Below are 57671 nucleotides of genomic sequence, written 5' to 3' on the forward strand. Positions count from 1 at the left end.
CCGCCGTCGTGTCAGTCCTGGACCGTGATGGCCAGGGCCGGGCAGACCGCCGCGGCCTGCTGGACGTCGTCGGCCCGCTCCGACGGCGGCGCGGGGTCGAGCAGTACCGCGATGCCGTCGTCGTCCTGGTCGAACACGTCGGCGGCGGCGACCACGCACTGCCCTGACGCCACGCACCTGTCCTGGTCGAGGGTCACCTTCATGAGCACTCCTTCGTCGTCGGTGTCGCTTGGTGTGGATACGGGATGAGGGGGTCACCAGGCCACGGGCAGTTCGTGGACGCCGTAGACGGCTCCGTCGTGCTTGAACGACAGCTGCTCCAGGCCGGTGTCCAGACGCAGGGTGGGGATGCGCCGGTAGAGAGTGCTGTAGACGACCTGCAGCTCCATGCGGGCCAGCGGCTGGCCGAGGCACTGGTGCACGCCGAACCCGAAGGCGACGTGGCGCCGGGCGTCGCGCCGGAGGTCGAGCCGGTCGGGGTCGGAGAAGACCTCGGGGTCACGGTTGCCGATGTCGTTGGGCACGATGATCCCCTCCCCCGCCCGGATGACCTCGCCTGCGATCTCGATGTCCTCCCGAGCCACACGCCGCCGGCCGCCATGGGTGATGTTGAGGTAGCGCAGCAGCTCCTCGACGGCGCCGGCGACCGTCTTCGGGTCGTCCGTGTCGCGGAGCAGGGCGAGCTGATCCGGGTGTTCGAGGAGGGCGAGGGTGCCCAGGGCGATCATGTTGGCGGTGGTCTCGTGTCCGGCGAGCAGCAGGAGTACGCCCATCTCCGCGGCCTCGAGGCGGGTCAGCTCCCCCGCCTCGACGCGCGTGCCGAGTCCCGACAGGAGGTCGTCGGCGGGGCGGGCGATCTTGTCGCCCATCAGCTCGTCCAGGTACCCGGTCAGTCTGCCGTGGGCAGCGGCCCGCTCCTCGGGCGCCGCGCTGCGGCTGATGAGGGCCCTGCTGTTCTCCTGGAAGAAGTCGTGGTCGGCGTACGGCACGCCGAGCAGTGCGCAGATCACGAGGGAGGGGACCGGGAGGGCGAACGCCTGGACGAGGTCGGTCCGGGCGGGGCCGGACAGCATCTCGTCGATGAGTCCGTCCACGATCTTCTGGACGGCGGGCCGCAGGGCCTCGACCCGCCTGATCGTGAACGGAGCCGTCACCATCCGCCGCTGACGGGCGTGTTCGGGGTCGTCCATCAGGATGAAGCTGAAGCCCGACCCCCTCAGCGGCGCGGGGCTGGGATAGCCGGGCCGGGTGACGTCGGCGCTGATCCTCGGGTCGGCGAGGAGGGTGCGCTGGTCGGTGTAGCGGGTCACCAGCCAGGGCGTGGTCCCGTCCCACAGGCGGACCTTCCTGAGCGGCCCCTGTTCCTGCTCGGCCTTCAGGGCGGGTGGCGGGTCGAACGGGCACCCCGTCGTCCGGGGCATCGGGAACTCCGCGGCCCCGGGCTCGTGGGCCTCGGGCGGACGTACCGAGCTGGTCATCGCTTCCTCACTTCGTCGTGCGGTGGCTGACGTTGCGTCGACCGCGCTCACGGCGCGGACGGCTCGGGGGACAGGACAGGGCGGCCGATCTCGGGACGGCGCAGCCGTGCCTGTCTGGGCATGTTCCAGCCGAGGACGCCGGCGACCCGGCCGTCGCGCTGGTAGCGGACCACGAAGCGCCCGGTCGCGGGGTCCCCCTCCACGACGGTGGCCTCGGCATCCGGACCGAGCCGGCCGTGGGCCTGGATCCGGGCGTCGAACTGGTCGGTCCAGAAATAGGGCACCGGGACGTACGGCCGGTCGGCGCCCAGGATGTTGTCCGCGACGGCGAGGGCCTGCTCGGTGGCGTTCGTACGGTTCTCCAGGCGGATCGGGGCACCGAAGAGTTCGTGGTGCCAGGCCGCCACGTCGCCGACGGCGTAGATTCCCTCCGCCGCCCGGCAACGGGAGTCGCAGAGGAGGCCGTCGTCGATGCTCAGCCCGCTGCCCGCCAGCCATCCGGTGGCGGGATCCGCGCCGATGGCGACCACGACCACCTCGGCCGGGAGCACCTCCCCGGTGTCCAGGCGCACTCCGCTCACCCGGCCCCGGGCAGCCGTCAGTCCGCCGACCGCCTCGCCGAGGCGCAGCCGCACGCCGTGCCCGGTGTGCAGGGCGGCGAGCCGGCCGGACACCAGGGGTCCGAACTGGGCCAGCATGGGCGCCGGCCGAGGACCGGCGAGGGTGACGTCCAGGCCCATGGAGCGTGCGGTGGCGGCGATCTCGGAGCCGAGCACCCCCTCCCCGACCACGACGAGCCGCCGCGAGGCAAGGAGGTCCGACCGCAGTGCGAGCGCGTCGTCGAGTGTCCTCAGCACATGCACGCCCTCGGCGCCCCGGGCGCCCGGCAGGGATCTCGGCCGGAGCCCGGTGGCCACGACGACGGTGTCGGGCTTCAGTTCGCGGCCCGACGCGGTGCGGACCGTGCGCGTCCCTGGATCGAGGCCGGCCGCCGGATCGCCGAGCAGGAGTTCCGCGTCCAGGGCCGCCAGGACCTCGGCGGTGCGCAGCCGGGTCGTGTCGGGGGATCTGGTGCCGGCCAGCACCTGTTTGGACAGGGGAGGGCGGTCGTAGGGCGGGTGGAGCTCGCCTCCGAGCAGCGTCAGCCGGCCGCGGTAGCCCTTGCGGCGCAGTGCCTCCGCGGTGGCCAGCCCGGCGGCGGACGCGCCGACCACGAGAACGTGGGAGGGGGTCATGGGGCCTCTGTTCTCGGCACCGGCAGCCCGCAGGGACCCGCTGGTGCGCGGATGGGGGGGAGGAGTGAGGGGAGGGGGAGACGCAGGGCCGTCAGCGGCAGCGCGTGACCGGGGCCGTCCAGAGTCCGACGACGGCGTCGATGAGGCCGGTGGCGGCCTCGTGCCAGTTCGTGCGGGGCGTGGCGGTGTTCGCGGCGAGCGCGCGTTCACGTTCCGCGCAGGTGTGGAGGATCAGGTTGCGGGACATCGCCGCACGCTCGACGTGGACGTCGGCCGGCAGGTCGGGCAGGCACCTGTTGAGCCCTTCGAGGGTGCGCAGCGTCGGCGGGCAGGCGAGCGACTCCTCGGCCATGATGTCCTGCAGTGCGGGGTCGGTCATGACCTGGGCGCAGAACCGCGCGAACCAGGTGGGACTGCCCAGGGCGGCCAGGTGCTCGGTGGTGGGGCGCACCAGGCAGGCAACCCACTCCCCTATGTCCGTGGGATCCTCGATTCCGGCCAGCAGGCGCGCACGGGCCTCCTCGATCTGCCGGCTGTGCTTCCGGGTGATCGCACGCACGAGGTCGGCCTTGGTCCCGAAGTGGTAGCCGACGGCGGCGTTGTTGCCCTGCTGCGCGGCTTCGCTGACCCCGCGGTTGGACACCCCGTAGACGCCGCGCTCGGCGAAGAGCCGCTCCGCCGCGTGCAGGATGAGCTCCCTGGTCCCCTCGGCCTGCTCGGCCTGCGCCGTCCGTTCCATGCGCCGTCTCCTCGGTCGAGGCGTTCGGGGCATCCAGGCAATCCGGCCCGGCCACGTCGGTCAAGCAGCTGACTTAAAGATGGCCGAGATGGTCACACACCTGCCGCGGGAGGGTCTCCGGACCTCCGCTTCGCCCGTCCCACCTGCCACGACCGGTCCGCGGGTGCCGGTCGCCCGGGTGACGTCCGCCGCCGCGCACCACGCCCCGCGCCCGGCACGGCCCGGTGAGTGGAGCCCCTCATGCCCGTGGGGAATTGGCGCAAATCCGAAGGGCGCGCCAGGACCGCGTGGCGTCCTGACCGCTTTCGCTCAGGCCTCCTGCGGCAACGTCCTGAACGCGTTCGCGCAGGCGCCTCCTCGCGGTGGCCCGACGGCTTTCGCGCACACCCCGTACCTGTCAGGACCTCACTCCATCAGTCCGGCGGCGACGGTCGCCCCCAGCTCCCAGCACGCCTCGGTGTCGGCCCTGCCCGGCTCGCCGGTGAGGGTCACGGCGTCGGCCGTACGGCGCCATCCGAGACCCGTGGTGATCGCCTCGATGCCCCGGACGGCGCCGGTGACGTCGTTGCCGCCGTGGACGTAGTAGCCGAAGGGCCGGCCCTTCGTCGCGTCCAGACACGGGTAGTAGACCTGGTCGAAGAAGTGCTTCAGGGCGCCCGACATGTATCCGAGGTTCGCCGGGGTACCGAGCAGGTAGCCGTCGGCGGCGAGCACGTCGGACGCCGTGGCGGCGAGCGCGGCCCGCCGCACGAGGCGTACGCCTTCGATGTCGTCCGTCGTCGCGCCGGAGACCACCGCCTCGAACAGCGCCTGGCAGTTGGGCGAGGGCGTGTGATGCACGATCAGCAGAGTGGCCACACCTCCAGACCCTGCCGCTCCGGCCCGCCGGACGCAAACCCCGGGGCGCGTGTCGCCACGCGCCCCGGGGGACATGCGTCTCAGCCGGCCGCGCGGAAGCCGCGCAGGCGGAGGCTGTTGCCGACGACGAAGACCGACGAGAAGGCCATGGCCGCTCCGGCGATCATGGGGTTGAGCAGGCCGGCCGCGGCGAGCGGGAGGGCCGCCACGTTGTACGCGAAGGCCCAGAACAGATTCGTGCGGATCGTGCACAGCGTCCTGCGCGAGAGCCGGATCGCGTCGGCCGCCACCCGCAGGTCCCCGCGTACGAGGGTCAGGTCGCCGGCCTCGATGGCGGCGTCCGTGCCCGTCCCCATGGACAGGCCCAGGTCCGCCTGGGCGAGCGCGGCCGCGTCGTTGACCCCGTCGCCGACCATGGCGACGCTGCGCCCCTCGGCCTGGAGCTTCCTGACGACGTCGGCCTTGTCCTGCGGCATGACCTCGGCGATGACCTCGCCTATGCCGACCTCGGCCGCGACGGATTCGGCGACCGCCCTGTTGTCGCCGGTCAGCAGGACGGGCGTCAGTCCCAGCGCGCGCAGCCGCCGCACCGCCTCGGCGCTGGTCTCCTTGACCGCGTCCGCGACCTCGATGACCGCACGCGCCTCGCCGTCCCAGGCCACGGCGATCACGGTCCTCCCGGCCTTCTCGGCCAGGTCCTTGGCGTTCCTGAGCTCTTCGGGAAGCACGACGGTCCATTCGGTCAGCAGCTGCTCGCGGCCCACCAGGACGGCGTGGCCCTCCACCACACCCTGGACACCGAGGCCGGGGATCCCCGCGAAGTCGTCGGGCACGGGCAGTTCGCCCACCCGTCCGGCCGCGCCCTCGGCGACCGCACGGGCGATCGGGTGCTCGGAGGAGTGCTCCAACGCACCGGCGAGGCGGAGCACTTCGGACTCGTCCGTGGACCCGGTGGTGTGGACCTTCAGCAGCGTCATGCGGCCCGTGGTGACGGTGCCCGTCTTGTCGAGGAGGATCGTGTCGGCCCTGCGGGTGGTCTCCAGGACCTCCGGCCCCTTGATCAGGATGCCCAGCTGCGCCCCGCGTCCGGTACCGACGAGCAGGGCGGTGGGCGTGGCCAGCCCGAGGGCGCACGGGCAGGCGATGATCAGCACGGCGACGGCGGCGGTGAAGGCCGTGGTGAGTCCGGCTCCCGAACCGAGCCAGAAGCCGAGCGTGGCGAGGGCCAGCCCGATGACGACCGGCACGAACACGGCGGAGATCCGGTCGGCCAGGCGCTGGGCGGCGGCCTTGCCGCTCTGGGCCTCCTCGACGAGGGCGGCCATCCGGGCCAGCTGGGTGTCGGATCCGACCCTGGTCGCCTCGACGACCAGGCGGCCGCCGGCGTTCAGCGTGGCACCGGTGACGGGGTCGCCCACGGAGACCTCGACCGGCACCGACTCACCGGTGAGCATCGAGGCGTCCACGGCCGAGGAACCCTCGACGACCGTCCCGTCCGTGGCGATCTTCTCGCCCGGGCGGACGAGGAATCGGTCTCCGGCCCGCAGGGCAGAGGTGGGCACGGTGGTCTCGCGGCCCTCGCGCACCACGGTGACCTCCTTGGCGCCCATCTCCATGAGCGCCTTGAGCGCGGCTCCCGCCTTGCGCTTCGAGCGGGCCTCGAAGTAGCGGCCGGCCAGGATGAAGGCCGTGACCCCGGCCGCGGCCTCCAGGTAGATGTTCCCCGCACCGTCGCTGCGGCCGATCGTGAACTCGAACGGATGTGTCATGCCGGGCTCTCCGGCGGTCCCGAGGAACAGCGCCCAGAGGGACCACAGGAACGCGGCCGACGTACCGACGGAGATCAGGGTGTCCATCGTGGCCGTACCGTGCCTGGCATTGGTCCAGGCGGCGCGGTGGAAGGGCCAGGCCGCGTAGGTGACGACGGGGGCGGCGAGCGTCAGGGAGAGCCACTGCCAGTAGTCGAACTGGAGGGCCGGGACCATCGCCATCGCGATGACCGGAGCGGCGAGGAGGGACGCGGTGGCGAGCCTCCGGCGCAGCGAGAGCAGCTCGCCGCCGGGTTCGTCCTCGCCCGGGTCGGCGGACGTCGTCGCGGCGCCCTCGGCCCGGGGCGGGTCCGGCCGCCGGGCGGTGTAGCCCGTGGCCTCGACCGTGGCGATCAGGTCGTCCACCGAGACGCCCTCGGCGTAGGTGACCCCGGCCTTCTCCGTGGCGTAGTTGACGGTGGCCTCGACCCCCTCCATGCGGTTGAGCTTCTTCTCGATGCGCGCCGCGCACGAGGCGCAGGTCATGCCGCCGACGGCGAGCTCGACCCGGGCGGCGCCGGAAGTCCTGGGAGTCATGTCCTGCTCCTCGTCCGAACGGGACCGGTATACCCCTGCCGGGTATCCATTTCCTCTCCAGATATACCCCCCATCGGTATCCTTGGCAAGTCACCCCGGGACCCTTGGGCATACCCCTGTAGGGTATGGACTCGATCATTCCCCGTACGTCCTGACCGAGGCACTGATCGACGCACTCGCCTCCGCGGCGCCGAGCCGCATCGTGAACGTCACGTCGAGCGCGATCGCCGCGGCGCAGACCGTCTTCGACGACGCCGAACCGCCGGGCCCCCACTACGGCCTGGCCGTCACCGGGCGGGCCGAGCCGGCCCATCTCGCGTACTCGATGGAGCTCGCCGGGCGGCTGGAGCCCCGGGGCATCGCGGTCCTCGCCGCCGATCCCGGCGCCGCCGCCACCGACAACGCCTCGCACATGACCATCGACATCCTGCCGCCGGCCCTGCGGCCGCACTGGGAGCAGATCCAGCAGGCTGTCTCGGCACACGTCACCTCCGCCGCGACGGGTCCCCTGGCCGCGGCCACCGATCCGGCCCTGGAGGGGCGCACCGGACTGGTCGTCGGACCCGCCGGGACCGTGGACGAGACGCTCCTGGCGTTCGTCACCCCCGAGCTCACCGCGGCCGTACGCACCTGGACGGCCAGGCTCATGGCGACGGCCGGCAGTGCGTCCTGACGGGCGGTCGGAGGGGCGGACATGACGCCTCTCGCGTGGGAAGCCGGCGCGCCTACCGGCTGCCGGTACCGACTCGCCGTGTTGTCGGCTCGCGACTTCCGGCCCGGTCGGCGGATGAACTCGCGGTGGTCCTCAGCCTTGAGCCGAGTGTGCTCCGCCGACATGAAGTGAGCCCGATCGGGCACGTCCTGGCACCAGCACCGCGCCCTGGCCGGTCCGCTCGCTCTCCCGGACCGGCTTCCCCGCCCCGGCGCGCGACTACCGCACCAGGCAGGGCCGCTTGGCGTCGAACGTCCAGCCGGGGATGAGGTACTGCATGGCGTCGGCGTCGTCGCGCGCCCCCAGCGCCTCCTTCCTGTACAGCTCGTGGGCCGCGAGCAGGCGGTCCATGTCGAGCTCGACACCCAGGCCGGGGGCGTCGGGGACGGCGATCTCGCCGCCGGTGATCCGGGGCGGGTTCACCGTGAGCCGCTCCAGACCCTCCTGCCAGATCCAGTGCGTGTCCAGGGCGTTGTACGCACCCGGGGCGGCGGCTCCGCAGTGGGTGATCATGGCGAGGGAGATGTCGAAGTGGTTGTTGGAGTGGCAGCCCCAGGTCAGCCCCATCGCGTTGCAGAGCTGCGCCACGCGCACCGAGCCCTGCATGGTCCAGAAGTGCGGGTCGGCCAGCGGGATGGACACGGACTGCAGGGCCAGGGCGTGGGTGAGCTGCCGCCAGTCGGTGGCGATCATGTTGGTCGCGGTCGGAAGCCCCGTGGCGCGGCGGAATTCGGCGAGGATCTCGCGCCCCGAGTAGCCGTCCTCCGCCCCGCAGGGGTCCTCGGCGTAGGCCAGGGTGTCCACCAGCGGGGAGCACAGCTCGATCGCTTCCCGCAGCGACCAGGCACCGTTGGGGTCCAGGGTGATGCGCGCGGCGGGGAAGCGGGCCTTCAGCGCGCGTACGGCCGCGGCCTCCTCCGCGCCCTCGATGACGCCGCCCTTGAGCTTGAAGTCCTGGAATCCGTAGAGGTCGTGGACGGCCTCGGCCTGGCGGACGATCGCCTCGGGAGTGAGGGCCTCCTCGTGCCGGATGCGGTACCAGTCGACGTCGGAGGAGGGCTCGCGGACGTAGTCGAGGCCGGTGCGGTCGGGGTCGCCGACGTAGAAGAGGTAGCCCAGCACCCGTACGGAGTCGCGCTGCCGCCCGTCTCCCAGCAGCGCGGCGACCGGGACGTCGAGGTGCCGGCCGAGCAGGTCGAGCAGCGCCGACTCCACGGCCGTGACGGCGTGCACGGTGGTCCGCAGGTCGAAGGTCTGGGCGCCCCGTCCGCCCGAGTCCCGGCCGGCGAAGCGGCTCCCGATCTCCCGCAGGAGGCGCTTGTAGTCACCCACCTTCGCGCCGACGACCAGCGGCCCGGCGTCCCGCAGGGTCCGGGTGATCTTCTCGCCCCCGGGCACCTCCCCCAGTCCCGTACGGCCCTCGGAGTCCTTGAGGACGACGATGTTGCGGGTGAAGAAGGGGCCGTGGGCGCCGGAGAGGTTCAGCTCCATGCAGTCACGGCCGGCGACGGGATAGACGGCGAAGTGGGTGACGGTCGGCTGGTTCATGCGGGTCGGACTCCTTGGGTACGAGTGGGGCGGGCCGGGGATGGGAGTTCAGAGACCGAGGGTGTCGAGCGCCCGCTCCGCCGCCAGGACTCCGCCGAGTCCGAGGACGGCGAGGACGGTCGTGTAGCCGGTACGGACCTTGATCGCCTGGACGACCGAGAGGTTGAAGTACTCCTTGAAGAGCCAGAATCCCGGGTCGTTGACGTGGGAGAAGGCGATCGACCCGCACGAGACGGCGAGCACCATCATCTCGGGGTGGGTGCCGCTGCCCGCCAGGAGCGGCAGCACCACGCCGGAGGCGGTGACCACGGCGACGGTCGCCGAGCCGAGCGCGATGCGCAGGATGGCCGCGATGAGCCAGGCGAGGATGATCGGCGAGATCGACCAGTGCTCGGTGATGTCCTTGATGTAGTCGGATGTCCCGCCTTCGACGAGGACGTTCTTGAAGGCGCCGCCCGCGCCGATGACCAGCAGGATCATCGCCATCGCCCGGGCCGCGGAGGCGCAGGAGGCGCTGACGTCGGCCAGGCTGCGGCCGATCCGTGGTCCGAGGGCCCAGGCCGCCAGGATCAGGGCGAGCAGGAGGGCTATGGGCGCGGAGCCGATGAAGGCGACCCCGTGGAGGAAGGGGCTCTCGCCGGTCGTGAGCATGTCGGTCACGGCCGCACCGGCGATCAGCACCACCGGGAAGAGGGCGACGAACAGCGACCAGCCCATGCCGGGCATCTCCTCGTCGGTGAACTCGCGCTCACTGACGAGGCCCTTGGGTATGGAGGGGTTCATCGCCCTGACGAACGGCAGGCGCGGCCACACGAGCGCGACCAGCGCACCGGCGGGCACCGCGATGAACAGGCCGTAGACGAGGGTGTGTCCGACGGAGGCGTGGAAGGTCGCGGCGACGGCGGTGGGTCCGGGGTGCGGCGGCAGGAAGCTGTGCATGGTCGAGAGCGAGATCGACATCGGCAGGCCCACCCAGAGCAGGTTCACGCCGGTGGCCCTGACGAGGGTGAAGGCGATGGGCACGATGATGATGAAGGCGACCTCGTAGAACATGGTCACGCCGATGAGCATGGACGTGACCACCATGGCCAACTGCACCCCGCGCGGCCCGAAGGCGTCGAGCAGCTTGCCCGCGATCCGCTGGGCCGCTCCGGAGTCGCCCATCACCCGGCCGACCATGGCGCCGAGTCCGATGGTGAGCATGGTGTCGCCGATCTGGCCCCCGATGCCGGCGGAGAGGACGTCCGGGATCTCGACGGCGGGGATCCCCTGGACCAACGCGACGCCGACCGCCACGAGGAGGAGCGCGGCGAAGCCGTTGAGCTTCATACGGGTCATCAGGAGCAGCAGCACGAGAACGCTGATCCCGACCACGAGGAGCGGCATGTCGGTTCCCCTTCGAACTGTCGGACTGTGGGAGCACCGGCCGGGGGCGACAGGCCGGCGCGGTGGGGTGGGGTGGGGGCTCAGGCGGTGCGGTGCCGCGGGGCGCCGACCAGGTCCGGCCCGGCGTCGAGGATCTTCGCCAGGCCGGCGAGGTCGGCCGGGCCCGGGTCGGTGAGCGGGGCGCGCACGGGGCCGACGGCGAGGGGGAAGGAGTGCGCCCCGCCCGCCATGCCGTCCCGCAGCCGCTGGGCGAGGCCTTCGGTCTCCGCGCTGAACCGCTCCACAATCCTCATCCTCATATGCAGATGGCGTGCATGTATGAGAACGGAGGTTAGGCGGGTGAACGCGACGGGGTCAATGGGTGCGGCGGCCCGGACCTAGGATGTGCGGATGCCGGAGAACAGCGGAGTGCGTGGGGTGAAGTCGGCGTCCCGCACCGTCGCGCTGCTCGAACTCCTCGCGGCACGGGGGGACCGGCCGGCCCGCCTCGACGAACTCGCCGAGGAACTGGGCGTACCGCGCAGCAGCATGTACCAGCTGCTGCGGACCCTGATCGACTGCGGCTGGGTGCGCACCGACACGACGGGGTCCCTCTACGGCATCGGCATCCGCGCCCTGCACACGGGGACGAGCTATCTGGACAGCGACCCGCACGTCCGCGCGGCCCGCCCCTATCTGGACGAGGCCTCGGACGCGCTCGGCGAGACGATCCACCTGGCCCGGCTCGACGGGCCCAGCGTGGTCTATCTCGCGACACGCGAGTCCCACGAGTACCGGCGCACCCTCAGCCGGGTCGGCCGCAGGATCCCGGCCCACGCCGGAGCCCTCGGCAAGGCGCTGCTCGCCGAGCGCCCGGATGACGAACTCCCCCTGCCCGAGGGGCCTCTGACGCCCCGGACGGAGCACACGCACACCGACCGCGCCGCCCTGCTCGCGGACCTCGACGGGGTGCGCGAGCGGGGGTACTCCATCGAGCGCGAGGAGACGGTGACGGGCATCGCGGGGTTCGGGTTCGCTCTGCGGTACGACGCACCGGCCGTCGATGCCATCAGCTGCTCGGTCCCGCTGACACGGCTCGACGAGGAGCACGAGACCCGGGTCGTGGCGGTCATGCGGGAGATCAGGACGAAGATCGAGAGCGTCCTGTCCCCCGCGTCGGGCGCTCCCGACTGGCGCTGATCCGCGCACGTCCGGAACACCCGGCAGGCGTCCTCCCCGGTGTCAGCCGCAGGGCGCGTCGAGTGCGTTCAGGAGCCGGTCGACGTCGTCGTCGCACGTGTAGGGCGCGAGACCGACCCGTACGCCGCCCTCGTCGCCCAGCCCGAGCCGCCGGGACGCCTCCAGCGCGTAGAACGATCCCGCCGGTGCGTCCACACCGCGCTCGGCCAGCTGCCGGGACACATCCCCCGGGGCCCTGCCCGCCACCGTGAACAGGGTGGTCGGGGTGCGCCGTGACGCGCGCGAGTGCACCGTGACGCCGTCCAGCCTCGCCAGCCCCTCCTCGATGCGGCCGCGCAGCCGGTCCTCGTGCGAGGCGAGCGCCGTGAACGCGCGCTCCAGACCTTCGCGCCGGCTTCCGGCGCCGGGGGCGAGGCCGGCGAGGAAGTCCACGGCCGCCGTCGCACCCGCCAGCAGTTCGTAGGGGAGCGTGCCGAGCTCGAAGCGCTCGGGCACGGCGTCGGAGGAGGGCAGCAGCTTGTCCGGCCTCAGCCTCTCCAGCAGTTCGCGCCGCCCGGTCAGGACGCCGAGATGCGGTCCGAGGAACTTGTACGGCGAGCAGACCAGGGTGTCGGCGCCGAGTGCGGCCAGATCGACCGTGACGTGCGAGGCGTAGTGCACCGCGTCGACGTGGAACAGGGCGCCCGCCCCGTGCACCAGCGCAGCGAGGGCCGGAACGTCGGGGCAGGTGCCGATGAGGTTGGAGGCGGCGGTGACGGCGACGAGCCGGGTGCGGGACGACAGCACGGCCTCGACGTGTCCGGCGTCCAGCTCACCCGTCGCGGGGTCGAAGTCGGCCCGGCGGACCGTCGCCCCCACCGCCTCGGCGGCTTGGACCCAGGGCCGGATGTTCGAGTCATGGTCCAGCCGGGACACCACGACCTCGTCCCCCGGACCCCACTCCTTGGCCAGGGTGCGCGCCAGGTCGTAGACGAGCTGTGTGGCGCTGCGCCCGAACACCACCGTGTCGGCCTCCGAGCCGAGCAGATCGGCCAGGGCCCCGCGCGCGCCGGCCACGATCGCCTCGGCGTTGCGCCCTCCTTCCGTGAGCACGCCGCGGTTGGCCAGCGGGCGGGTGAGGGCCCCGGTGATCGCGTCGACGACCTGCTGGGGCGTCTGGGTGCCACCGGGTGCGTCGAAGCGGGCGGTTCCCGCCTTCAACGCAGGGAAGCAGGCGCGGATCGCCTCCACGTCGAGGGTGTGGCCGGTCTCGCTGTTCAAGGGGGACTCCGGGAGGGGAAGGGGCGGACTGGTGGAACGGCGCGGGGCGGCGGAACGGCTCGGCTGCCTACGGCACGTCAGAAGGGACAGCGCTCGATGGCGGCCAGAGCGGTGACCCACTGCATCTCGAAGAAGGTGTCCGGACTCGCCCTGCCGCCGCCGCCCGCGGCACGCCAGGAGCCGTCGAAGATCTTCGCCGACCAGCTCGGCCCGGATGCCGCGGAGGCGGAGTCTGTGCTGGTCATGAGAGTCCTTGGGGGCAGTCGGGTGCGGTTCGGCCGGTGGGGAGCTCGGGCGGCCCGGTCCTGCGATTGCACCACAGGGCTCGCGGACCCTCGCCCTCGCGGGAGGCCGCGGCGGGGGCGTCCACCGCCCCGCGCTCCTCGGCTCCCCGGCGCACGTGGAGGACGGCGCGTACGGAGGACTCCGGCCCCCGGACACAGCGGAGCGGGAGACCGTCGCCTCCGACGGCCCCCCGTTCCGGGCGAGCGGGCGGCAGGCCGTCGCCCCGGCACCACTGGCCCCTGCGCCCGGCCGCCCCGGAAGGTTCCGGGGCGGCCGGGCCCCCGGAACCTTCCGGGGCCTCGCCGCTATCCGGCGTACGTCTCGAACTCGGCGACCCTCGGGGTCCCCGTCGAGCCGGTGATCTCGAACGTGAGCTTCTTCAGCGAGGTCGTGGGGATGGTGATCGCACCCGCCCCGCTGCCGGAGGTCAGGACGGCACCGGTGTCACCGTTCAGGAGCCTCCAGGAGCCGATCGCGGAACCCGACGCCTCCTTGATGGCGACCTTGGACACGGAGGTGGCGGTGGACCACTTGACCGAGACGGAACCGGTCGAGCCGACCGGTGACCAGTAGGTGCTCAGGTTGCCGTCCCGGACGTTGCCGTAGCTCGTCCCGGACGCCTTGCTGGAGCCGTCGGCCCCGGCCGTGAGGCTGAGGTTGGTCCCGCTCGGCTGGGTGGGGTCGGGCGTGGGGTCCGTCGGGTCCGGGGTCGGCGTCGGCGTCGTCGGCGAGCAGCTGCCGTCCGACACCTTCAGGCCCTTGCCGGCGCCCGCCGTCTGGCCCACGACGCTCGGTACGCAGCTCGCGTCGTCCAGGCTGAACGCGTAGGGAATGCTGACCGTGGTGTTGGACGTCGGGTCCGGACCCGCCGGGTTGTTGTCGTCGGCGTGCTCGGACCAGGTCACGTTGTCGAAGATGTTGTTGCTGACCTGCCAGTACCCGGCCGCGTCGGTGTAGAAGGTGCCCAGGACGTCCTTGGAGTCCTTGAAGTAGTTGTTGTCGACCTTCGCCTTCGCCCCGGCCCGGGAGTTGATGCCGGACTTGGTGAGGTTCACGTAGTAGTTGTTGTACATGTGGGCGATGCCGCCGCGCAGCAGGGGAGCGCGCGAGTCGATGTTCTCGTACAGGTTGTGGTGGTACGTGATGAACCCGTTGGAGAGCTCGGTCTCGCTGGACCCGACGAGGCCGCCGCGGCCGGAGTTGCGCAGGGTGCTGTAGGACAGCGTGACGTACCGCGTGTTGTCCTTCATGTCGAAGAGCCCGTCGTAGCCTTCCGACTCGCCGCCCGACGCCTCGAGCGTGGTGTGGTCGACCCAGACGTTGCGGACGTCGCTCTCCATGCCGATGGCGTCACCGCCGTTGGACGTGGGCGAGCCGGACTTCTTGACGTTCTTGACCGTCACGTTCTGGATGATGATGTTGCTGGACTCACGGATGTGGATGCCCAGCTGGTCGAAGACGGCACCGCTGCCGACACCGACGATCGTGACGTTGCTGATCTGCTTGAGCTCGATCACCCCGGCGGCGGTGTTGCAGCTGTCGCCCGACACCTTCGCGGTGTTGCCGTGGTTGATCGTCCCCTCGACCTCGATGATGATCGGGGTGCTGTCGCTGGCCCGGTTGCACAGGGCCGTGTGGATCGCGGTACCGGTGGTGGCCCGCACCGTCTGTCCTCCGGCCCCGCCGGTGGTTCCGCCGTTCTGAGTCGCGTAGCCGGTGGCGCCACCCGCTACCGCGGCCGACGCCTCGGGCATCGTCAGGACCACGCCGGTCGCGCCCGCGACCGCCATCGTGGCCACTGCCGCATACAGTCGCCGTGCGACTGATCGTCTCATGTTCGTGTCCCCATTCGTCTTCGCATGCTGAGGTGATCAGCTGCTTCGTGCCGCGGTCGCAACGGCGTACCTCCGGGGCTGCCGGCCCGGTCGAGGGGCAGCCTCACAGGCTGGTTGTGCAGGTACCTTTCGATGCGTCCGGGACGGCCGTTCAGCCGTGTCCCGGACCCTGGGCAGGCCGTTGCCGTTCCGGTGGCGGCTCGTGCACGTACGTCGCGAAGGCCGTCGCGACGGACGCTTCCACCGGAACGGCGCCCAGAAGGGGAAAGCGCTTTCTGTCCGTGACAATAGAGCGGCCCGGTTCCGACTGACAAGGTTCATGACACTTGTGAATCGCTGCTTCCGCATGCCTCGCCCGGCCACCCGCACCCCCCGGGGGCCACAGACCGCCACGAAGGGCATGGACCGCCCAACTCTTGTGCTGGTGAGGCGACTTGGTACGCAGATCAGCTCGGCCGGATGTGCGAGCGAGCCGGTCTGTCACGGAGAGCAGCGGCCACCCGCGCGGACGGGCCGGTCGGCCGGCGCACAGGTGGGTCCGGGGAACGCTCCCCCCGACGGGACACCCGCCGTCTGCCCGACCGCCGAGTGCCGTCCGCCGGGTGCGTACACCGCACCTCACGAGCCGCCCGTCCGCCGGGCGCCCGCGTCACGCACCCCGCGTGTTCACGCGTCGAGACCTCCCCGTTTGCCGAGCCGGCTCGCGATGACGTTGCGCTGGATCTCGTTGGTCCCCTCCCCCACGATCATCAGCGGTGCGTCCCGGAAGTAGCGCTCCACGTCGAACTCGGTCGGGTAGCCGTAGCCGCCGTGGATGCGTGCGGCGTCGAAAGCGATCTGCATGGCCGTCTCCGAGGCGAACAGCTTGGCCATGCCGGCCTCCGTGTCCACCCGGCGCCCCGCGTCCGCCTCCTGGGCGGCGCACAGGGTGAGTTGACGGGCCGCTGTGAGCGAGGTGGCCATGTCGGCGAGGTAGCTGCCGACGGAGTGGTGCTGCCAGATCGGCTTCCCGAAGGTCTCCCGCTCCTGGGCGTAGGCGAGGGAGTCCTCCAGTGCGGCGCGTCCGACGCCCAGGGCACGGGCCGCGACCAGGAGGCGGCCGGTCTCAGCCCTTTCGCCTTCGCACTGTGCTGACGATGAACTGCTCGTCCTCGGACAGGATGTCGAGGGTGCTCCTGTGATGCGGCCTCCTTGCCGCAGGTCCTGCTGGTGTGCCTGGTGGTCAGATGGCGCCGTGGGCACGCAGTTCGCCGATCCGGGCGGGCGTGTAGCCCAGGTGGGCCAGGATCCGGTCGGTGTGCTCGCCGAGCGCGGGCACGGCGTCCATGCGCGGGGGCGTGCCGGCCAGGTCGACGGGCGGCACCAGGGCCGTCACCGTCCCGCCGCCGGGTACGGTCACCTCCCGCCAGCGGTCCCGGGCTGCCAGCACGGGGTGCTCGAGGAACTGCTTGACGTCGTTGACCGGGGCGTTGGCGATGCCGATGGAGTCGAGCAGCTCCATCACCTCGGTGCTGTCCGACAGGCCGATCCGCCCGGCCACCAGCGCGTCGACCTCGTCGCGGTGGCTCACCCGGGCGGACCCGGTGGCGAAGCGCGGGTCGTCGGCGAGGCCGGGGGCGCCGAGGAACCGCTCGCACAGGGCGGCCCATTCGCGCTCGTTCTGCACGGAGAGCAGGACGTCCTTGTCGTCGGCCGCGGTGTACGTGCCGTACGGGGCGATGGTGGCGTGCCGGGTGCCGACCCTGGGCGGCTGGGTGCCGCTGTACGCCGTGTAGTACGCGGGCTGGCCCATCCATTCCGCCAGCGCCTCGAACAGCGAGACCTCGACGGCGCGCACGGATCCGCGGGTGGCGCGCGTGAACAGGGCGGTGAGGATGCCGCTGTAGGCGTACATGCCCGCGGCGATGTCGGCGACCGACACCCCGGCCCGGGCGGCCTCCTGAGCGCTGCCGGTCAGGGAGACGAGGCCGGTCTGGCACTGCACCAGGAGGTCGTAGGCCTTGCGATCCGCCCACGGCCCGGTCGATCCGTATCCGGTGACGGAACAGGGGATCAGTGAGGGGAAGCGCTTCGCGAGGTCGTCGGCTCCCAAACCCATGCGCGCGGCGGCGCCGGGCGCGAGGTTCTGCACGAACACGTCGGCCTGGCCGAGGAGTTCCTCCAGGACCTGCCGCCCCTCCGTCGACTTCAGGTCCAGGGTCACCGACTCCTTGGACCGGTTCAGCCACACGAAGTAGCTGGACTGGCCGTGCACCGTGGTGTCGTACGCCCGGGCGAAGTCTCCGCCGCCCGGGCGCTCCACCTTGATCACCCGCGCGCCGAGGTCGGCGAGCTGACGGGTGGCGAAGGGGGCGGCCACCGCCTGCTCGACGCTCACGACCGTGATGCCTGAGAGCGGCAGGTCATCGGCGGGCGCTGCGTTCTCTGCCATGCGTTGTCCTCCGGAGATGTCGGTGAGCCGAGCGGGAGTACCATCATGTGCATTCATGTGAAGGCAATCGACCGGCGCCGGGCCCTGACCCTGTCGGTCACACTGATGAGCGCGGGCTCCCTGACCATCGTCCACCCCCCGGCCACGACGTCATCGGCCTCCGGGCCCCGGCCCTGCTGGTCCTGGCGTGGCTGGCCCAGGCCTCTCCGTGGGCGGCGCATTCGGCTCCAGCGCCTCCTACCTCTCGGAGATCGCCCCGCGGGGCGGCGCGGTTTCCACTCCAGTTGCGTGGACCTCGCCGCGCAGCTCGGAGTCGCCCACGACGACACCCTGGCCCTGGCGCACGCACGTTCACGCGTCGTCCTCGCCTCGGCGGCGGCCGGGATCAGCCCCCCGGTGGACGGCGTCATGGCCACCGTCCGGGGCCCGGAGACTCTGGCCGCGGACACGGCCCACGCACGTCGGCCGGGATTCTCGGGCAAGCTCTGCGTCCATCCGGCCCAGATCGCCACGGTCGCCGCCGGCTTCGCCCCGACGGACGGCGGCCCGCGCTGGGCGCGGTCGGTCCTGGAGGCCGGGGAGGCGGTGACGACGGTCGACGGCCACAGGGTCGACAGGCCGGTGCTGGAACGCGCACGGAGGATCCTGGGGCAGGCCGTGGACACCGGGGGGTGACGGCCGGCTCCCTGCTCACGGAGGAGGAACGGGCCCCGGACGGCGCCGACACGGCCTGCGCGTGGCGGTGGGCGGGGTCGTCCGAGGCCGGTGCGCGGGCTCCGAGGCCGGTGCGCGGGCTCCGGGGCCGGTGCGCGGGCCCTTCCCCGCCCCCGGACGCGCCCCGGACGCGCCCCGGAAAAGGTGTGGATCCCACGGACGGCCCCGGCTAGGCTCCCGCCGATGACTACTCGACGTGTTCGCAGATTGGGGGTCCCGTCCGCGCAAGGTGAGTGCTGATGCTCACCGGAACCGCGTGCGGAGATTCCCGCATTTCCCTCTGGCTGCACGTGCGCGACGTCGCCGTGCCGCCCCTCATGATCCGGACGGCGACGGCCCGGCGCACCGTCGGTGACTGGGCGGGGGCGTGTGCCGCCGCCGGATTCGACGTCGACCTCGACCTGCGTCACGTCTCGCGGGTCCACGGCCGTGACACAGCGGCCCGCCTCCGGTCGGACCTGCGCCGGCTCGCACCCGACCTGCTGCGGTGGCACCTGCCGAGGACCGCACCCGACGGCTTCCTGCGGCCGGGCACGACACTCGTCCTCGCCCGGTACGAGGAACCCGGCCGCTCACGCCCGGTGGACCTCGTGGCCCGCACCGCCCCGGCGTGGGCGGACGCCGGGCAGCGGATCAGCCTCGCCGTGTGGGACGGTCCGGTTCCGCCCGGCCGGGGGTCCGGACCGCGCGGCTACCGCGCCCCCGACCGGCGATTCCGCCTGGACCTGCACCGCCATCTGTGGGACGCCGGCCGCAGCGACGAACTGCGCGGGCGTTCGGGGGCCGGCGCCCCCGCCTTGCCCGCCCCCGCGTGGGCGTCTCCGGTACCGGACCAGGAGCGCTTCGCCCTCGGCAGATGGGCCGCCGAGGCGGCGCTGCTGCTGACGGCGCAGGGGCGTGCCGACAAGGGCCCGGTCACGGTCCGGCTCGGCGCCCGGCGCCGTGTCCTGCTGGACGTACGCCCTTCTCCGGTGGCCCCAGGGGAAGGTGACGGGACGCCGGAGGTGCGGTCGGCCCGCGTCGTGCGGGCGGGCGCCTGTGCCGGGCTCCCCGTCCTGCCCGACGCCGCCACCTGGGTCCTGCCCGATCTGGAGCTGCTGCGCGGCGGTTGGATCGCGGCCGACCGGCTGCACCCCCTGGTCGCGTCGGCCCTGGCACCCGGGGCGTGTTCGGGCGGCCCCGGCGCCGACACGGACACCACTGTCGTGCCGCGCACCGTGGAGTGCCGCGGCTCCAGGCACCGGATCGGCCTGGTCGACGGGGTGCTGGCCCCACTGGACCACGACCCCGCCGAGGTCCGGCGGGAGGAACTCCTCGCCGCGCTCACCGGCACACCGCTCCCCTGTCTCCAGGTCATCGACGCGGCGCACCGCAGTCCTGAGTGGCTCACCGACGTCTGCGACCGGCTCGCGCACGGGGATTCCGCCGGCGCGCTGGCCCGGATCGAGAGCACGCTCGGGGCCGGTGCGCTCCTGCGCGACGGCGAGCTGCGCGACGCACTCCACCAGGCCGCCCGACGGCGGGTCGGGCACGGCCTGTTCAGGTCCGGGCTGACCGGTGGCGGCCCCCGGCGGCAGGAGCCGCCCGGTGGGACGCCGTACCGCCTCACCCCCCACCCTTCCCGGTCCCGTCCCCGGCGAGCCTCTCCCTGACCTGTTCCGGCGGTGGATCCACCTCCGTTCCGCCCCCTCGCCTCCCCTCGCGCGCCCCTCTCCGCGGACGCGACCGTCCTCGACCACTCCACAGGTGATGCCTCATGCCCACGTACACCCCGTTCTCCGAGGTGCCGCGACCGGCGGCCCCCTCCACCGCAGCCTCCGCGCCCGTCTCCGCCGCCTCCCTGCCGGCCTCCCGTCTCGACGTGTCGGGTGAACTGCTGGCGCTGCTGCGCGACACCACCACCGCCCCACGCCCGGATGCCCAGTTGGAGGCACTGACCCTGGCCGTGTCGGCCGACCTTCCCGTGCTGCTCTGGGGCGAGCCCGGCATCGGCAAGACGGCCGCGCTCACCCAGCTCGCCGACACCCTGGACCTGCCGCTGACCACGGTGATCGCGAGCGTGCACGAACCGTCGGACTTCTCCGGCCTGCCCGTCATCGGGGACGATCCGGCGCAGAACGGCATCCCCATGGCTCCACCGGACTGGGCGGTGCGGCTCGTGCGGGCGGGACGCGGGCTGCTGTTCCTCGACGAGCTGTCCACCGCGCCGCCGGCGGTGCAGGCGGCGCTGCTGCGGCTGGTGCTGGAACGCCGGGTCGGCGCCCTGCGCCTGCCGCCCGACGTCCGTATCGTGGCCGCCGCCAACCCCCGGTCCTCCGCCGCCGACGGCTGGGAGCTGAGTCCGCCGCTCGCCAACCGGTTCGTCCACCTGCAGTGGGTCCACGACGCCGAGGTCGTGGTCCGGGGTCTCGGCGGCGTCTGGCCCCGGGCCTCGCTGCCGGCGCTCGACGCCGCCAGGCTGCCCGAGGCCGTGGTCTTCGCGCGCCGCGCGGTGTGCGGGCTGCTGGGTGCGCGGCCCGCCCTGGTGCACCGGCTTCCCTCGGGCGAGACCCGGCGGGGCGGCGCCTGGCCCTCGCCGCGCAGCTGGGACATGGCGCTGTCCCTGATCGCGTTCGCCACCGCCGCCGGCTCGTCCCGCGACGTCCTGTCGATGCTCGTCCGAGGCACGGTGGGCGACGGTCCCGGGCTGGAGCTGCTGGCCTACCTGGACAGGATGGACCTCCCGGACCCGGAGGACCTGCTGGCCGATCCCGACGGCGCGCGGCTGCCGGACCGCGGCGACCTGCGGCAGGCGACGCTGGACGCGGTGGTCGCCGCGGTCCGGGCGCGCCCCGAGCGTGCCCGGTGGGACTCCGCGTGGGCGCTGCTGGCGAAGGCGGCGGAGACCGGCGCTCCCGATCTGCTGGTCGTCCCGGCGACGACGCTCGCCTCCCTGCGCCGGGACGACTGGGACGTACCCCTCGTCGGCGTACTGCCGTGCGACGCGGCGGCGGGCCGGGTCCGTCCCCTGTGCGGGGGCACGGAAGGCGTCGAGCTGCTCGGCGGCGGGGGAACGGACCTGCGCACGGGCTTCACCCGCGCCCTGGAGTCCCGTCCCCGCCCTGACGTCGTCGTCATGCTGACCGACGGCCAGACCCCGTGGCCGTCCCGCCGGCCGCCGTGCCGGACGGTGGTGGGGCTGTTCGGCCGGCAACACGGGGGCTCCTCGTACGACGAGTCCGATCCCGAGTACCGCCCCGGTGGACCCCCCGCGTGGGCTCGGGTGGTGACCATCGGCTAGCCCCCGGCCGCGGGCCATGTCCCCATGTTCGGTTCCGGGGCGGGGGCAAGCCCTCAGCGTCCGTATGAGGGGAACCCCCGGCGCCGCCCTGGGGACAGACATCACCGCACGGGGGTGGCTGGGGACTTCACCGAGGAGTGGGCCACCGGCTCCCCTGCCCGCAGGCAGGCCGCCCTGCGGAAGCTCGACGCGTACGCCGACCTGCCGGCCGGGGCTCCCGAGCAGATCCGCTCCGGTGTCCGGGATCCGGCCTTCCTCGCGCAGACGAAGCCGCGGCTGGACTCCCCCGACGTGTGGGGCGCCCTTCTCGGTCCCGGCGAGCGAGATCGGCCGGGACGGCAAGCCGCCACCTACCCCGGTATGCCGATCGCGACGCCGGCCGCGCGTCGTCCCTGCTGCTGGACGACGGGCCGCCTTCGGGTTCGAACGTGGCCTGACACCGTCACGAGACCGCTCGGCCCGGGCGGGACGTCCGAGACGCGGCGGTGACGACACGGCGTGCCGCGGACAGCGGTCGTCGTCACGGCCATGCCCGGACTTGGCGGACGGCCTGTCCCCCTCGTCTCATCCGAGGTCGGCCAGCAGGTCGTTCAGCACCGCTTCCTCCTCCACCCGCACACCCGCCGTCTCCAGCGCGTCCGGCAGGCCGGGATCCCACGGGGCCTCGGCCCGGACCCCGGTGAGGGGCGGGCCGGCGGGCAGCGCGTGCACCGCGGCACGGTAGTCGGCCGCTGTGTAGCGCCACGGGGTCCAGGGGACCCGCCGCAGCAGGGCGGCGGCAATGCGCAGGCCTCCCCAGTCGAAGTCGCCGTGGTAGCGGAAGCTGCTGCCGTGCGTGTGGAGATGGCGAAGGAGGACGAGGGCGGCGGCGGACGGCTGCCCCTGGAGGCAGATCAGGGGTGCGCCCTGCGTGCCGTACGCGTCGGCGGCCGCGGCGAGCACGGCGGGGTTCTCGCAGACCCGGACCGTCGGCGGCGCCGAGCGGGGCGGGCATCGGGTCAGCTGCCGCAGAGTCAGTACGGCGGGCTCGCCCGCGTCGGCCATCCAGTCCAGGGCAGGAGTGCCCCGCAGGTTCAGGGCGAGCACGGTCGAGGACAGCTCGTCACGCAGCAGGCCCACCGATGCCCACGCCTCGCGGCGCCCCTGCGCGCCGCCCGCGTCGGGGACCCCGGTCAGCGCCCGGACGCCTGAGAGGGCGAGGGTGCAGAGCGGGGTCCCGTCGTCCAGCGCGTGCGCGCTGCCGAGGAGTCGGGAGGAGAACGCGGGGAGGGACGCGGGCGGCTCGACCGGCAGGGCCCGGATGACGGTGGCGGTCCGGCCCAGCAGGTCGGCCGCCGCGGTGGGGGTTCCGGTGAGGCGCCGTACCAGCCCGTCGTTCCGGAGCCGCTCCGTCCAGCCCCGGAGAGCGGGGATCTCGTCCGCCAGGGCGTCGGCCGGACCGTACGCCGTCGCCCAGGCCCGCTGTTCCTCGGCCCGTGCCTGGCCGAGGAGCGTGACCGGCCCGGTGAGCGCGATCACGGCCGCTGCCAGTCCCGCCGGGCTGATCCCGGAGCGGCGCAGCAGGTCGTCCACCACGTCGAGGCGCACGGACAGGGATCGCCCCCCGCCCGGTGCGCGACCCAACAACCTTTCGGACGCGTCCCGTTGGTCCGCGGTGGGCGCGCTCAGTGAAACCGGGCCGGTGAGCGGCTGCCCGCGCTCCAGCCGTCGGCGCGCACGGTCGACCAGCCAGCCAAGTCCGGGGGCGCCGAGGAGTCGGCGCAGCCGTACGTCATCGACCGTCACCGGCGTCGCGGGGGTCAGCTCCACAGCGGCTCCGATGCACCGGCCGTCTCGGCCCGGGGTGCGGGAACCGCGTGCTCGGGTCTCACCGGTTCCGGACCGCGCCGCCGTCGCGTGCCGTCCCACTCCCACCGGGTGACGAGCACCGCCGCGACCTCGTCGATCCGCGACAGCTGGGCGATGGCGATGCCGGGAACCTGCGGGTAGCAGGCCCACTCGCGCTCACTCGTCATCACGACGTCGAGGTCGAAAGCATGCAGCAGGCCCAGACACTTGGCGCGCGAGTCGTCGTCCACCCCGGCGAACGCCTCGTCGAGGGTGACCAGACGCGGTGCGTACGGGCTGCCCGCGCTCGCGTAGTGCGAGGACGCGGCGGCGAACAGCGGCACCGACACGGCCAGCACCCGCTCGCCGCCGGAAGCGGGTCCCGTGGCCGGGACCCAACGGCCCTGCTGGTGCCGCTCGACCCCGAACTCGTGCCAGGTCCGGTAGTCGAGTGCGGCGGTGAGGTGGTCCAGCCAGCTGCCCGAGGCGTCGTCGGTGTGCTGGCGGGCGATCTGCTCCTGAAGGAACTCGCCGACGGCCGCACGGTCCTCGGCGGTCCAGACGTCGGCCGACCGGCGCAGCCGCTCCCTGGCCGGTGCGAGCCCGGCCGGAGCCTTGCGGGATGACCGCCATACCAGCCTCAGCCGCATGCCGGTGGAGGTCGGCCGCTCCTCCAGCTCGGCGTTCATGTCCCGTACCTGCCGCTCGGCCGCGCCGATCAGCTCCTGGAGGGTCCCCGCGACCTCCGTGACCAGATGGGTCTCCAGGATCTCCCGCTCGCGAGCGGACAGGATGCGGGCCAGTTCGCCGACCTCGACAGCCAGTGCCGCGGCCAGGTCCGGTACGGCTCGTTCGCGGCCCTGGTAGGTGATGTCGACGACCATGCCGTCCTCCACCATGCGGGCGGAGGCTCGGTGACCGTGCCGGGACAGGGTGTCCTGGAGCGCCTTGAACTCCTCGCTGAGCCGGCGTTGCACCCGTTCCCAGGCGCTGTCGGAGTCGTCGGTGGCGGACAGTCCCGCGTCGATCGCGCGGGCCAGCACGATCGCGGGGGTGGCCGCCCAGGCGCCGGCGTCCACAGCGGGCACCTCGATGTCGGGCACCGCCACGGCCACCAGTCCGGTACCGGTGAACCGCTGAAGTGCGGCAATGGCCTCCGTACGCGCCTCGGCCGCCTCTCTGAGTCCTTCGTGCAGCTGCTCGATACGGCCTTCGGCCTTGCCCGCCGCCCGGTCGGCTTCGGCATGACGCCGGTGAGCCACCCGCTGCTCGCCCTCGCAACGGCGGATCGACTCCGCCGTCTGAGCCAGCAGGCGCTGGAGTTCGTCGACGGCGGCACCGACCGTGGAGCGCAAGGTGCTGAAGCGTTCGTCGGCCGCTGCCGCCTCGCTGTCGGCCTCCTTCGCGCGCTCCGCGAACTCCGCGGCCCGCTCGGCGGCCTGCCCGGTCTCGGTGCGCTCGTCCGCGACCTGAGCGCCGGCCTCGCCGCGTTCACGCAGGGCGGGCCAGAGGGCGGCCAGTACCGCGGCGAGGGAGCCGAGTGCGTCACGCACCGCCGTCAGTCCTTCCTCGTCGGCCGGCATGTTCAGGTCCTCCGCGGTCCGGGTGAGATCCCCCGCCGCCGACTCGCTCCGCTCAGCCGCCTCCAGGAGCGCGGCGGCCCGCTCCTCGCGCCGTTCACCGGCCCGGCGCAGCGAATCCGCGGCGGCCGCCACTCGCGCGTGTGCGCGGGTGAGGGCGGTCTCGTCCGGTACGTCCGCCACCTCCGTGTCCAGCACTCCGCGGCGGGCGGCCACGGTGCCCGCCAGATCCACGAGTGCCTCCAGTTCGCCCTGGAGGACGTCGAGTGCGCGATGGATGACGTCGATCCGGGTCCGCCGGGCAGCCTCCCGCGCACCTTCACCGATGTACTCGGCGCCCGCTTTGGCCCACCGGCCGGTCAGCGCGCCGACCCGGAAGCGCCCGTCCACCGCGGCCCAGGTTCCGGCCTCACCATCCGCCTCGGTGGCCACCGCACCGGCTTCCCGCCCGGCGCCGATCGCGGCGAGCAGCCGAGCCACCGTGTCTTCGCCCACCGCCGCGGCCCCGGCGTCCCCGTGGTCCACGGCCGGGCGCAGCAGGTGCGCGAGCGACATCCCTCGTACCGGATCCTCGGCCGGGGCGAGCAGGACCTCGTGGCTGTCGGCGGCGAGAACCGCGCCGTCGGGGAGCACCCAGGCGTCCAGCATCCCGGATGCCTCCAGGGCGGCTTCGAGACCGGCTCGTTCCTCTTCACCGAGACCGTCCTCGAAGTCCACCAGCCGCCACAGGGGGGCGCCCGTCAGACGCTCGCGCAGACCGGGGGCGCGGGTGCGCGGCGGCTGCGGCGGACGCCGCCCGCCGGCCTCCAGCGCGGTCAGTTCCTGCCGCAGCTCTTCGGCCTGCCGGGTGAGTTCGGCCCGGCGGCGGTCGGCGGCGGCAACCTGCTCGGCCAGCCGCGCGGATGCGGCACTGTGGGCGCGAGCGGCCTCGGCCCGTGCCGGGTACGGGCCGTGGAGACGGCCCACCCATTCCTGGAGTTCGTCCAACAGGCCCGGCTCGTCCGGGTAGGCCAGTTCGGTCCAGCCGCGGGCACGGGTGCGGACTTCGTCCAGCAGCGCCCGTCCGGCGTGCGCGGCGTCCTCCTCGGCCAGGCTCAGCTCCGACACGGCCGCGGACCGGTCGGCATCGGCCTCGTCGAGTCGCACGGCCCGTGTACGGCGTTCCTCCGCAGAGCGGGCGGCAGTCCGGGCGAGGTCCGTCACATGGGTGAGCGCACGCCTGCCCCGCTCCACCGACTCCTCGACGGCACCGCGTAGTTCACTCGGGGCGAGTCCGTCGTCCGGCAGTTCGCTCCCCGGTACGTCACTCCCCGGCAGGACGACCCGGGCGGCTGCCGCGGCCACGGCAGCCTGCCGGTAGGTGTCCTGGGCGCGCCCGTCAGCCGCCCGCAGCCTGTTCTCAGCGGCACCGAGCCGCTCCAGGCCCTTGTGATGCAGACGCGCCGCCTGGTCCCGGTCACTCGCCGCGCGCTCTGCCGCCCGCACCGTGCGCTCCACCTCGTGGTGTGCCTGCTCAAGGTTTCTGGCGCTGCGCATCTCGGGGCTTTCCCGCAGTGCCGCGTCCTGGGCACGGAGCCGGTTCTGCTGCTCCTCCAGCATCGCGCCGAGTTCGGCTGCCGCCTCTCGTTCCTCCTCGGCCCCGGCCTGCTGCGCCTGTGCCTCGGCGAGGTCCCGCTGGCGTTGCTCGTAGCGGGAGTGCTCGGAACGTGGCAGCCGGGCGCGGCGGCGGGTCGCGATACGCGCATAGCGCCGGTAGTGCTCCAGGAAGCCGGCCGCGGCGCGCTCCGCGGCGGAGGCGGCCGCCAGTTCGGTCTTCTCCTCGTCGAGTGAGCGGAACGCCTCGGCCACGTCTGCGATCACGGCCTGGTCCACCGGCGGCAGGGCCTCGGTGAGTGCGCGGGAGAGGGCTGCCTCGTTGGGGCGCTTGGACAGCTGCGGCTGGCGCAACTGGACGAGCAGGTCGACCAGGGCTCCGTACCGTTGCTCGCCGAGCCCGAAGAGGGCCTCGTCCACGGCTCTTCGATAGGCCTTGGCCTGGTCGTACACCATGCCGTGACCAGCGACGGCTTCGACCAGACGGTCCCTGGAGAGGGCCGTGCCGGTGGCGTCGACCAGGCTGAGGAAGCCCTCTGCGGGCGTACCGGGTCCGTGCTGGACGCGCCGGCCGGTGACGGCGTACCAGTGCCGGGCGATCCCGCGTCCGCTCACCGCCTTCAGTCCGCACAGGAGTGTGCGGAAGTGGCTCTCCCCGGTGCTCGCGTCGCGTCTGCCGAACTCGATCCACGTGTAGCCGAGGCGCTCGGTGTGCGGGTGCTCACCGCCGAGGAGCAGGTTCCACTCCATCCGCTTGCCGGGGTCACCGTCCGGCTCCACCCGTCTGGGGCTCAGGTCGCCGTCGAGCAGGAAGGGCAGCGTGAGCGCGAGCACCTTGGACTTGCCGGTGCCGTTGTTGCCACGCAACAGCAGCCGTCCGTCACGGAAGTGGAATTCCTCCACGTCGTAGTGGAAGAGGTCGACGAGCCCGATCCGCAGGGGCTGCCAGCGGACCCGGAGGGGCTCGGGTAGCGGGTTGGTCACGCCTGAGCGGCCTTTCGCTGAGCCGGCCTGCGCGTGCTGCCGGGTGTGCCTGGTTCGAGTACGACGGGTTCGCCGACCGCGTAGCGGGCCAGCGCGGGGCGGGGCTCGGCCCCGTCTGCGGTCCGGGCGACCAGGCCGAGGGCGGCGAGCCGGGCGACGGCCTGCTCGACGAGTTCGGCCTCCGTGCCCGGTTCCCGCGCGGTCTTGGACCAGAACGTGCCGTGCACGAAGGCCAGTTCCCGTACGTGCTCGGTGAGCTGATGGGTGGTGACGGGCCGGCCCGCCCTCGCCAGGTACTCGGCGAGCAGCAGGGTGATGTGGCCGTGAGTGCCCTGCTCGGGCATCCGTACGTCGGTGAGGTCGTCCTCGGGGTCGACCATGGCGATGCCCTCGGCCCGGATCTCGGGCACCAGACCGGTCAGCTCGGCGACGCGGGCCGTGAGGAACCCCCGCTGCCTGGTGAGATAGCTGAGTTCGGCGTCGCTCAGCTCGTCGTAGTAGAGCACCGGGTCGTCCAGAAGTCTGCGGGTGAGTGAGTGCCGCATCGCCCGGAAGCGGAGCTCCTCGCTGTCGAGGGCGGTTTCGGCGACGAGTTGCGCCATCCGGTGGGCGGTGGCCTCGGCCTGCACGGTGGAGGGCCCTCGACGTGTCGCGAGGAGCCCCGCCAGTACCCGGCGTTCGACGTCGTAGAGCACGTCGCCCGCCCCGTTCACGTACGCGTCCTCGTCTCCGGCGACCCGGCGGAGCACGCCGAGACCGAGCAGGAGCCGCACGACGGCCGCGAGGTCGAGGCGCTCGTCCCGGCGGTCGAGGGTGAACTGGATGCCCGACGCGACCAGCCCGGGATCGGTGGCATCGAGGACGACCTGGTCGGCGAGACGGCCGAGTGCGATCTGGGACTCGCCGCGCTCCAGGGCTGCCAGGGCCAGACAGAGCAGGACGTAGCGGCGACGGGTGAAGGGCGCGGCGGCGCGGGTCGCCTCGCGTGCGGGGCGTGTGGAGTCGTGGAGTACGCCGGGGATCTTGCGCAGCCGGGCGGTCCCGGCGTCCACGTGGAGCGGCCAGCCGGTGTTGCGGTCGAACCACTCGCGGAGCTCGGAGGCATGCCGTCGCACGAGCCGGAACTCATCCGCGTGCTTGCCGTGGGAGAGGAGGAGCGGCTGTTTCAGCAGCGCGCGGGCCGCCTTGCTGAGCTCGGCTGCGTGCTGCCCGTCGAGTACCTCGGCCAGTGACGCGGTCATCGTCCGCTTCCTCCGTACACCGGTCCGTCACCGTCGGTCAGGTCGACGATCTCGATGAGGTGGTCGGGCCCGTGGAACGTCCCCGACGGTGTACGGATCTGCGCCGCCGGGCCCTCGGCCAGAGCGCTGAGCCTGATCTCCATCGAGCCGTCGTTACTGGTGGCCACGGTGTGCCGCATACCGGGCCGCCAGGTGGCCAGCGCGTCACCGAGCAGTTGGAGGAACAACCCGAAGGACACCGGGTCGAGCTCGCCGAGGTCGGACAGTCTGACCGCTCCGTCGGTGACGAGGCGGTCCCGGGCGGCGGCGGTCTCGGCCACCTGCTTGGCGGCCACTTCGGCGAGGTGGCGGCGCCGCTCCTGGCGGTCCTCGACCCTACGGGGCTTGCCCCGCCGCTCGTAACTTCCGGTACGGCGCAGTTGAGGGCTGATCCGTAGCGGCTCCGCGGCGGCCCAAGGCGTGGCGGCGGGCACCGGTGTGGCAAGGCGGGCGGCCAGAGTGTCCGCGTCGATCGTGAGGTGCCGGGCGGGGTGGAGCCCGAAGGCCGCCCGCCACAGCTCGTGTCGCGAGGCGTCGTCAGGGGCCTCGGCGAACCAGCGCGCGAGTGTACGGAAATCGGCGGAACGGTCCGACCGGCCGGCTCGGCGCTCCCCCAGCACACGGACGACGGCCAGCATCTGCGGAATGGCCCCCAGCGCACGGCCACGCAACAGTCCGGCCTGCGATTCGCGTCCGTTCCGGCTGAGGAACCACGCAGCGAGTCCGTCCCAGCGGCCGGCCCAGTGGGCGTATGCCTCCTGTGCGGCCGGCGCCGCGTCCTCGGGCGTGGCGTCAGCCGCCTCCCGCCCGGCGGCGGTCTTGATCAGGACCTCGATCCTGCCTGAGTCCTCCAGCTGCAGGATGAGCTGGGCGATGCGTCCGCCCAAGGTGATCAGGTCCTGGATGAAGCGCTCCAGATACTGGATGAGGCGATCCTTGTACGCGAGGAAGACTGCTTCCTCCACCTCGTGCAGATCAATGGTCCGCTGCAACGAACTCATGAACGCGCGCGCGTTGTCGGCGAGAGCGGCGAACCGGCTCGCGAGCGCGTCGAACGCGAGGTACGTCTTGCCGGGATCCGGCTGCTCGTCGGCCGTGAGCACGAGAAGGGCTCGTAGCTGCGTGACGATGTCGTGCAGAGCGATGGCCTGAAGGGCACCCCGTCGCCCGAGCGCCTCGTCATAGCCGGCTAGGGCTTCCTCGGCCGCCTCCCCGGCCCGGGTCAACTGGTAGATGAAGCGTTTTCGATAGAAGTCCTCGACAGCGCTGACCCGCCCGGTGTCGGGGTCGGCCCGCAGATTCCCCCATTCGACCAGTTTGTCCAGGGCTTTGACGACCCCGTCGAGTTCGCCGGGCCGCGCCTCCCCGGGCAGTGCGGCATACACGTCCTCGGGCCGCAGATGCACGGCAAAGCGTTCCTTGGCCAGGACGAACACCCCCATCACCTCACGGTAGAGGGCAGTGTTCTGCACGGTGAGGTGGGCGAAGGGGCTGAACCCGTCCGGCCCAGGGCCCGGATCGGTGGTACTGGTCATCACCGTCCATTGTGCCGTGGCGGCAGCGCTCCCGGTCAGGGGCGAAGGCACTTGGCTGGTTTACGCCGGTATGCGGGGCTCCTGGCCGCCACCCTGGGACCGCGTGGCCTGGGGTCGGCGGCTCCCGGCCACCAGCGTCGTCGGTGACTTCGTGGGTCAGCGCCGCACCCAGCCCCGTTCGAAGGCGTACCAGCCGAGCTGCATCCGGGTGGAGATCTCCGCGATCTCCATCAGCCGCTGCACCCGGCGCTGGACCGTGCGCAGACCCAGCCCCAGCCGGGCGGCCACCGCGCGGTCGGTGAGGCCGGTGAGCATCAGGGACAGCAGGAGGAGGTCGGTCTCGTCCGGGCCCTCGGTCTGCGGCTCCGCCTCCACTTCTCCGGATGCCGAGAGCAACAGCGGGCGGGCCGAGTTCCAGACAGCGTCGAAGAGTGTGAGCAGCGCATCCACGACGCCCGCCGCGTGCACCACCACGGACGTCGGCTCCGCGCCCACCGCGCCGTCCCGGGGCAGCAGGGGCATCAGGGCCGTGGAGCGGTCGGCCACCACCAGCTTGCACGGCACCCGCTCGACGACCCTCACCAACTGGGTCCGCCCCAGCGCCAGGGAGAGCTCGGCCGCCGTCGAGGGCCGTTCGAGAGCAGCCTGTTCCAGGACGACCTGGTACCGGACGCCTCGGCCGGTGGCATGCTCCTCAGCCTCGTGCTCGTCCTCGCGCACCACCGCGGGATCGGCCGTGACGAGGGCGTGGAGTTCGTGCTGCGCACCGTACTGCATCTGTTCGAAGCGGTGCCGGATGGCGTCGGCCCCGGTCACCACCTCCAGCAGCCCCGCCCGTTCCTGTCCGGCCATGCCCCGGCGGTACTCCTCGCCGAGCGCGGCCACGGCGGACTCCGCCTGTTCCAGGGCGTGGCGTCCCGCAGCGAGGGCGGGCCCGAAGGCCAGCTGCGGCGGCGCCACCACATAGGCACCGGACCGGCCTGCATCGCGTGACACCATGCTGCCGTTCTCCAGAGCGGCGAGCAGTCTGCCGGCCTCGGTCACGTCCAGGCCCAGGTTCCTGGCCACCTCGAGGGCCGTGGCGCTGCCCAGCCGTACCAGCAGCCGGTACACCCGCTCCTCGTCCTGCGGCAGACCGATGGATCGCAGCATGGCCCTCTCGCCTCCTCCTGGTTCCGCTTCCGCGAACTCCGCGACCTTGCGGCCCTGCGGGCCAGTGTGGCGCAGAGCCGCCGGCCTGCCACGCGCGACCCCGCCGGGAGCGTCCACAAGCGGGGCGTTCCGTTCCGGTGTTCCTGGGCCGGGAAGGGGACCGGCGTACGCGGCCTGCCGGCTTCCGGCGCTCCAGAAGCACCGCGCGCTGCGGCGGTCCGCACCGGGGGCGCCTCGTCGGCCCTCGCCATCGGGCTCTCCCACGCGAAACGCCCTGGCGCAGGGACCCGGTGCACCGGGTCCCTGCGCCAGGGCGGAAGGGAGGGAACGCTAAGCTCAGCGCACCTCGTAGGCGCGGACCGCCGTCTGGCTCACCCGCGCCCCGTGGCTGTCCGTGAGGGTGACCCGCAGGTGCACGAAGCTGCCCGCGGGTGCGTCCGCCGGGAGCGTCGCCTGCCAGGTTCCGTGCGCGCGCACCGGTCGCACCGTGTGCCAGTCGGAGACCGCCTCGGCGGTGCTCTGATCGCCGTACGCGTACTCCAGCGTCGCGCCGTCCAGTCCGACAGGGGCGTCGGAGCCGTCGACGACGGCGTCGATCCCGATCGTGGTCGCCTCGCCGGCGGGCCGCGTGTTGCGCAGGTCGCTGGGCACGTCGATGACCGGGACGAGCAGGCGCTGGGCGCCCTGGTCGGCGGCGCCCGAGGAGAACGTCCACTCCGTGCCGTAGGCCAGCCCCGTGCGGTCGATCGCCGACACGGGACGCCGCCAGGTCTGACGGAACGTGATCTCCGCCTTCTCCTGGGGAAGGGTGAACATGCCCGCGGTCATCCCCTGCGGGACGCCGTTCACCAGGAGCTGGCGGGTGCCCAGATCCCTCTGCGCCAGGGTCGAGTCGTGCCCGCCCGCGTCACCGAACGGTGCGACGACGTACGAGAGGCGGTTGCTGTCACGGGTCATCAGCGGCCGGTCGAAGGTGTTGCGGACCGGGCCGTAGGGCGACTTGTACCAGTCGGCCGTGGCACGGCCCTTCTCCACCGTGTGCGCGCCGTCGTAGGCGGTGCCGCCGTTCGGTCCGAGGTCCCGGCGCATCAGCGTCGTCCAGGTCAGCCCCTCCGGGCCGGCCGGTGTGAAGAACTCGGTGCGGGCCTGAGGTACGCGCAGGGGCAGCGTCGTGCCGCCGGCCCAGACCGACGGCATGCCGGGCAGAGCCATCTGCACGTCCGACCAGTAGGTCGCGTCGGCCGTGTTCTGCACGTGGTACCGGGCGTCCCGCACGGCGAGGGCGGAGTCGTGCACCCGCTGCTCGCCCGGGCGGATGGCGCCGTGCGAGGTGTACGCCAGGTTGTAGACGTACGGGCTCTTCGCGGTCGCGATACCGGACCAGCGCACGGTGACCGTGCCCTGGCCGGCCTGCTCCTTGAGCGCCAGCGAGTCGGCCCAGGTGATGGTGGCCTGCGGCACGCCTTCGACGCCGGACAGCTGGAACCGGCCCTCGGTGTCGGGAACCGCCGCCAGCACGCCGACCGCACCGGCCTTCGCCGCGGCGAGCGACCACGCGTACCCGTTGCCTCCGCCGGTGCCCGCGTCGACCAGGGCGATCCTGCCCTTCAGGTCGTGGGCGGCGAAGTTCTCGTCCGTGCCCTTGCCCACGGCCACGACCTCGGCGGAGCCCTTCCCGTCGAACTCGGTGCCCTTCTGCAGCGGCAGGGAGTCCAGGACACGGCCGTCGGGAGCGGTCAGCTCGGCGGGCGGGGCGGTCTGCCGCGCCGACGCGACGAAGGTGAGCCGGTCGTCGCCGGAGACCCGCTGGGCGTACACGCCCTTCGCGTACGACGGTACGGCCGCGACGTAGCCCGCCAGCAGCTTCCTGCTCGTGTCGAGACCGAAGGTGGTGCCGAGGGCGAATCCGGCCGGCCTGCTCGGCCGGTCGGTGTCCCAGGTGACCGGTCGGGCATCGCGCGCGTCGAGCGTGACGACGCTGTCACCGGTGACCTTCACCTCGGCGTCGTACAGCTGCGAGACGGAGGCGACGCTGCCCACGTTGCCCGCCGCGTCACGCGTCATGATCACTCCGCCGAGCGCGTACGTGCCGAGCGGCACCCGGATCGTGGTGCTGCCCGCCTGCGGGTAGCCGATGGTGTACCGCTTCGCGGTGTCCCGGTGGTCGTCGAACAGTTGGAACGTCGACGGGGACTCCGCCGGGTCACCGTGCCGGTCGAGGCCCTCGACCGTCAGGTCGGCGGACGGCTCCTCCATGTGCACGCCGAACGGGACCGTGACACGGACACCATGGGCGCCGAGGCCGACCAGGCGGCCGGTGACCGTCCCGTAGTCGCCGGCGTCCAGACGGGCCGACGGATCGATCCGGACGGGGACGTCGGCGGTTCCGTGCGCGGGCACCGTGACGAGCCGGTCGGCCGGTGCCGCGAAGCGGGACAGCCGGGATCCGTCGTCACCGCGCACGTCCTGCACGGTCAGGGCGAGGGTGACGGGCTTGTCCGTGATGTTGGTCAGGGTGACCGGCTTCTCGACCGGTTCGAGGCCTGCCTGCGGGTACGCGAAGTCCCCCAGCAGTGAGGCGGGTCCGGCGACCACCGGCTGGGTGATCGCCCGCGCGACGTCCATCGGACCTGAGCCCTGGTCCAGGACGGACACGTCGGTGCCCGAGGCGGAGGCGGTCAGCACGCCCTTGAGCTGGGCCGGGGTGAGCTCGGGGTGCTGCTGGAGCAGCAGCGCGGCGCCGCCCGCGACGTGCGGAGTGGCCATCGAGGTCCCGGACATCGACTGGTACGCCTGCTCGCCCCGGCCGCCCGACCGTGCGGCTACGACGTCGACGCCCTGCGAGGCGATGTCGGGCTTCGCGCTCAGACCGTCCGCGGAGGGACCGCGGCTGGAGAAGGACGCCGTGCGGTCCTTCCGGTCGAGGGCACCGACCGTCAGCGCACTCGGGGCGCAGCCGGGTGTGGACACGGTGCCGCGCAGCGAGGTGTTCCCCGCGGCGATGACGAACAGGGCCTTGTCGCCGAGCTTCTGCACCGCGTCGACGTCGGGACCGCTGCAGCTGGCGGCCCCGTCCGCGCCCAGGGACATGGAGACGATCCCGGCGCCCTGGTCGACGGCCCACTCCATGCCGTTGATGATTCCGCTGATGCTGCCTGAGCCGTCGTCGCCCAGCACCTTGCCGATGATCAGGTCGGCCTTGGGTGCCATGCCCGCGTACGCGCCGTGCGAGGCGGCGCCGGTGCCGGCCACGGTCGAGGCGGTGTGTGTGCCGTGGCCGGTACGGTCCTCTCCGTCCTGGCCGGTGACGAACACCTTGCTCGCGGCGATGCGGCCGACGAGGTCGGGGTGGGCCGCGTCGACCCCGGTGTCGAGCACGGCGACCTTCACGCCGGAGCCGTCCAGCCCCTTGCGGTGTGCGGCGGTCGCGCCGGTGAGCGGGACGGTCGGGGTGCCGAGGGTGGGGGCGGCCGTGCCGCGCACCTTGGCGTCCAGCCAGATCTTGCTGATGGAGCCGGTGGCCTTGGCCCGTCCGTCCTTCGGGGCGAGGGTCTTCCACGCGTCGGCGGCGGACGCCTTGGTGACGGCCAGACCGGCGCCTTTGATGGAGTCGAGGTCGGCGGTGGTCCTGGTGCCCGGGGCGGCGCTGCGGGGGGTGCGCCCGCCCTCGTAGGCGACGACGACGGGGACGGTGTCGCTGTGCGCGTCGTCGTAGCCGTCGGACACCAGCCTGCCTATGTCGAACAGCGCGGCGTCGACCGTGCCGGCGTCCACCAGTTGTTCGGTGCCCTGCGGGAACACATAGGTGTGGGTGCCATCCTGCCAGACGGCTGCCGGATGGTCGGTACCGTCCGCGGTGCGGGGGGCCGCCGACTGGACCCGGCCGTCCGCGCCGACACGGGCGTCGACGATGTCACCGGTGATCAGGGTGACGGTGACGGGCCGCCCGGGGTCCACGGTGTCCGCGGTGACGGGGGCCGCACCGTCACCGGAGTTGTCGGCGGTCGCCACCGGGGTGCCGATACCCAGCAGGGCAACGGCCGCGAATCCGGTGGCGGTTCGCCGCCACGATCTGCTGCGTCTCACAGGTGTCCTCCATGGATGACGGGGATGACAGGGGGATGACGGGGGATGGCGCGGGGGGAATCCGATGAGCGACAGCCTCGCCAATTCCTGTGTCGGGCGGTGACATCCAAGCTGGCGAGTGCTGCCATGGCGTGAATCCGCCAGCCCGGCCCCGCGCAGGACGCGCAGGACCCGGCGGAGCAGGGTTCGGCCGTACGGAGCCGGGTGCGGCCGGGGCGGCGCTGCGGCGCACGGGGGCCGGGCACAACGTCGCCGGCTGCCGGCCCGTGGATACGGGCCGGCAGCCGGCGGGGCCTGGTGGTCACTTCAGGCCGAAGGCGCGGATCACCTCCTGCTCGACGGTCAGCCCGTTCGCGGCCTTCGCGGTGGCCTTGAGCGACACGGAACCGCCGGGCTTCTTCGGGAGCTTCACGTCGGCCGACCAGGTGCCTCGCCCCGTACGGTCCAGCGAGGTCTCCTGCCAGGTGGCACCGTCGTCGTACGACACCGACAGCGTCGCGGAGTCCGCGTACGTGGTCGAGTCCAGCCACTGCTGCGTCGCGACGGACAGGGTGAGTTCGACGCGGTGGCCGGACCTGACGTCGCCCGCCAGGTCGGTGTCCACCCCGAAGTGCGGCTGGAGCAGCTTCAGCGGCTCCTTCGGGGCATCGGCGGCCGTCGCCCCCGAGGTGAAGCCCCACTCGGAGTGGCTGCGCACCGTGGTGTGCCAGTCGTCAGCGTCGCGTGCGGAGTCCATCACGAGCCGGTACGGCAGGACTTCGGCGGGTCGGCGCAGCGCACGCACCGTGCGGCTCGCGGACTGCGCGACCAGGGTGTCGCCCTGGTAGAGCGCCGTCTTGCTGATGTCCGTGCTCAGCAGCCCGGTGCGGTCGGCGGCGCCGCCGTCGGAGTACGGGGTGAGGGACAGCACCAGGTTGTTGTTGCTGTCCCGGTAGGGCCCCGCGAAGGCGGTACCGACGGCGGGACGCTGGACCGGGGAGAACCAACCGGCGGTGTAGCTGCGGCCGGCCGTGGGGTTCTGCAGCCCACCGGTGATGCTCTGCAGACCACGCGCGTCCGACATGTTGTGGTCCTCGAGCCAGGAGGCGCCACCCTCCAGATGGTCCACCCATTCGGTGCGGACCATCGGGTAGCTCTCGTCCAGGCTGAGGCCCACGCCTGCGCCACTGGCGGAGACGTCGTAGCGGAAGCCGTATCCGGTGGTGGGACGGTCCGAGTAGAAGCGGTTGACGACCTTCGCCAGGTCGCGGTCCGGGTCGGGCGCGTAGGCCATCGAGCGGTCCGGGATCCGGTCGGGGTGACGCGAGACCAGGTCGTACAGGTAGCTGGGGGCAGCCTCCGCGTCGATCACGAGCTCCTTGCCCCGCGCGTCCTGGGCCAGCAGGTCGGCCACCTGCGACCGGCGCACCGAGACCACCGGGATGCCGGACTGACCGCCCTTCGCGTAGGTCTCGTTGAGCCTGCCCGGGCTGTCGCTGAGGACGATGAGCGCCTTGGCGCCGGCAGCCTCGGCGTTGGCCACCCGGGTGAGCGGCGGCACCGCGTCGCTCCGGTCCACGATCACGGCCTTGCCCTTGACGTCCAGATCCGCGTAGTCGGCGCCGGTTCCCGTGTGGACGTAGGCCGTGTGCAGCTGGAGGTCACCCGTGACGGCCGCACTGCGGTTCTGGGGCAGGGTCTGCAGCCATTCCTTGCCCGAGCGGTAGGTGAACCGGGGCTCCTGAAGGTTCCAGCGGGTGAGGAACTCGAATCCCCCCTCACTCACCTTGTCGGTGGGAGTGGCCCACAGCTCGTCGAACGCGATCGGCAGGATGAACACGCTCCGGATCGGGGTGCCGTCCTCGGCGGTGCGGACCATCTCGTAGCGCGTCTCGCGCATCTCGGTCGGCTTCGGCGTCCTGGCACTGACCAGCCGGGCCTTCGAGGCGTCCAGGGTGACCGTGGTGTCACCGGCCAGCTCGGTCTCCGGATCGACCACGAACGCCCGCGCCTTCGTGTCCTTGCCGGAGCCCGGCACGTCGAGATGCGACCACACGACGTAGTTGCCCGGCGGCATGCGCAGGGTCTTGGTGCCGTTCACGTCGTACGCGCTGCCCGTGGTGGCTCCGAGGGCCATCACCTGGACGAGGCCCGACACGGGCTTCCCGTCCTGGCCCTTCAGGTCGATGGTGAGGTCGTAGAGCTCGCGCTCCTTGGCCAGGGCGAAACCGGTGTGGGCGACGACGGTGCCGGAGGCGTGGTCCTCGGCGACGACCTGTCCGGAGAAGGTCGTGCCCGCGTCCGCCTTCGACGGGTCCAGCGACAGGACCGCCTCGGCGCTGCCTCCGGCCGGGACGGTGACCTGGCCGGCCGAGAGGGTGTACGCATCGGCCGAGGTGTCGGTGGCCAGGTCCAGGGTGACGGGCTCGTCTCCCTGGTTGCGGTAGGTCACGGTGCGCTCGGTGACCGGGTCGTCGGCGCTGTGGGGCCAGGCGTACGAGGCCACCGCGACCGAACCCGTGGCGGTGATCTGCGCGTCGACGGCCGCGGGGACGTCCACACGGCCGGTGCCCACCTCGTACGGGGTGTGGTCCGGCAGCTGCTTGGACGTGCTCATCAGCGCGCCCTTGAGCTGCTGCCCGGTCCAGTCCGGGTGCCGCTGCTTGAGGATCGCTGCCGCTCCGGCGATGTGCGGGGTGGCCATCGAGGTTCCGGACAGTGTGCGGTACATCCCGGTGATGCCGGGGATCGCCTGCGAGGCGGCGGCGGTGATGTCCACGCCGGGAGCGGAGATGTCCGGCTTCAGACCGGAGGTGCCGGTCAGCGGGCCCTGGCTGGAGAACGGCGCCCGCTCGTCCTTGCCGTCCACGGCGGCGACGGTCAGGGCCTTGTCGGCGGAGCCGGGGCTGGCGATGGCCCCGGGGTCGTAGGCGTTGCCCGCCGCGATGACGAACAGCGGTCCGCCGTCGGCCGACAGCGCGTCCACCGCCTGGGCCATCGGATCGGTGCCGTCGTCGGGCGTGGTGTCGCCCAGACTCATGGAGACGACCGAGGCGCCCTGGTCCTTGGCCCACTCCATGGCTTCGATGATCCCGGAGTTCTGCCCGTAGCCGTTGTCGCCGAGCACCTTGCCGACCAGCAGGTCGGCAGCCGGGGCGACGCCCTTGTAGACGCCGCCGGAGGCGGCGCCCGAGCCGGCGACGGTCGAGGCGACATGGGTGCCGTGACCGTTCCCGTCCAGCACTTCCTCACCCGGCACGAAGCTCTTGGAGCCGACGATCCGGTCCTTCACGTCCGGATGGCCGGGATCGATGCCGGAGTCGAGCACCGCGACCTTGACACCCTTGCCGTCGAAGCCCTCGGCCCACGCCTCGGGGGCGCCGATCTGCGGCACCGAGTCCTTCAGCGCGCCCTCGACCCGCCCGTCGAGCCAGATCTTCTTCACTCCGGCGGAGAGTGTGCGGCTCTTGCCGGGGGTGGCGACGACCTCGTTCCAGAACGTCCCGTGCCCGGAGCGCTTCACCTCCAGGGCGGCACCGTGGATGCTGTCCAGGCGGTGCGTCAGGGAGCTGCCCTTGAGGGCGGCGGGGACGGAGCGGGTCGCGGCGCCGTACGTAGCGATCACGGGAAGGCCGTCGGTGCGGGCGTCGTCGTAGCCCATGCCGATCAGGCCGGTGACGTCGAACAGGCGGCGGTCCAGGGTGCCCGCGGCGATCAGCGGGGCGGCCTCGTCGGGGATGACGTAGTAGTCGTCCCCGACCTGCCGCACCTCGACGCCGCCCGCGGAGCCGTCCGCGCGGTCGACGGTGAGGGTGTCGCGGGCGCCCGGCCCGTCCGCGTAGTGGACCACGTCACCGGTGATGAGGGTGACGTCGTAGGAGCGGGTGTCGTTCGCCGGGGCGGGGTCGCCGGAGACGTCGGGCTGGACGGCAGCGGCCTGCAGGGGTATGAGCAGGCCGCCGGCCATGGCAGCCGCGCAGGTGAGGGCGGCCAGCTGGCCGCGCCACCTGCGCGTCGTCCCGGCGTAACCGGAATTTTGGGCTTCGGAGGTCATGCGGAGCATCTTGCGCCCTGGTGGGCGGATGATCGGCCCCTGCACGGTGGCGGCTGGTCGCCTGGCCACTGACCGCCAGCCGGGCGGGCCCGTTCCGCACGGATCACGGCCGCCGACCGCACTTCCCTTACCGGGCAGCCCCGTTGGGCGCCGACGCGCGGAAACAGGCTGCCGTCGGGTGTGCGGGGTGCGCCCGGGCCCCCGGCAGCCTCAGCTCCGTGCGGTGCCGTCGCCCCGCGGCCCGGTCTGGTAGATGTCGGGGATGCCGTCCGCGTCGTCGTCCCGTTCCTCCTCCTCGCACAGGCGCTTGTAGACGCGGTTGCGGCGGCGCAGGAGAACGGCGGCCAGGGTCGCGGCGGTCAGGGAGCCGATGAGTACAGCGGCCTTGACGTGCTCGGCCTCCGCCGGGTCCGGGAAGGCCAGTTCGCCGATGAGCAGGGCGACCGTGAAGCCGATGCCGGCCAGGGTGGCCAGGCCGAACACGTCCGCCCAGGCGAGGTCGGGGTTGAGCTGCGCCCGGGTGAAGCGTGCGGCGAGGTAGGTGCCGATGAAGATGCCGAGGATCTTGCCCACGACGAGGCCGACGAGCACGGCGAGCGGCTCGGGGTCGCTGAAGACGTGGACCAGGGCGCCGCCGGAGATGCCGACGCCTGCGGCGAAGAGGGCGAACAGCGGCACCGCGACGCCCGCCGAGAAGGGGTGGACACGGTGGGCGACCCGCGCCGCCGGAGAGACGTCCTCCCCCTCGTCGCGGGTGGTCCGCAGGATGAGGCCCATGGCGACGCCGGCGACGGTGGCGTGGACGCCGGAGTTGTACATCAGCGCCCAGGTCGCCACCCCGAGGGGGACGTACCACCACCAGCCGCGGACGCGGAAGCGCTGGAGGACGTGGAAGAGGACGAGCCCGGCGCACGCGCCGCCGAGCGCCCAGAAGTTGAGGCCGGAGGTGAAGAAGACCGCGATGATGAGGATGGCGCCGAGGTCGTCGACGACGGCCAGGGTCAGCAGGAACGCCCTCAGTGCGGACGGCAGATGGGTGCTGAGGACGGCGAGGACCGCGAGCGCGAAGGCGATGTCGGTGGCCATCGGGACGGCCCATCCTTCGAGCCTCCCGCCGCCCACGGAGACGGTGAGGAGGTACAGCGCCGCCGGTACCGCCATGCCGCAGACGGCGGCGATGACGGGAAGGGCCGCGGTGGCCGGTGTGCGCAGTTCCCCGACGACCAGTTCGCGCTTGAGCTCGATGCCGGCGACGAGGAAGAACACGGCGAGCAGCCCGTCGGCGGTCCAGTGCCCGACGGACAGGTCGAGGCCCAGGGCAGGGATGCCGAAGTGGAGGTCGCGCAGGGTCTCGTACGTCTCGCTCCAGGGGCTGTTCGCCCAGACGAGCGCGACGACGGCGGCGGCGAGGAGGACGAGACCGCCGACGGTCTCGGTCCGGAGCGCCTCGGAGACGGCCTGCCGCTCCGGCCACGGCAGGACGCCGAGGAGGGGGTCGCGCCGGCGGGTCTGTGTCATGGGAATGGGCCTCCGGGGCGTTGGGCGGACGGGCGTACGGTCCCTCGGACGCCGACCAGACCTCCCGGCACACCGGCGTCACTTCGACGCGTCGATCACACCCTACTGATCCTGCCGCCTTCCCATCGCAGGGGCAGGCTTCCCACCTGCCGGAACACGGAATCGGGCCCGTCCCCACCCGGGTGTGAGGTGGGAACGGGCCCCCGTGGGCCCTCCCCCGCGGGCCGGCCGCGGGAGAGGTGGTGGTCAGGCGGTGGTCTTCACCTGCTCCTGGTCGGTGTCGTCCTCCGGGGCGATACCCGCGTCGCGCTTCTTCACGTAGGCGAGGAAGGTGTTCAGCTCCCGCTTGACGACGGGGGCGAGGAGGTACAGGCCGATGATGTTGATGACGGCAAGGGTGAACAGCACCGCGTCGGCCATGTCGATCAGCGTCTGGAGCGTGAGCAGCGAGCCGGCGACCGCGAAGACGGTGTAGACGACCTTGTAGGCGAGCTCGCTCAACCTGCTGCGGCCGAAGAGGTACGTCCACGCCTTGAGGCCGTAGTAGCCCCAGGTGAGCACGGTGGAGATGGCGAACAGCATCACCGCGACGGTGAGGACGTACGGGAACCAGGGCAGCACGGTGGCGAAGGCGTCGGAGGTGATCGTGACACCGCCGATGGACGTGTCCGAGCGGGCCTCCGTCAAGCTGGCCGGATTGGCGATGACGATGGTCAGCGCGGTCATCGTGCAGATGACGACGGTGTCGATGAACGGCTCCAGCAGGGCGACCAGGCCCTCGCTCGCGGGCTGCTTGGTCTTGACCGCGGAGTGCGCGATCGGCGCGGAGCCGAGCCCCGCCTCGTTGGAGAACGCCGCCCGCTTGAAGCCGATGATCAGCGCGCCGAGCACACCGCCGGCGACACCCTGCGGGCTGAAGGCGCCCTCGATGATCTCGGAGACGGCGGCGGGCACGGCGGTGACGTTCACCAGGATGACGGTCAGGCAGGCGGCGATGTAGATGCCCGCCATGGCGGGGACGAGCCTGCTGGTGACGTTGGCGATGGAGCGGAGGCCGCCGAGGAGCACGATGCCGACGATCGCGGCGATCAGGATGCCGAAGAACAGGGCGCCCGTGGAGGAGCCCATGAGGCCGTCCTCGCCGCCGGTGACGGAGACGAGCTGCGCGTAGGACTGGTTGACCTGGAAGAGGTTGCCGCCGAAGAGCCCGAAGAACAGGATCATGAAGGAGGCGAGGACCGCGAGGACCTTGCCGAGGGTCTTGCCGTTCTTGCCGAAGCGCTCGGCGAGCCCCTTGGGCAGGTAGTGCATCGGGCCGCCGGAAACGGTGCCGTCGGCGTGCACCTCGCGGTACTTCACACCGAGCGTGACCTCGACGAACTTGGTGGCCATGCCGAGCAGGCCGCACAGGATCATCCAGAACGTCGCGCCCGGGCCGCCCAACGTCACGGCGACGGCCACACCGGCGATGTTGCCGAGGCCGACCGTGCCGGAGACCGCGGCGGTCAGGGCCTGGAAGTGGTTGACCTCACCGGCCGACCCCTTCTCGTCGTACTTGCCTCTCACGACAGCGACGGCGAGACGGAACTTGCGGATCTGTACGAGCCCGAACCAGCCGGAGAAGACCAGTCCGGCGACGACGAGCCAGGCGACGATGAGGGGCAGGTCCGTTCCGCCGACGGGAACGGCGTAGAAGACGATCTCTCCGAGCCACGTGGCTATGGGCTCGAAGAATCCGCTGACGGCCTCGTCGACGGACTGCGTGATGGAGTCGAGTGACACGGTGAATACCTCGTGACGCAGGGCCGGCGCGGGGACTGCGCCGGTAGGTGTGCGGTCTTGGAGCGAACGCCGTCGTCCGATCGGCGAACCGTGGTGTTCCCGGTCCGTGGACTCGGACCGTGATCACACCGGACGTACTCGCCGGCGTCGTGCCGGCCACCGCGCAGGAGGCAAGGGGTCATGCCACCTGCGGAGTTGCGCATTCCTACCACGGGACACCGCCACGTCGAGTGACGCACCTCACATGACGTACGGTGACGCACGAAAGTCCCAGCAAGCGTGATGCGACCGTTATCCGGACGCCCATTTTCATTCATCGGGCACTTATTTCTGCAGGTCAGCACTGTCTTCCGGAGTCACTGGTGTCGGGGGCGGTGCGCGTACGCCGGCGATCGCGCAGGCTCCGATGCCACGGCCCCGGACGGGACGGAAGCGTCGCCGGTGACGCGCCGGACGCCGCCGCGGTCACATCAGCGGCGCCGCCGATCGGCCCGCAACCCGACGTCGCCGTAGCTGTTGTCGACCGGGTTGACCGCGAGCCCGGGGCGACGATCCCGTCGATGGCGTCGAGTACCGCGGAGGACAGGGTGATGTCGGCGGCACGAATCGAACTGGCTACCGGCGCCACGAGGCGAGCTCGAGCTGACCATCCGCGCCTACGAGCGCCACGGCCGCGCAGACCGGCAGCGACAGACCGTCCGCCGTCTCGCCGCGCAGGAACGAAGCCGATCCTCAGCGATCACGATGACGCCTCGGCCCCGGAGGGCACCCCTCCGAGCAGGGCAAACACCCTGGTGACCGGTGACTGGCCCCGACGTCCCCGCTCCTGCCCGGCGATCCGCGAGGTACGGTGGTGGAAAGCCCCCAAAGGAGGGCAATTCGATGCCGTGGTTCGTATGGCTGCTCGCCGCCGCGGCACTGGGCGTCGCGGAATTCTTCACCCTGACCCTGGTCCTGGGGCTGCTGGCCGGTGCCGCACTGGTCGCCGCCGTGGTCGCGGGCGTGGGCATCGGCCTTCTCGGCCAGCTCATAGCCCTCGCGGCGGCAACAGCAGCGGGCCTCGTCCTCGTTCGCCCCCTCGCGCTGCGGCAGATGGCCCAGCAACCCGTCACGCACGAGGGCAGCGACGCGCTGATCGGCAGGCGGGCCGAGGTCATGCAGGAGGTCACCGCGACCCACGGGCTGATCAAGCTCTCCGGCGAGGAATGGTCCGCCCGCGCCCTCGACGAGAGCCTCGTGATCCCGGTGGGAGCGCTGGTGGACGTGATGGAGATCGACGGAGCCATGGCCGTGGTCTACCCCCGCGAACTCCTTCCGTGAGCGGCTGAACGCACAGCAACGGAGGCATTGTGGATCCGATTGTCATCCTCATTCTTGTTGCGGCCGTGGTGGTCGTCTTCCTCGTGGCCTCCACCGTGCGGATCGTCCCGCAGGCGCGCCGCTACAACATCGAGCGGTTCGGCCGGTACCGCAGAACCATGCAACCCGGCCTGAACCTGGTTGTGCCGGTGGCGGACCGCATCAACTCAAAACTCGACGTACGCGAGCAGGTCTACTCCTCCGAGCCCAAGCCGGTGATCACCGAGGACAACCTCGTGGTGAACATCGACACCGTGCTCTACTACCAGATCACCGACCCACGATCGGCGGCCTACGAGGTCGCCGACTATCTGCACGCGATCGACCAGCTCACCGTGACCACGCTGAGGAACGTCATCGGCAGCATGGATCTGGAGGGGACGCTCACCTCGCGTGAGGAGATCAACGCCCGGCTCCGTGCTGTCCTCGACGACGCCACCGGCAAGTGGGGCATCCGGGTCAACCGTGTCGAGATCAAGGCCATCGATCCACCGCACACCATCAAGGAAGCGATGGAGAAGCAGATGCGGGCCGAGCGTGACAAGCGCGCGGCCATCCTGCACGCCGAAGGGGAGCGACAGGCCAAGATCCTCACCGCGGAAGGCACGAAGCAGAAGGACATCCTGGAAGCTCAGGGCACGCAGCAAGCCATGATCCTGCGGGCCGACGGCGAGGCCAAGGCGGTGGAGCTCGTCTTCCAGGCCGTCCACCACAACAACGCCGACCCCAAGGTCCTGGCCTACAAGTACCTCGAGACGCTCCCGCACCTGGCGAGCAGCGACAACAACACGTTCTGGGTGATTCCCGGGGAGCTGACCGAGGCGGTCCGGACCGTCACCAGCGCGTTCGGTGATCAGTCGGCAGCGGATCCTGCCCCCTCTGCGCAGCCCGAAGAAGCAGCCGACAAGGCTCTCGGCACGTCGGGCGAGGACCGTGCTCCGAAGCGCGGCGCGGCTTCCACGGTGTCGCTCGATACCGCCAGGGCCACGGTCGAAGCCGAGAAGCAGGCCGCCGCCGCGGTGAGCGACGCCAAGGCGGAAGCCGAAGCCGCGAAGTCGGCCCAGACGCCTCGACGCGGGCCCACCGGCGACTGAACACCGTCGGACCGTGAGCCCCTCGTCACGGGAGCCGGCAGACCCTCGGATTCTGCGTGGTCGTCCGCTGTGCAGCGTTCAGCCTTGGCGGCCTCTGTCCGGTGGTGCGCAACCGCGCCTCCCTCTCCAGGTCTCCCTGGACACCCGGGAGGCTGCGGCGGTGCGCGGGACCCCGGAACCGGTCGCGCTCTGCCTCGGGACCGACTTTCGAATGCCCCGGGAAGGCGGGCGCCAGATCTCCGGGTCAGCCGATCCGACCCAGCCTGCGTCCGCTGAATCCGCGTGGTCTCCGAGCGAAGTGTTGCGGTCGCGGCCCTACGCAGAGCGGCTCCCCCTCAGGAGAGGGGGAGCCGCTCCCTGCTCGATGTTGCGGGGCTGATCCGAGGGGCGAGGAGATCACGCGTGTCGTCGGTTGCCCGAGATCAGTCGGTAGAGGGCCAGCAAGATCATGGAGCCGACGACGGCCGCGACCCAGGTGGATATCTCGAAGAAGCCGTCGATGGAGTCGATGCCGAAGATGACCTTGCCGAGCCATCCACCGAGCAGACCGCCCGCGATTCCGATGAGGATCGTGACGATGATGCCGCCCGGGTCCTTGCCCGGCATCAGCACTTTGGCGATGATCCCTGCGAACAGCCCGATGAAGATCCACGCGATGACGCCCATGATGTACTCCTGCCAGCGAAGATAAAGCCTGCGTTAGCATCCCGTCTGTTCCCTCAGGGCACTTCCAAACCTGGCCTCGAACTTTCTTGACGAGCTGTCGCATTCCTGGCGGTCCGTGTTCGCTTGTCGCAGACTCGTCCGTCGTATCGTGCGATCGCCTCGCACACGTGTACGGCAACGCGACAGATCATCCGGACCGGGTGCGCCGGTATCCCCTCGGACATGAGCGGCGAGGAGTGGATGGTGGTACGGCCACTGTTGCCCACTCCGGCCCGGCTGGAGGGCCGGGCCGGACCGGGCAGCCCGAAGGGTACTGCCACCGGCAGATGTTGGACGCGATCCACTCTCTCGTGGCGGGCGGGATCTCCTGGCGGTCGCCGCCCGTGGACTTCCCCGGCTGGGACCGCGTCTGCGCCTCGTGGGTGAGCGAGGACGTGCGGGACCTGCCGGCCGCACGCGAGGCGTCGCCAGCGGGAACCAATGCGGCGGCGGTGACCTGCGAGAAGACCGGAGAGGTGTTCCAGGGTGCGGCTGAACCGATCGATGGCGGACGAGTGGGCAAGCACGAAGACTCCTGGCGGACTGGTGATCTTGGTCGTGAACCCGTCCGCCAGGAGCCTTCCTCATGCCCGTCACCAGGGACGCCAACCTGACCACCCGTCAGGCCGTAAGGGGTTCACCATCTCCAGGACCAGCCAAACCCGCTGGTCACAGCCACGACTTGGAGTCTCCACCGAACCCGGAACGAGTCTCGATCACGCAACATCCCTGGCCAGGGCACCCGCCAGGGTGTGAAGATCCTTCTCGCACAAATGATCTTTGGATGGAGATTCGATGACGGGCATCCGCTTCAAGAAGAAGGCAGCCGCCTTCGCTACGTCCTTTGCGGCCGTCGCGGCTGTGATGGCGACCGCCGGTCCGGCGCATGCGGCGGAGTTCAAGGTCACCGACAACTGTGACGTGCCGTGGATCACTTGCTCGTACGGTGATCTGTGGCTCTTCTACAACACGAAGCAATTCGCCGTCCAGGACGGCTACATCAAGTCGGCGTTCACGACCTTCTACAGCAACGTGTCCGACCACTCGGGTACGAGCCAGTACCAGGGATCGTCACTGACGACCTATCGGTACGTCTTCGGCAACGGTGGCAACGGCAACGGCGCGTACATGAAGAACAACGTGGGGTCCGTGCAGAACTGCGCCCGAGATGACAACTACCGCGTGTACTACAACTCCGGCTACGGCGGCGCATCGCAGTACTTCGCGAAGAACGGGCCCTACGGAGACTGCAACCTCACCGACCTGATCTCCGCCCTGCACAACAACAACGCCTCCTCCCACTTCGCGTAAGAAGGGACCTCCGTGAAGCACACCAAGCGGATAGCCACCGCAGTAGCCCTGACCGCTTCGATGTTCCTGGTCAGCGCCTGCTCCTCCGACACGGCCCCGGACACCACGCAGAACGTGGCGGACGGCAGAACGATCGTGAACAAGGAGAACTGGCCCGAGAAGACCCCCACCAGTGGCCTGACCAAGAATCTGACCCTTCCGCTGGAGGCGTACATGGCCTCCTACGAGGACCAGGTGGCCGTCGAGCAGGCCGCCAACGATCTCCAGCAGTCCTGCATGAAGGACTACGGCATCGACCTGACGCTGCCACGAGCGGGCGCCAACCCGCCTCCCAGCGACAACGACGCCAACATCGAGCGCCGTTACGGCATCACCGACCGGGCCGAGGCCGAAAGGTACGGCTACCAGCTCTCCCCGGCACTGCAGGAGCACACCGAGCAGCCCCTGCGCGATCTGTCCGGTGTCGAGGTCGAGGTCCTGACCGGCCACACCAAGCCCGAACCGCCGCAGGCCCCCCAGGGAGTCAAGGCTGGAGAGCCGTTCGCCGGCCCTGGCCAGGGAACCAGGCCGGCTCGAGCCGAGCACAACGGGAAGAAGTTGAAGACGGGCGGCTGTATCGGCTGGTCCAAGGATCAACTCGGTGTGAAGGAAGCCGACCCGATCATCGTGGCACAGCTCTCCGGCGACAGCCTGATGCAGTCGATGAAGGATGACGAAGTCATCAAGGTCATCGCTGCGTGGTCTTCGTGCATGGACGGCAAGGGACACGCGGGACTTGCGGATCCGTACAAGGCGATGGACCAGGGTGTCACCAACGATGGGAAGCCGTCGCAGGAGTCCATCGCTCTGGCGGTCGACGACATCGACTGCAAGGAGCAGACGGATCTGGTGAAGATCTGGTCCGACGTGGAATCTGCGATCCAGGACAAGCAGATCGCCGACAACAAGAGCCGGCTGACCGGGATCAAGAAGCAGCGCGGCATCGAGATCGCTGCCGCGCGTCAGCAGATGGCGGCCTCCTCCCGGTGAAGACTGATGGCGTTGCGCCCGGACCGTTCATGGTCCGGGCGCTGTCCCTGATGGCGGTGTGTGTGCTGGCCGCCGGGTGTACGGACGATGCCGCTGACAGGGCCTCCGAGTCGCGGCGGCCGGTGACTTTGAGCGCGGAGGAGAGCAGTCCGAAGGTGCGTCCATCGCCTGTGGCTTCGGTGCACTCCGAGGGCCGTACGCGCGTCCTGGAGTACGGAGATCTGGTCGTGCGTGCCACGCCGGAAAGCAACGGGGTACGAACCGAGATCGCGGTAGCCAATACCTACGAGCGCGATGCGACGTACTCGGTGCAGATCAGCATCGCCGACGGTGAGGGCTGGACCGCGTACAACCACTTCTGGCTTCAGGATGTCCCTCCGGGAGAAACCGGGCGGGAGGGCGCTGTGATCGGTTCGAAAGACATGGGTCCCCCTCCGAAGGTTCCGAAGATCTACGTCGACGAGTTCGATCACCTCGTCGACAAGAAGTAGAAGAGGGAACACTGCACGGCGGCGTCCCGTGCGAAGGATCCGTCGGACGATCCGAAGGTGTCCATCGATCTCGGCGGTAAGATCAACACCACTACGGTCGTGAACCCGTCCGAATTCGAGAGCGCCAAGCTGGACGTCCGCTGCGACTCCCAGGTCTCCAACGCGGGTACCGGCTGTGTGTTCTCCGGCTACAAGCCGACGTATGTCATGAACTCCAAAAAGTTCCCCGGGGCCGCGGCACACATCGACTTGATGTGGCGCAAGACCAACATCAAGTGGGGTCAGCACAACAGCGGCAACAGCGGCAAGCCGCTCACCTACCTCGGCAACAAGAAGGTACCCGGCAGTACCCGCCTCCAGAAGACCGTCAACCGGGAGAAGCTCTGCACGAAAAGCTCCACGAACTTCATCGAATACGACGTTCCGGGAGACCCCTACCAGGGCACTGGGCTCTTCAGTGACCTGTGGACCGCCGATTCGGGAACCGCGAAGACGGACTCCATCACCTGCGACGAGTTCTCCTTCGCCAACTCCTTCCAGAGCGGCGGCAACATGACTGGCCCGAATCCAGTCAGTACCAATGGCAGCGAGTGTGTGCAGACTTACCTCAAGCGCAACTCCGACGGCACCATGAGTCTTCACCTGCGGCCTGACTACCCGGACCCGGTCTGGAACGAGCCCTGCGGCCGGTCCAGCATGTCGAGGTGGCAGAACACCCAATCCATGCAGCCCTTCGGCGGATTCATCCGTGAACAGCGGCTGATGGAAGACGACGACTACTGGGTCGACCTCGACGGGTTTACCCCCTGACAGACCCCACACGGGGAAGGCCCCTACGGGAACCTTCGGTTCAAGGGTCCTCGCAACACCACTTGGTCTCAGGTGGTGAGGAGAACACGTAGACGCTCGGCTGGGGTATCCCAGCCGAGCGTCTTGCGTGGGCGGCCGTCGAGTTCCCGGGCGACGTGCTCGAGGTCTTCGGGACTGTGGGACCTCAGGCCGGTGCCCTTGGGGAAGTACCGGCGCAGGAGTCCGTTCGTGTTCTTGTTCGAGGCGCGTTGCCAGGGCGAGGCGGGGTCGCACTCCGCCGATCCCGCAAGATCATCACGTTCGACGGCCACGGCCCTCGCGACTCCCACAGATCACGGGTGTCACGAGGACCGTCAGAACCAAAGAACATCTGTGGGGGCCTTCCCCTTGTGCCTCATTGGAGAGTGACGCAGCCATCTTGGATCCGCTGACTGGTTTCCTCCGGACCAAGGATTCGCTCCAGATCCTCGAGAACCGATGCGAAGAATTCCGAAAGATCCGGGAAGAGATCCATGGTCTCCACGTCGCCGTCACTCCACTGCCCCACCGAACCGGTCTCCGCGTCGACGAAGAAGCCATACATCTCACCACACGCATAAGGCTCGGCGGCGAAAGGAATCCACTCCTTCCTCCAATAGCCCTCATCCTCGCTCGGACCAGGCATCATCTGATGATGCAGCCGCTCGATACTCGACAGAGGCAGCAGCGCCCATCCGCCGACGAGGAACTCGCCTTCCGGGCAGGAACCCGTCAGGCCGTTCGACCCATCGAGCCGGGTGACGGTCCCGTTGTTGACCTTCAGATAGGCGCGCAGATCCTCCGGGAACCGAACCCCTGTCTTCTCCTCGACAGCGGCGATCTCCTCCTCGCCCGCCACATCCCCCAGAGCACGGTGACTGACCGGGGCATACTCACGCAGCCAGGACACAACACGCTGCCACGACTCACCTATGTCACTCGGCACGCAGACCTCCATCAAAAATCTACTGTTCACGCTGGGACATTCGCGCGGCAGGGAGGATCCTGCCCCTGCGTCCCAAGCAAATTCCAGCGCAACGGCCAGTTCACGGCCACACCGCACCCTCCGCTGCCCATGCTGACATGGCCAGGAATGCAGGTAGGAGCCCGTGTCGTCGGGGTCTGTCAAACGAGCTTTACAGTCCCACGCCCGCAACCGCCTCGCCCACCGTGCCCCCCTCGACAGCCCTCGGCTTCACTCTCTCATCGAGGAACTGTGTTACTGACCAAAAGGCACCGGTTGCGACACCACCGCATCCGTTTCGCAGCCAGAACGCCGTCGACTGCGAGTCGACGACCGTCGCGGCGTCTGCACTATCGACAAGGGAGAGCTGTTGATGTCGGGGCCTACGGCGCCTGACTCCTGCAGCAGAAGGGCCCGACTCCGTGGAGTCGGCCCTTCCGGCCTGCCCGCTCGCTTGCAGCAGCGGCAGCGGTCGGACGTTGAAGCAGCCGGTTCTGCCACTCGATCATCCCCCCAATCACTCTGTCGGTGATGGTCGGGATGATGGACTTCGAGACCTCGGCGCCACACACTTCAGCCAGGTACGCAACAATAACGCCATATACTGGGCCCTTCACCGACAGCTACAAGACCATCTCGTCGATGTCGCCCAGACGCCGCTGCCGCTTCTCGGCCAGCATCGGCTCGAACATGCCGGCCTGGTCCCGGGGAAACGGTGACCTCCACCGGCCCGGCCTCGGTGTCCACCGTCTTGGCCGGATACCGTTGTGGGAGTCCTCCGGCCGCCCTCGGCCTGCTAGCCGTGTTCATGGACCACGCGATCCAGTGCACGGCGCCGATTCCGGCCTGATGCGAGCAAGCCGGACTACGCGTGAGGGCCGGGCGCGCGCGTGCCCACCCCATCCGTCGTCGTACGTCAGGAAACGGGGAACCAAGCCGACAGGCGCTTGGCAATGGCCGGTACATCGATGTTGTCCTGCGCGACTTCCTCGACGAACGGGCCGGCCACGGAGACGGGTGGCGGGGCGGTACTGGCGCTGACGCCGTTGAACCGCAGGAAGACACGTATGGCGAGCCAGGCGGTGCGCTTGTTGCCGTCGATCAGGGCGTGATTTCGGGCAACGGAGTGCAGCAGTGCCGCCGCCTTCTCGTGCAGCGTGGGATACAGCTCGGCTCCGAACACGTTGGTCCGGGGCCGTTCGATCGCTGACACCAGAAGTCCCATGTCACGCACGCTGTGGTCGGTACCGTTGACCGTGCGAGCGATGGCAAGGATCTCGTCGAGCTGGACGTAGCGCACTTCGGTCACTTCAGGTAGTCCAGGATCTCCCCATCGCTGTCCATGAGCTCGGCCAGGACATCGTCGACCTTCAGCTCGGCCCGGTCCTGGGCGTCGCGGATGGCCTCGACAGCGATTTCCTGCTTGCTTCGGCCCTCTCGACGAGCACGCTCAGTGAGCTTCGCATCAAGATCGTCGGGGAGTCGGAGTGTCATCGCCATACACTCATGATACCTGACTGGTATCTGGGTGGCGAGGTGATACCAGCCGCTCAAGACCTCGGATCACGGCGCCACGTTCTGCCGCTTGGACTGGCGCACGCTGGGCTCCAGGGAGCCGGGGACCGGGACGGCAGCTCGCGCCGCTTCCATGAGGAGTTCCTCGCCCTCCATGCCGACAGTCCGGTCCGCACGGCCCCAGCCGGGGAGGTCCGGGAGGTCAGGACTCTCGCTTCGAGCGTCATCCGAGCGTCAAGAATTTCCGAACGAGGCCCTGAAGGCGTCGCCGATACCAGCGCCTCCCCCATGAATTCGCAGGTCAGGCCCCCTCAAGGGGCGATCCGTCCACTCGACCCGCTGCACGGAGGAAAACAGGTCGAGCGACCCACGCGAACCACGAACCCGCAGGTCAGGCGCCCTTGCCAGCAGGCTCCAGAATGGCCACGCACTCAACGTGCGCAGTCATCGGGAAGAGGTCGAACGCCCGCAGCGTCCGCACCTTGTACCCGCCCTCCGCGAAGTACGCGATGTCCCGGGCCAGCGCCGCCGGGTCGCAGGCGACGTACGCGATGCGGCGGGCGCCCAGCGCGACGAGCTGCTTGACCGTGGCCTTGCCCGCGCCCGCGCGGGGCGGGTCCAGGACGATCAGGTCGCACTCGGTGATGCCCGTGCGCGGGAGGACCTGGTCGACCTTGCCGTGTTCGATGCGGACCCGTTCCAGGTCCTTGAGGTTGTGCCGGGCGTCCTCGACCGCGCGCTTGCCGGACTCGATGCCCAGCACCGCGCCCTTCTCGCCGATCCGCTGGCCGATGGCGCCGGCGAACAGACCGACGCCGCAGTAGAGGTCGAGCGCGGTGTCGTTCTTGCGGGGCAGCAGGCCCTGCATGACGGCACGGACCAGCGTGTCCGCCGCCTGCGGGTGGACCTGCCAGAAGCCGCCCGAGCCGACGCGGTACGTCCGGTCGTCGGCGCGCTCGCGGACGAAGGCGCGGCCGTGGACGCGGTGGACGCCGCCGTCCTTCTCCTCGACGCGGAGCACCGAGACCGGCTTGTCCAGCTCGACCAGCGGGAGCCGGCCACCCTCACGGGGCGTGAGGATGACCTGGCGGTCGTGGGAGCCGGTGGCGGAGATCGCCTCCACCGTGGCCATCTGCGGCCAGTCCTGCTTCTCGACGCCGAGCTCCGAGACGCCCGGGGCGGCGATCATGCAGTGGTCGATCGGCTGGACCTCGTGCGAGCGGTGCTTGCGCAGTCCGACCAGGCCGTCCGCGTCGATGGCGTACTGGACCCGGGTGCGCCAGGCGGGCACCTGGCCCGGCGGCAGCTTGTCGCCCTCGGCGGGCATGACCGTGCCGTCCCAGCCGGCCTCCTCGGGCGTGAGGCCCGCGAGGCGCTGGAGCTGCTCGGCGATCACTTCGCCCTTGAGACGGCGCTGGGCGCCCGGCTTGGCGTGCTGCCAGTCACAGCCGCCGCACTTGCCGGGGCCGGCGTACGGGCAGGGCGCCTCGACCCGGTCCTTGGACGCGTCGATGACGGTGATCGCGTCGGCCCGCAGGAAGCGCGAGTCGCTCTCCCCCTCGGTGACCCGGGCCACGACCTTCTCGCCGGGGAGGGTGTGGCGCACGAAGAGCACCTGTCCCTCGTCCGTACGGGCGATGCAGTGGCCCCCGTGGGCGACGGGGCCGACCTCGACCTCGTACTCCCGACCGATCAGAGACTCCCCGGCCTGCGACGACGTGGATTCGTTCTGCATGAGGGGGTGGCTCCAGAGATCAGGAAACGAGGAAGCAGCCGGACGGTGGCCGGATGGCGGCCCGGCGGCGGCCGGACAACAGCCCACCAGTCTACGTGGGCGGAAGCCGGCCGCTCACCACGGGCGCAGCGCGGAGTCAGCGCTTGTTGCCGGTCCGGTGGCCGGCATCCTTGTGGTGGCGCCGTTCCACCGGACCGCGGCGGACCGATCCCGGGGCGGTCCAGTCCGCGCGCCTCCTGGCGCGCACCTTCGCGGCCTCGGAGGACTCCAGCTGGTAGGGCACCGAGGTCACCATCACGCCCGGGGTGAAGAGAAGCCTGCCCTTGAGCCGCAGCGCGCTCTGGTTGTGCAGCAGGTGCTCGTACCAGTGGCCGACCACGTACTCGGGGATGTAGACGCTGATCACGTCGCGCGGGCGGTCCTTGCGCAGGCCCTTGACGTACTCGATGACCGGCCGGGTGACCTCACGGTAGGGCGAGTCGAGGATCTTCAGCGGGATGTCGATGCCCCGCCGCTCCCAGTCGTCCCGGAGCGCCTTGGTCTCCTCCGGGTCGACTCTGATGGACAGCGCCTCAAGCTGGTCGGAGCGCACCAGCTTGGCGTACGCGAGGGCGCGCAGCGTGGGCCGGTGCAGCTTGGAGACCAGGACGATCGAGTGGACCCGCGAGGGGCGGACGGAGTCGTCGGAGGGGGTGTCGGCCGCGGCGATCTCCTCCGCGACCCGGTCGTAGTGCTTGCGGATCGCGGTCATCGTGCCGAAGAAGATCACCATGCCGAGCAGCGCGACCCAGGCGCCGTGGGTGAATTTGGTGGCGAGGACCACGACGAGCACCAGGCCGGTGAAGAACGCGCCGAAGGTGTTGATCGCCCGTGAGCGGACCATGTGCCGCCGTGCCACCGGGTCCTTCTCGGTGCGCAGATGACGGTTCCAGTGCCGCACCATGCCGGTCTGGCTGAGCGTGAAGGAGACGAAGACGCCGACGATGTAGAGCTGGATGAGCCGGGTCGAGTCGGCCCCGTAGATCCAGACGAGCAGGATGGCGGCCCCGGCCAGCAGCACGATGCCGTTGGAGAAGGCCAGGCGGTCGCCGCGGGTGTGCAGCTGACGCGGCAGGTAGCGGTCCTGGGCGAGGATCGATCCGAGCAGCGGGAAGCCGTTGTAAGCGGTGTTGGCGGCGAGGAAGAGCACGAGCGCGGTGGCCGCGGCCAGGAAGACGAAGAGGAACGTGCCCTCGCCGAAGACCGCCGCGGCGACCTGCGAGATCACCGGGTCCTGGACGAAGCCCGCGCCGACCGCCGCACCGTTGTGGATGAGGTCCTTCGCCGGGTTCTCGGCCATCTTCACGTCGGTGGCCATGGCGAGGCCGATGATGCCGCAGAACATGGTGACGGCCAGCAGGCCCATGGCCGCGAGCGTGGTCGCGGCGTTCTTGCTCTTCGGCTTCCGGAACGCGGGGACGCCGTTGCTGATGGCCTCGACGCCGGTGAGTGCCGCACAGCCGGAGGAGAAGGCGCGCAGCAGCAGGAAGACGAGGGCGAAGCCGGCGAGCCCCTGGTGCTCGGGCTTGATCTCGTAGTCCGAGGTGGGCGCGTGCATGGTGTCGCCGAGGGCGAGTCCGCGGAAGGCACCCCAGAGGATCATCACGAAGACGCCGACGACGAAGAGGTACGTCGGGATCGCGAAGAGCTTGCCGGACTCCTTGACGCCGCGCAGGTTCATCAGCGTCAGCAGCACGATGGCGCCGATGGCGCAGGGAGTCTTGTGCTCGACGACGAACGGAATGGCGGAGCCGAGGTTCTCCACTCCGGAGGCGATCGACACGGCGACGGTCAGGACGTAGTCGACGAGGAGCGCGCTGGCGACGGTCAGCCCGGCCTTGGGGCCCAGGTTCGTGGTGGCGACCTCGTAGTCGCCGCCGCCGCTCGGGTACGCGCGCACGTTCTGCCGGTACGAGGCGACGACGGTGAACATCAGGACCACGACCGCGACCGCGATCCACGGGCTGAAGTGGTACGCCGACACGCCCGCGATGGACAGCACGAGGAGGACTTCTCCGGGTGCGTACGCAACGGAGGACAGAGGGTCGGATGCGAAGACGGGGAGCGCGATGCGCTTGGGGAGGAGCGTTTCCCCCAGCTTGTCGCTGCGCAGCGCCCGGCCGATCAGGATCCGTTTGGGCACGTCGGTCAGTTTGGACACGGTGAGGATCGTAAGCGCTGGCGGGACACGCCGCCGAAGCACCACCCCCTCGGTGTTCGGAGAACCTTCTGAATCACCCGCCCTCACCGGAAAAGTCCATGGAATCCTTAACGAAATCCTTGCGTTTCGGAGGGGTGGCCTCCGGGGTGGCGGGGGCCGGCCCGGCCCTCGCTCGGGCGGTCGCTTTGCTCATCGGCCCGGGGCGTACGCACACTCGGATGAGGCGGTGCGGTAGCGGCCGCATAAGCTCTTCCCCGGGCAACGCCGAAGGTGGTTGCCCCGTTGTTTGCCCCGCAGGCTGAGAGAGAAGTGTGAGCAGGGTGTTTTCGCAGGTCATCCGGACGACCAGGACGGCGAGGTAGGCGCACGGTGCACATCGTCATCATGGGCTGCGGGCGTGTCGGAGCCGCTCTCGCGCAGACCCTGGAGCAGCAGGGGCACACGGTCGCCGTGATCGACCAGGACCCCACGGCGTTCCGCCGTCTCGGTTCCGGGTTCGGCGGCCGGCGGGTCAGCGGGGTCGGTTTCGACCAGGACACCCTGCGCGAGGCGGGGATCGAGGAGGCGGGAGCCTTCGCGGCCGTCAGCAGCGGAGACAACTCCAACATCATCGCGGCCCGGGTGGCGCGCGAGATGTTCGGCATCGAGAACGTCGCGGCGCGCATCTACGACCCCCGGCGGGCCGAGGTCTACCAGCGCCTGGGCATCCCCACGGTCGCCACGGTCCGCTGGACTGCGGACCAGATGCTGCGGCGGCTGCTGCCGTCGGGCGCCGAGCCGCTGTGGCGCGACCCGAGCGGCGGTGTGCAGCTCGCCGAGGTGCACACGACGCCGTCGTGGATCGGGCACAAGATCAGCACACTGCAGGAGGAGACGGGCGTCCGCGTGGCCTTCCTCACCCGGTTGGGTGAGGCCATACTGCCCACGTCGCAGACCGTTCTGCAGGAGGGCGACCTGGTCCACGTGATGATGCGTACGGACGAGATCGCGAAGGTCGAGGAGGCCTTTGCCGAAGGTCCCGAGGAGGGCGGTCACTGATGCGCGTGGCTATTGCCGGGGCCGGCGCGGTGGGCCGTTCCATCGCGGCCGAGCTCCTGGAGAACGGGCACGAAGTGCTGCTGATCGACAAGGCGCCGACCGCCATCTCGGTGGAGCGGGTCCCGATGGCCGAGTGGCTCCTCGCGGACGCCTGCGAGATCACGTCGCTCGACGAGGCGGCGCTCCAGCGGTGCAACGTCGTGATCGCCTCGACGGGTGACGACAAGGTCAACCTCGTCGTCTCGCTGCTGGCGAAGACGGAGTACGGCGTCCCGAGGGTCGTGGCCCGGGTGAACAACCCGAAGAACGAGTGGCTGTTCAACGAGTCCTGGGGCGTCGACGTCGCGGTCTCCACGCCGCGCCTGATGTCCGCCCTGGTCGAGGAGGCGGTGAGCGTCGGCGATCTGGTCCGGCTGCTGCGCTTCAGCCACGGCGACGCCAACCTGGTCGAGCTCACGCTGCCGCCGGAGTCGGCGCTGGCCGGGATCCGGGTGAGCGACGTGGACTGGCCGGAGGACACCTCCCTGGTCACGATCATCCGCGGTACGCGTGTGCTGACGCCGAGTCTCGAGGAGACCCTGGAAGCCGGTGACGAACTGCTGTTCGTGGCCGCCCAGGCGCGCGAGGAACAGCTGGAGGACCTGCTGTCGGTCCGCCGGGAGCCGGTCGAGGACTGAGTCCGTGCACGCGTGGGGCCCCGGACCTTTCCGGTCCGGGGCCCCACGCGTGTGTGCGTCGTCGTGCGTC

41 protein-coding genes and 5 pseudogenes (1 of these 46 cut by a window edge) are annotated in these 57671 nt (G+C 71.0%); 14 read left to right on the forward strand and 32 right to left on the reverse strand.

The features are described from left to right. Positions 1–11: 11 nt before the first annotated feature. From B9S57_RS26405 to B9S57_RS26430, 6 genes are all read right to left on the reverse strand, one after another. Positions 12–203, reverse strand: coding sequence for a ferredoxin (locus B9S57_RS26405; protein WP_103759715.1), 192 nt, complete (start codon positions 201–203; stop codon positions 12–14). Positions 204–254: 51 nt separating this feature from the next. Further along, complete coding sequence (locus B9S57_RS26410) at positions 255–1478, reverse strand: cytochrome P450 (RefSeq protein ID WP_103759716.1); 1224 nt, start codon at positions 1476–1478, stop codon at positions 255–257. 47 nt (positions 1479–1525) lie between these two features. Beyond that, on the reverse strand, positions 1526–2713 hold the full coding sequence (locus B9S57_RS26415; RefSeq protein ID WP_103759717.1) for an NAD(P)/FAD-dependent oxidoreductase: 1188 nt from the start codon (positions 2711–2713) through the stop codon (positions 1526–1528). A 91-nt stretch (positions 2714–2804) separates the two neighbouring features. Then, a complete protein-coding gene (locus B9S57_RS26420; RefSeq protein ID WP_103759718.1) occupies positions 2805–3452 on the reverse strand; it encodes a TetR/AcrR family transcriptional regulator in 648 nt (215 codons plus the stop codon). A gap of 405 nt (positions 3453–3857) precedes the next feature. Next, entirely contained in the window at positions 3858–4310 is a 453-nt protein-coding gene (locus B9S57_RS26425) for a flavodoxin family protein (RefSeq protein WP_103759719.1), read from the reverse strand. Between the two features lie 80 nt (positions 4311–4390). After that, complete coding sequence (locus B9S57_RS26430) at positions 4391–6655, reverse strand: cation-translocating P-type ATPase (protein WP_103759720.1); 2265 nt, start codon at positions 6653–6655, stop codon at positions 4391–4393. Positions 6656–6857: 202 nt separating this feature from the next. Here B9S57_RS26430 and B9S57_RS26435 point away from each other — a divergent pair, with 202 nt between their 5' ends. Continuing rightward, positions 6858–7328: a hypothetical protein gene (locus B9S57_RS26435; RefSeq protein ID WP_258036622.1), complete on the forward strand. Its 471-nt coding sequence runs from the start codon at positions 6858–6860 to the stop codon at positions 7326–7328. 258 nt (positions 7329–7586) lie between these two features. Here B9S57_RS26435 and B9S57_RS26440 read toward each other — a convergent pair whose 3' ends face one another. From B9S57_RS26440 to B9S57_RS36290, 3 genes and pseudogenes are all read right to left on the reverse strand, one after another. Next, positions 7587–8915, reverse strand: a complete 1329-nt coding sequence (locus B9S57_RS26440) for an enolase C-terminal domain-like protein (protein WP_103759721.1) — start codon at positions 8913–8915, stop codon at positions 7587–7589. Between the two features lie 48 nt (positions 8916–8963). Next, entirely contained in the window at positions 8964–10301 is a 1338-nt protein-coding gene (locus tag B9S57_RS26445; RefSeq protein ID WP_103759722.1) for a gluconate:H+ symporter, read from the reverse strand. Positions 10302–10381: 80 nt separating this feature from the next. Further along, positions 10382–10543 (reverse strand): annotated as a pseudogene (locus B9S57_RS36290) (5-dehydro-4-deoxyglucarate dehydratase); the annotation flags it as partial. Between the two features lie 148 nt (positions 10544–10691). On the opposite strand from B9S57_RS36290, the gene B9S57_RS26455 reads away from it, so the two are divergent. After that, positions 10692–11480 (forward strand): IclR family transcriptional regulator, encoded by a 789-nt coding sequence (locus B9S57_RS26455; protein WP_103759723.1) that lies wholly within the window; start codon positions 10692–10694, stop codon positions 11478–11480. 42 nt (positions 11481–11522) lie between these two features. Here B9S57_RS26455 and B9S57_RS26460 read toward each other — a convergent pair whose 3' ends face one another. The 5 genes and pseudogenes from B9S57_RS26460 to B9S57_RS26475 all read right to left on the reverse strand — a co-directional run bounded on the left by B9S57_RS26460 (position 11523) and on the right by B9S57_RS26475 (position 17291). After that, complete coding sequence (locus B9S57_RS26460) at positions 11523–12740, reverse strand: cysteine desulfurase-like protein (protein ID WP_103759724.1); 1218 nt, start codon at positions 12738–12740, stop codon at positions 11523–11525. Positions 12741–12817: 77 nt separating this feature from the next. Beyond that, entirely contained in the window at positions 12818–12985 is a 168-nt protein-coding gene (locus B9S57_RS34625; RefSeq protein WP_181011474.1) for a hypothetical protein, read from the reverse strand. 345 nt (positions 12986–13330) lie between these two features. Continuing rightward, entirely contained in the window at positions 13331–14860 is a 1530-nt protein-coding gene (locus B9S57_RS26465) for a polysaccharide lyase family 1 protein (protein WP_103759725.1), read from the reverse strand. 666 nt (positions 14861–15526) lie between these two features. After that, positions 15527–15967: pseudogene (locus B9S57_RS26470) on the reverse strand (acyl-CoA dehydrogenase family protein); the annotation flags it as partial. A 115-nt stretch (positions 15968–16082) separates the two neighbouring features. Then, positions 16083–17291, reverse strand: a complete 1209-nt coding sequence (locus B9S57_RS26475) for a CaiB/BaiF CoA-transferase family protein (protein WP_103759726.1) — start codon at positions 17289–17291, stop codon at positions 16083–16085. Between the two features lie 288 nt (positions 17292–17579). Between B9S57_RS26475 and B9S57_RS35840 the strand changes: the two genes are divergently transcribed. From B9S57_RS35840 to B9S57_RS26495, 4 genes and pseudogenes are all read left to right on the forward strand, one after another. Further along, complete coding sequence (locus B9S57_RS35840; protein ID WP_258036623.1) at positions 17580–17966, forward strand: aldolase/citrate lyase family protein; 387 nt, start codon at positions 17580–17582, stop codon at positions 17964–17966. Between the two features lie 278 nt (positions 17967–18244). Beyond that, positions 18245–19657, forward strand: coding sequence for a hypothetical protein (locus B9S57_RS26485; protein WP_103759727.1), 1413 nt, complete (start codon positions 18245–18247; stop codon positions 19655–19657). A 104-nt stretch (positions 19658–19761) separates the two neighbouring features. Continuing rightward, positions 19762–21006: pseudogene (locus tag B9S57_RS26490) on the forward strand (AAA family ATPase); the annotation flags it as partial. A gap of 393 nt (positions 21007–21399) precedes the next feature. Further along, positions 21400–21774 carry a hypothetical protein gene (locus B9S57_RS26495; RefSeq protein ID WP_103759728.1) on the forward strand — a complete coding sequence of 125 codons (375 nt, stop codon included), beginning with the start codon at positions 21400–21402 and terminating at the stop codon, positions 21772–21774. Between the two features lie 75 nt (positions 21775–21849). Here the strand turns inward: B9S57_RS26495 and B9S57_RS26500 are convergent, their stop codons facing one another. From B9S57_RS26500 to B9S57_RS26540, 9 genes are all read right to left on the reverse strand, one after another. Next, positions 21850–23094, reverse strand: a complete 1245-nt coding sequence (locus B9S57_RS26500; RefSeq protein ID WP_219818594.1) for a TIGR02679 family protein — start codon at positions 23092–23094, stop codon at positions 21850–21852. Continuing rightward, positions 23085–27269: a TIGR02680 family protein gene (locus B9S57_RS26505; protein WP_103759729.1), complete on the reverse strand. Its 4185-nt coding sequence runs from the start codon at positions 27267–27269 to the stop codon at positions 23085–23087. The genes B9S57_RS26500 and B9S57_RS26505 overlap by 10 nt, the downstream gene beginning before the upstream one ends. Further along, entirely contained in the window at positions 27266–28510 is a 1245-nt protein-coding gene (locus B9S57_RS26510; protein WP_103759730.1) for a TIGR02678 family protein, read from the reverse strand. The genes B9S57_RS26505 and B9S57_RS26510 overlap by 4 nt, the downstream gene beginning before the upstream one ends. Further along, positions 28507–30084, reverse strand: coding sequence for a TIGR02677 family protein (locus tag B9S57_RS26515; protein WP_103759731.1), 1578 nt, complete (start codon positions 30082–30084; stop codon positions 28507–28509). The genes B9S57_RS26510 and B9S57_RS26515 overlap by 4 nt, the downstream gene beginning before the upstream one ends. 156 nt (positions 30085–30240) lie before the next feature. After that, complete coding sequence (locus B9S57_RS26520) at positions 30241–31236, reverse strand: helix-turn-helix domain-containing protein (protein WP_103759732.1); 996 nt, start codon at positions 31234–31236, stop codon at positions 30241–30243. Between the two features lie 336 nt (positions 31237–31572). Next, a complete protein-coding gene (locus B9S57_RS26525; protein WP_103759733.1) occupies positions 31573–35322 on the reverse strand; it encodes a S8 family serine peptidase in 3750 nt (1249 codons plus the stop codon). Between the two features lie 301 nt (positions 35323–35623). Beyond that, on the reverse strand, positions 35624–39355 hold the full coding sequence (locus tag B9S57_RS26530; RefSeq protein WP_103759734.1) for a S8 family serine peptidase: 3732 nt from the start codon (positions 39353–39355) through the stop codon (positions 35624–35626). Positions 39356–39565: 210 nt separating this feature from the next. After that, positions 39566–40873 (reverse strand): Na+/H+ antiporter NhaA, encoded by a 1308-nt coding sequence (gene nhaA / locus B9S57_RS26535; RefSeq protein ID WP_103759735.1) that lies wholly within the window; start codon positions 40871–40873, stop codon positions 39566–39568. Positions 40874–41119: 246 nt separating this feature from the next. After that, positions 41120–42655, reverse strand: a complete 1536-nt coding sequence (locus tag B9S57_RS26540) for a sodium:alanine symporter family protein (protein ID WP_103759736.1) — start codon at positions 42653–42655, stop codon at positions 41120–41122. An 882-nt stretch (positions 42656–43537) separates the two neighbouring features. Here B9S57_RS26540 and B9S57_RS26550 point away from each other — a divergent pair. Together B9S57_RS26550 and B9S57_RS26555 are read left to right on the forward strand one after the other, a co-directional pair. Beyond that, complete coding sequence (locus tag B9S57_RS26550; protein WP_103759737.1) at positions 43538–43975, forward strand: NfeD family protein; 438 nt, start codon at positions 43538–43540, stop codon at positions 43973–43975. Positions 43976–44004: 29 nt separating this feature from the next. Continuing rightward, positions 44005–45108 carry an SPFH domain-containing protein gene (locus B9S57_RS26555; protein WP_103759738.1) on the forward strand — a complete coding sequence of 368 codons (1104 nt, stop codon included), beginning with the start codon at positions 44005–44007 and terminating at the stop codon, positions 45106–45108. 396 nt (positions 45109–45504) lie between these two features. Here the strand turns inward: B9S57_RS26555 and B9S57_RS26560 are convergent, their stop codons facing one another. Continuing rightward, a complete protein-coding gene (locus tag B9S57_RS26560; protein WP_103759739.1) occupies positions 45505–45774 on the reverse strand; it encodes a GlsB/YeaQ/YmgE family stress response membrane protein in 270 nt (89 codons plus the stop codon). Positions 45775–46608: 834 nt separating this feature from the next. On the opposite strand from B9S57_RS26560, the gene B9S57_RS26575 reads away from it, so the two are divergent. The 4 genes from B9S57_RS26575 to B9S57_RS26590 are packed head-to-tail and all read left to right on the forward strand — an operon-like array spanning position 46609 to position 49454. Then, positions 46609–47124 (forward strand): hypothetical protein, encoded by a 516-nt coding sequence (locus tag B9S57_RS26575; RefSeq protein WP_103759740.1) that lies wholly within the window; start codon positions 46609–46611, stop codon positions 47122–47124. Positions 47125–47136: 12 nt separating this feature from the next. Further along, complete coding sequence (locus B9S57_RS26580; RefSeq protein ID WP_103759741.1) at positions 47137–48153, forward strand: hypothetical protein; 1017 nt, start codon at positions 47137–47139, stop codon at positions 48151–48153. Further along, positions 48150–48644 (forward strand): hypothetical protein, encoded by a 495-nt coding sequence (locus B9S57_RS34255; protein WP_146057814.1) that lies wholly within the window; start codon positions 48150–48152, stop codon positions 48642–48644. The genes B9S57_RS26580 and B9S57_RS34255 overlap by 4 nt, the downstream gene beginning before the upstream one ends. A 57-nt stretch (positions 48645–48701) precedes the next feature. Beyond that, complete coding sequence (locus tag B9S57_RS26590; protein WP_103759743.1) at positions 48702–49454, forward strand: hypothetical protein; 753 nt, start codon at positions 48702–48704, stop codon at positions 49452–49454. A gap of 68 nt (positions 49455–49522) precedes the next feature. Here B9S57_RS26590 and B9S57_RS26595 read toward each other — a convergent pair. The 7 genes and pseudogenes from B9S57_RS26595 to B9S57_RS26625 all read right to left on the reverse strand — a co-directional run. Further along, positions 49523–49726, reverse strand: a pseudogene (locus B9S57_RS26595) (transposase); the annotation flags it as partial. Positions 49727–49848: 122 nt separating this feature from the next. Next, entirely contained in the window at positions 49849–50418 is a 570-nt protein-coding gene (locus B9S57_RS26600) for an SMI1/KNR4 family protein (RefSeq protein WP_258036625.1), read from the reverse strand. A gap of 401 nt (positions 50419–50819) precedes the next feature. Beyond that, a pseudogene (locus B9S57_RS36510) lies at positions 50820–51197 on the reverse strand (transposase). A gap of 155 nt (positions 51198–51352) precedes the next feature. Further along, on the reverse strand, positions 51353–51745 hold the full coding sequence (locus B9S57_RS26610; protein WP_103759744.1) for a type II toxin-antitoxin system death-on-curing family toxin: 393 nt from the start codon (positions 51743–51745) through the stop codon (positions 51353–51355). Continuing rightward, entirely contained in the window at positions 51742–51936 is a 195-nt protein-coding gene (locus B9S57_RS26615) for a ribbon-helix-helix protein, CopG family (protein WP_103759745.1), read from the reverse strand. The genes B9S57_RS26610 and B9S57_RS26615 overlap by 4 nt, the downstream gene beginning before the upstream one ends. Before the next feature lie 406 nt (positions 51937–52342). Next, on the reverse strand, positions 52343–53686 hold the full coding sequence (locus B9S57_RS26620; RefSeq protein WP_103759746.1) for a class I SAM-dependent RNA methyltransferase: 1344 nt from the start codon (positions 53684–53686) through the stop codon (positions 52343–52345). A 136-nt stretch (positions 53687–53822) separates the two neighbouring features. Then, positions 53823–55886 carry an APC family permease gene (locus B9S57_RS26625; RefSeq protein ID WP_103759747.1) on the reverse strand — a complete coding sequence of 688 codons (2064 nt, stop codon included), beginning with the start codon at positions 55884–55886 and terminating at the stop codon, positions 53823–53825. Between the two features lie 369 nt (positions 55887–56255). Between B9S57_RS26625 and B9S57_RS26630 the strand changes: the two genes are divergently transcribed. Continuing rightward, the gene (locus B9S57_RS26630; protein WP_014153600.1) at positions 56256–56924 is read left to right on the forward strand and encodes a TrkA family potassium uptake protein; all 669 of its coding nucleotides are present in this window, start codon (positions 56256–56258) and stop codon (positions 56922–56924) included. Next, positions 56924–57601, forward strand: coding sequence for a TrkA family potassium uptake protein (locus B9S57_RS26635; protein WP_103759748.1), 678 nt, complete (start codon positions 56924–56926; stop codon positions 57599–57601). Before B9S57_RS26630 ends, B9S57_RS26635 begins: the two co-directional genes overlap by 1 nt. A gap of 68 nt (positions 57602–57669) precedes the next feature. Here B9S57_RS26635 and B9S57_RS26640 read toward each other — a convergent pair whose 3' ends face one another. Next, positions 57670–57671, reverse strand: a 2-nt sliver of a protein-coding gene (locus B9S57_RS26640; protein ID WP_103759749.1) for a DUF3159 domain-containing protein. 769 nt of this gene lie beyond the right edge of the window; just 2 of its 771 coding nucleotides fall inside the window; the start codon falls outside the window, past its right edge — the gene reads right to left on this strand; only part of the stop codon is in view: it crosses the right edge, with 2 bases visible at positions 57670–57671.

The organism is Streptomyces sp. SM10, from assembly GCF_002910915.1.
Classification (GTDB): domain Bacteria; phylum Actinomycetota; class Actinomycetes; order Streptomycetales; family Streptomycetaceae; genus Streptomyces.

Coding starts and splice junctions, on each gene's coding strand:
- B9S57_RS26485 (WP_103759727.1), top strand. CDS start 18,245: ATGCTCACCGGAACCGCGTGCGGAGATTCCCGCATTTCCCTCTGGCTG.
- B9S57_RS26615 (WP_103759745.1), bottom strand. CDS start 51,936: ATGGCGATGACACTCCGACTCCCCGACGATCTTGATGCGAAGCTCACT.
- B9S57_RS26465 (WP_103759725.1), bottom strand. CDS start 14,860: ATGAGACGATCAGTCGCACGGCGACTGTATGCGGCAGTGGCCACGATG.
- B9S57_RS26405 (WP_103759715.1), bottom strand. CDS start 203: ATGAAGGTGACCCTCGACCAGGACAGGTGCGTGGCGTCAGGGCAGTGC.
- B9S57_RS26515 (WP_103759731.1), bottom strand. CDS start 30,084: ATGACCAGTACCACCGATCCGGGCCCTGGGCCGGACGGGTTCAGCCCC.
- B9S57_RS26635 (WP_103759748.1), top strand. CDS start 56,924: ATGCGCGTGGCTATTGCCGGGGCCGGCGCGGTGGGCCGTTCCATCGCG.
- B9S57_RS26440 (WP_103759721.1), bottom strand. CDS start 8,915: ATGAACCAGCCGACCGTCACCCACTTCGCCGTCTATCCCGTCGCCGGC.
- B9S57_RS26510 (WP_103759730.1), bottom strand. CDS start 28,510: ATGACCGCGTCACTGGCCGAGGTACTCGACGGGCAGCACGCAGCCGAG.
- B9S57_RS26445 (WP_103759722.1), bottom strand. CDS start 10,301: ATGCCGCTCCTCGTGGTCGGGATCAGCGTTCTCGTGCTGCTGCTCCTG.
- B9S57_RS26575 (WP_103759740.1), top strand. CDS start 46,609: ATGACGGGCATCCGCTTCAAGAAGAAGGCAGCCGCCTTCGCTACGTCC.
- B9S57_RS26455 (WP_103759723.1), top strand. CDS start 10,692: ATGCCGGAGAACAGCGGAGTGCGTGGGGTGAAGTCGGCGTCCCGCACC.
- B9S57_RS26530 (WP_103759734.1), bottom strand. CDS start 39,355: ATGACCTCCGAAGCCCAAAATTCCGGTTACGCCGGGACGACGCGCAGG.
- B9S57_RS26475 (WP_103759726.1), bottom strand. CDS start 17,291: ATGGCAGAGAACGCAGCGCCCGCCGATGACCTGCCGCTCTCAGGCATC.
- B9S57_RS26550 (WP_103759737.1), top strand. CDS start 43,538: ATGCCGTGGTTCGTATGGCTGCTCGCCGCCGCGGCACTGGGCGTCGCG.
- B9S57_RS34625 (WP_181011474.1), bottom strand. CDS start 12,985: ATGACCAGCACAGACTCCGCCTCCGCGGCATCCGGGCCGAGCTGGTCG.
- B9S57_RS26560 (WP_103759739.1), bottom strand. CDS start 45,774: ATGGGCGTCATCGCGTGGATCTTCATCGGGCTGTTCGCAGGGATCATC.
- B9S57_RS26410 (WP_103759716.1), bottom strand. CDS start 1,478: ATGACCAGCTCGGTACGTCCGCCCGAGGCCCACGAGCCCGGGGCCGCG.
- B9S57_RS26420 (WP_103759718.1), bottom strand. CDS start 3,452: ATGGAACGGACGGCGCAGGCCGAGCAGGCCGAGGGGACCAGGGAGCTC.
- B9S57_RS26415 (WP_103759717.1), bottom strand. CDS start 2,713: ATGACCCCCTCCCACGTTCTCGTGGTCGGCGCGTCCGCCGCCGGGCTG.
- B9S57_RS26620 (WP_103759746.1), bottom strand. CDS start 53,686: ATGCAGAACGAATCCACGTCGTCGCAGGCCGGGGAGTCTCTGATCGGT.
- B9S57_RS26520 (WP_103759732.1), bottom strand. CDS start 31,236: ATGCTGCGATCCATCGGTCTGCCGCAGGACGAGGAGCGGGTGTACCGG.
- B9S57_RS26430 (WP_103759720.1), bottom strand. CDS start 6,655: ATGACTCCCAGGACTTCCGGCGCCGCCCGGGTCGAGCTCGCCGTCGGC.
- nhaA (WP_103759735.1), bottom strand. CDS start 40,873: ATGACACAGACCCGCCGGCGCGACCCCCTCCTCGGCGTCCTGCCGTGG.